The sequence below is a fragment of the Rothia sp. P100 genome (genome assembly GCF_023712425.1).
Classification (GTDB): domain Bacteria; phylum Actinomycetota; class Actinomycetes; order Actinomycetales; family Micrococcaceae; genus Rothia; species Rothia endophytica.
Window position 1 is genome coordinate 115,344 of record NZ_JAMAYG010000002.1, and the last position, 57,671, is coordinate 173,014.

The 57,671-nt window shown below is 57.0% G+C and carries 42 protein-coding genes and 1 riboswitch (2 of these 43 cut by a window edge); of the genes, 17 read left to right on the plus strand and 25 right to left on the minus strand.

Translation table 11 applies throughout. The annotated features are described in order from the left end of the window. Both M3668_RS05430 and M3668_RS05435 read right to left on the minus strand, forming a co-directional pair. On the minus strand, nt 1-323 hold the 5' portion of the coding sequence (locus M3668_RS05430) for a glycosyltransferase (RefSeq protein ID WP_251379803.1). It extends 883 nt beyond the left edge of the window; 323 of the gene's 1,206 nt are visible here — the first part of the coding sequence; the start codon lies at nt 321-323; its stop codon lies beyond the left edge, outside the window. Further along, nucleotides 311-1,525, minus strand: coding sequence for a glycosyltransferase family protein (locus tag M3668_RS05435; protein WP_251379804.1), 1,215 nt, complete (start codon nt 1,523-1,525; stop codon nt 311-313). Before M3668_RS05435 ends, M3668_RS05430 begins: the two co-directional genes overlap by 13 nt. Nucleotides 1,526-1,934: 409 nt before the next feature. Between M3668_RS05435 and M3668_RS05440 the strand changes: the two genes are divergently transcribed. After that, nucleotides 1,935-2,930 (plus strand): acyl-CoA thioesterase, encoded by a 996-nt coding sequence (locus M3668_RS05440; RefSeq protein ID WP_251379805.1) that lies wholly within the window; start codon nt 1,935-1,937, stop codon nt 2,928-2,930. Between the two features lie 226 nt (nt 2,931-3,156). On the opposite strand, the gene M3668_RS05445 is transcribed toward M3668_RS05440, so the two are convergent. From M3668_RS05445 to thiM, 3 genes are all read right to left on the minus strand, one after another. Then, nucleotides 3,157-4,653, minus strand: coding sequence for a bifunctional hydroxymethylpyrimidine kinase/phosphomethylpyrimidine kinase (locus M3668_RS05445; protein WP_251379806.1), 1,497 nt, complete (start codon nt 4,651-4,653; stop codon nt 3,157-3,159). Continuing rightward, on the minus strand, nt 4,650-5,285 hold the full coding sequence (gene thiE / locus M3668_RS05450; RefSeq protein ID WP_251379807.1) for a thiamine phosphate synthase: 636 nt from the start codon (nt 5,283-5,285) through the stop codon (nt 4,650-4,652). The genes M3668_RS05445 and thiE overlap by 4 nt, the downstream gene beginning before the upstream one ends. Then, entirely contained in the window at nt 5,285-6,097 is an 813-nt protein-coding gene (thiM, locus tag M3668_RS05455) for a hydroxyethylthiazole kinase (RefSeq protein ID WP_251379808.1), read from the minus strand. Before thiM ends, thiE begins: the two co-directional genes overlap by 1 nt. After that, nucleotides 6,087-6,183: riboswitch (TPP riboswitch) on the minus strand. Its footprint overlaps the gene before it by 11 nt. A 178-nt stretch (nt 6,184-6,361) precedes the next feature. On the opposite strand from thiM, the gene hisD reads away from it, so the two are divergent. Both hisD and nrdR read left to right on the plus strand, forming a co-directional pair. Further along, on the plus strand, nt 6,362-7,681 hold the full coding sequence (gene hisD, locus M3668_RS05460) for a histidinol dehydrogenase (RefSeq protein ID WP_251380157.1): 1,320 nt from the start codon (nt 6,362-6,364) through the stop codon (nt 7,679-7,681). Beyond that, complete coding sequence (gene nrdR, locus M3668_RS05465; RefSeq protein WP_251379809.1) at nt 7,681-8,157, plus strand: transcriptional regulator NrdR; 477 nt, start codon at nt 7,681-7,683, stop codon at nt 8,155-8,157. The genes hisD and nrdR overlap by 1 nt, the downstream gene beginning before the upstream one ends. An 87-nt stretch (nt 8,158-8,244) precedes the next feature. On the opposite strand, the gene glgX is transcribed toward nrdR, so the two are convergent. The 7 genes from glgX to map form a co-directional block, all read right to left on the minus strand. Continuing rightward, nucleotides 8,245-10,116, minus strand: a complete 1,872-nt coding sequence (glgX, locus tag M3668_RS05470; RefSeq protein WP_251379810.1) for a glycogen debranching protein GlgX — start codon at nt 10,114-10,116, stop codon at nt 8,245-8,247. After that, nucleotides 10,113-11,579: a glycogen synthase GlgA gene (glgA, locus tag M3668_RS05475; RefSeq protein WP_251379811.1), complete on the minus strand. Its 1,467-nt coding sequence runs from the start codon at nt 11,577-11,579 to the stop codon at nt 10,113-10,115. Before glgA ends, glgX begins: the two co-directional genes overlap by 4 nt. Before the next feature lie 8 nt (nt 11,580-11,587). After that, nucleotides 11,588-12,886: a glucose-1-phosphate adenylyltransferase gene (gene glgC, locus M3668_RS05480; protein WP_251379812.1), complete on the minus strand. Its 1,299-nt coding sequence runs from the start codon at nt 12,884-12,886 to the stop codon at nt 11,588-11,590. Then, a complete protein-coding gene (gene glgB, locus M3668_RS05485; RefSeq protein WP_251379813.1) occupies nt 12,883-15,018 on the minus strand; it encodes a 1,4-alpha-glucan branching protein GlgB in 2,136 nt (711 codons plus the stop codon). Before glgB ends, glgC begins: the two co-directional genes overlap by 4 nt. 40 nt (nt 15,019-15,058) lie before the next feature. Next, nucleotides 15,059-17,464 carry a glycogen/starch/alpha-glucan phosphorylase gene (locus tag M3668_RS05490; RefSeq protein ID WP_251379814.1) on the minus strand — a complete coding sequence of 802 codons (2,406 nt, stop codon included), beginning with the start codon at nt 17,462-17,464 and terminating at the stop codon, nt 15,059-15,061. A gap of 228 nt (nt 17,465-17,692) precedes the next feature. After that, nucleotides 17,693-18,529, minus strand: coding sequence for a polyphosphate--glucose phosphotransferase (gene ppgK, locus M3668_RS05495; protein ID WP_251379815.1), 837 nt, complete (start codon nt 18,527-18,529; stop codon nt 17,693-17,695). Between the two features lie 41 nt (nt 18,530-18,570). Beyond that, nucleotides 18,571-19,476: a type I methionyl aminopeptidase gene (gene map, locus M3668_RS05500; protein WP_251380158.1), complete on the minus strand. Its 906-nt coding sequence runs from the start codon at nt 19,474-19,476 to the stop codon at nt 18,571-18,573. Between the two features lie 200 nt (nt 19,477-19,676). On the opposite strand from map, the gene M3668_RS05505 reads away from it, so the two are divergent. Next, on the plus strand, nt 19,677-19,880 hold the full coding sequence (locus M3668_RS05505; protein ID WP_251379816.1) for an SPOR domain-containing protein: 204 nt from the start codon (nt 19,677-19,679) through the stop codon (nt 19,878-19,880). Nucleotides 19,881-19,926: 46 nt separating this feature from the next. On the opposite strand, the gene panB is transcribed toward M3668_RS05505, so the two are convergent. After that, nucleotides 19,927-20,811 carry a 3-methyl-2-oxobutanoate hydroxymethyltransferase gene (panB, locus tag M3668_RS05510; protein ID WP_251379817.1) on the minus strand — a complete coding sequence of 295 codons (885 nt, stop codon included), beginning with the start codon at nt 20,809-20,811 and terminating at the stop codon, nt 19,927-19,929. Between the two features lie 203 nt (nt 20,812-21,014). Between panB and glnA (M3668_RS05515) the strand changes: the two genes are divergently transcribed. Both glnA (M3668_RS05515) and M3668_RS05520 read left to right on the plus strand, forming a co-directional pair. Further along, the gene (glnA, locus tag M3668_RS05515) at nt 21,015-22,355 is read left to right on the plus strand and encodes a type I glutamate--ammonia ligase (RefSeq protein ID WP_251379818.1); all 1,341 of its coding nucleotides are present in this window, start codon (nt 21,015-21,017) and stop codon (nt 22,353-22,355) included. A gap of 93 nt (nt 22,356-22,448) precedes the next feature. Then, nucleotides 22,449-25,634 (plus strand): bifunctional [glutamine synthetase] adenylyltransferase/[glutamine synthetase]-adenylyl-L-tyrosine phosphorylase, encoded by a 3,186-nt coding sequence (locus M3668_RS05520; protein WP_251380159.1) that lies wholly within the window; start codon nt 22,449-22,451, stop codon nt 25,632-25,634. Nucleotides 25,635-25,643: 9 nt separating this feature from the next. Here the strand turns inward: M3668_RS05520 and M3668_RS05525 are convergent, their stop codons facing one another. From M3668_RS05525 to glnA (M3668_RS05535), 3 genes are all read right to left on the minus strand, one after another. After that, a complete protein-coding gene (locus tag M3668_RS05525) occupies nt 25,644-26,657 on the minus strand; it encodes a GNAT family N-acetyltransferase (protein ID WP_251379819.1) in 1,014 nt (337 codons plus the stop codon). Nucleotides 26,658-26,716: 59 nt separating this feature from the next. Continuing rightward, on the minus strand, nt 26,717-27,469 hold the full coding sequence (gene budA / locus M3668_RS05530) for an acetolactate decarboxylase (RefSeq protein ID WP_251379820.1): 753 nt from the start codon (nt 27,467-27,469) through the stop codon (nt 26,717-26,719). A 140-nt stretch (nt 27,470-27,609) separates the two neighbouring features. Continuing rightward, nucleotides 27,610-29,034 carry a type I glutamate--ammonia ligase gene (gene glnA / locus M3668_RS05535; protein WP_251379821.1) on the minus strand — a complete coding sequence of 475 codons (1,425 nt, stop codon included), beginning with the start codon at nt 29,032-29,034 and terminating at the stop codon, nt 27,610-27,612. A 274-nt stretch (nt 29,035-29,308) separates the two neighbouring features. Here glnA (M3668_RS05535) and M3668_RS05540 point away from each other — a divergent pair, with 274 nt between their 5' ends. Continuing rightward, nucleotides 29,309-29,770, plus strand: coding sequence for an RDD family protein (locus M3668_RS05540; RefSeq protein ID WP_251379822.1), 462 nt, complete (start codon nt 29,309-29,311; stop codon nt 29,768-29,770). 10 nt (nt 29,771-29,780) lie between these two features. Next, a complete protein-coding gene (locus M3668_RS05545) occupies nt 29,781-30,524 on the plus strand; it encodes an SNARE-associated domain-containing protein (protein ID WP_251379823.1) in 744 nt (247 codons plus the stop codon). A gap of 86 nt (nt 30,525-30,610) precedes the next feature. Here the strand turns inward: M3668_RS05545 and M3668_RS05550 are convergent, their stop codons facing one another. The 3 genes from M3668_RS05550 to lipB form a co-directional block, all read right to left on the minus strand. Then, on the minus strand, nt 30,611-31,360 hold the full coding sequence (locus M3668_RS05550) for a DUF4191 domain-containing protein (RefSeq protein WP_251379824.1): 750 nt from the start codon (nt 31,358-31,360) through the stop codon (nt 30,611-30,613). 267 nt (nt 31,361-31,627) lie between these two features. Further along, complete coding sequence (gene lipA, locus M3668_RS05555; RefSeq protein WP_251379825.1) at nt 31,628-32,635, minus strand: lipoyl synthase; 1,008 nt, start codon at nt 32,633-32,635, stop codon at nt 31,628-31,630. A gap of 84 nt (nt 32,636-32,719) precedes the next feature. Further along, nucleotides 32,720-33,391, minus strand: coding sequence for a lipoyl(octanoyl) transferase LipB (gene lipB, locus M3668_RS05560; RefSeq protein WP_251379826.1), 672 nt, complete (start codon nt 33,389-33,391; stop codon nt 32,720-32,722). A gap of 246 nt (nt 33,392-33,637) precedes the next feature. Here lipB and M3668_RS05565 point away from each other — a divergent pair, with 246 nt between their 5' ends. Further along, on the plus strand, nt 33,638-35,173 hold the full coding sequence (locus M3668_RS05565) for a protein kinase (protein WP_251379827.1): 1,536 nt from the start codon (nt 33,638-33,640) through the stop codon (nt 35,171-35,173). Between the two features lie 47 nt (nt 35,174-35,220). Here M3668_RS05565 and M3668_RS05570 read toward each other — a convergent pair whose 3' ends face one another. The 4 genes from M3668_RS05570 to M3668_RS05585 form a co-directional block, all read right to left on the minus strand. Continuing rightward, entirely contained in the window at nt 35,221-35,601 is a 381-nt protein-coding gene (locus M3668_RS05570; protein WP_251379828.1) for a hypothetical protein, read from the minus strand. Between the two features lie 145 nt (nt 35,602-35,746). Continuing rightward, a complete protein-coding gene (sucB, locus tag M3668_RS05575) occupies nt 35,747-37,459 on the minus strand; it encodes a 2-oxoglutarate dehydrogenase, E2 component, dihydrolipoamide succinyltransferase (protein ID WP_251379829.1) in 1,713 nt (570 codons plus the stop codon). An 84-nt stretch (nt 37,460-37,543) separates the two neighbouring features. Further along, nucleotides 37,544-38,938 (minus strand): dihydrolipoyl dehydrogenase, encoded by a 1,395-nt coding sequence (lpdA, locus tag M3668_RS05580; protein WP_251379830.1) that lies wholly within the window; start codon nt 38,936-38,938, stop codon nt 37,544-37,546. A gap of 346 nt (nt 38,939-39,284) precedes the next feature. Beyond that, nucleotides 39,285-40,799: a leucyl aminopeptidase gene (locus M3668_RS05585; RefSeq protein WP_251379831.1), complete on the minus strand. Its 1,515-nt coding sequence runs from the start codon at nt 40,797-40,799 to the stop codon at nt 39,285-39,287. Nucleotides 40,800-41,089: 290 nt separating this feature from the next. Here M3668_RS05585 and M3668_RS05590 point away from each other — a divergent pair, with 290 nt between their 5' ends. The 3 genes from M3668_RS05590 (at nt 41,090) to M3668_RS05600 (ending at nt 45,375) form a co-directional block, all read left to right on the plus strand. Then, a complete protein-coding gene (locus M3668_RS05590) occupies nt 41,090-42,052 on the plus strand; it encodes a PAC2 family protein (protein WP_251379832.1) in 963 nt (320 codons plus the stop codon). 311 nt (nt 42,053-42,363) lie between these two features. Then, nucleotides 42,364-43,779, plus strand: a complete 1,416-nt coding sequence (locus M3668_RS05595; RefSeq protein ID WP_251379833.1) for a DUF4192 family protein — start codon at nt 42,364-42,366, stop codon at nt 43,777-43,779. Between the two features lie 267 nt (nt 43,780-44,046). Beyond that, a complete protein-coding gene (locus M3668_RS05600) occupies nt 44,047-45,375 on the plus strand; it encodes an RNA polymerase sigma factor (RefSeq protein WP_251379834.1) in 1,329 nt (442 codons plus the stop codon). A 141-nt stretch (nt 45,376-45,516) separates the two neighbouring features. On the opposite strand, the gene M3668_RS05605 is transcribed toward M3668_RS05600, so the two are convergent. Next, nucleotides 45,517-45,708 (minus strand): DUF7455 domain-containing protein, encoded by a 192-nt coding sequence (locus M3668_RS05605; RefSeq protein WP_251379835.1) that lies wholly within the window; start codon nt 45,706-45,708, stop codon nt 45,517-45,519. Nucleotides 45,709-45,916: 208 nt separating this feature from the next. On the opposite strand from M3668_RS05605, the gene M3668_RS05610 reads away from it, so the two are divergent. From M3668_RS05610 to cydC, 5 genes are all read left to right on the plus strand, one after another. After that, a complete protein-coding gene (locus tag M3668_RS05610) occupies nt 45,917-48,013 on the plus strand; it encodes a DNA gyrase/topoisomerase IV subunit B (protein WP_251379836.1) in 2,097 nt (698 codons plus the stop codon). A 75-nt stretch (nt 48,014-48,088) separates the two neighbouring features. Beyond that, entirely contained in the window at nt 48,089-49,105 is a 1,017-nt protein-coding gene (locus M3668_RS05615) for a malate dehydrogenase (protein WP_251379837.1), read from the plus strand. A 268-nt stretch (nt 49,106-49,373) separates the two neighbouring features. Further along, complete coding sequence (locus tag M3668_RS05620) at nt 49,374-50,942, plus strand: cytochrome ubiquinol oxidase subunit I (protein ID WP_251379838.1); 1,569 nt, start codon at nt 49,374-49,376, stop codon at nt 50,940-50,942. Between the two features lie 14 nt (nt 50,943-50,956). Further along, entirely contained in the window at nt 50,957-52,018 is a 1,062-nt protein-coding gene (gene cydB, locus M3668_RS05625) for a cytochrome d ubiquinol oxidase subunit II (RefSeq protein WP_251379839.1), read from the plus strand. 67 nt (nt 52,019-52,085) lie between these two features. Continuing rightward, nucleotides 52,086-55,823, plus strand: a complete 3,738-nt coding sequence (cydC, locus tag M3668_RS05630; RefSeq protein ID WP_251379840.1) for a thiol reductant ABC exporter subunit CydC — start codon at nt 52,086-52,088, stop codon at nt 55,821-55,823. A 77-nt stretch (nt 55,824-55,900) separates the two neighbouring features. Here cydC and M3668_RS05635 read toward each other — a convergent pair whose 3' ends face one another. Beyond that, nucleotides 55,901-57,671, minus strand: the 3' portion of a protein-coding gene (locus tag M3668_RS05635; protein WP_251379841.1) for a DNA gyrase/topoisomerase IV subunit A. 830 nt of this gene lie beyond the right edge of the window; 1,771 of the gene's 2,601 nt are visible here — the last part of the coding sequence; its start codon lies off the right edge, out of view; the stop codon is at nt 55,901-55,903.

The following is a 57,671-nucleotide window of genomic DNA, read 5'->3' on the forward strand; positions in this document are numbered from 1 at the left end:
GCCAACGCGACACCCTGAGCCACATCGCTGGCCTCTAGCTCGGTGAGCTCAGGGAGGATGGATGCAAAGTTGGCTAGGATTTCGGGGTCCTGGGTAGAGGCGGTGACCTGCTGCCAGAAGCGGTTGGCGTTGGTGGGGCGAGGCACCCAGGTGACCGGCGCTTTGACTCGGGCCAGTTCTGGGTGAAAACGAGCATCGGTGGTGGGGCGCATCGCGTAGATGCGAAGATCTGCTCCGGCAGCTTCTCGGGCCAGAATTTCTGTCACCACAAAGGTTTCAGAAAAGCGGGGGTAAACCTTAAGGACGTAACCTATGCGGTGCATGCTTCCTCCCGGGGAGCGGGGTATGTATTAGTGAAAGTTTCTGCTGCTAGTTTGGCTGTCTTGGTTAGCCCATTCCGTTTAATTCCTGAACGATCAACTCTGCTGCCGACCGCCTGTGCCAGCCAGGCACCGGTCAGAGCAGACGTTAGGTTTCCCACCTGGAGCAAATCCACGACCCCCACTTTCTGCAGGGCACGGGCACGGATGAGCTGTTCGGTGCGCGGTGTTTCCCGAGGGACAATCAGAGCAGGGGTATCGGTGGCAAGAATTTCGTTGACCGAGTTGTAGCCACCCATTGAAATCACAGCGGCAGCTTGTTCCATGAGCCCACTGAGCCCAGGAAGGGAGCCAACCACGCGGGTTCCAGCAACAGCCTTGGCCTGTAGCTTGAGTAGTTTGCGGTTATTCAGTTGTGGCCCGGCAACCACCAGATGCTGGTAGCCATCTGGCACCTCGCTGCGAACCAGTGTCTGCAGTAGCTGGTAGCCGTCAGAACCGCCGCCGGCTGTGCTGAGAATGAAAGGGGCAGCGTGCCCCGGGTCGGTCGGCACTTCGGTCAGCTCCCTGCCCTGTGCAAGGTAGCCGGTAAAACGCACCAGATCAGCCAAACATTCGGGGACTTCGCCAGCTGCTACGGGGTTGTGAACCTTCCGGTCTCCGTAGACCCAAATCGCGTCAATGAGATGACGGAGGTTCTGGGGGTCCCCGTGTTTGAACCATTCGGCATGTGCGACCTCGGGGGCGTCCAGAACTTCACGTAGACCCAGTACCACGCGGACCTCTGGGTTGCGTTGGCGTAGGGTGATGAGTGGGGTCTGGAGTTCTCGCATGACACCAAAAATATGGCGGTCGATGATGACCAAATCAGGGTTGAAGCCTAGCAGGCAGGCGTGCAAGAGCTGGGACCGAAGACCAATCAGGTGCTTAGTGCTGGCATTCAGTGAGCGTGATGCATAAGCCCCCTCTGCCTTGTGGATGCTGGGGATGAAGACCCAGTCAAAGCCTTCGGGCAGTGGGAAGGTGCTTGCATAGGGCAGACCGGAGACGAGTAATCCCGCCACCGGGCGGCCGGTTAACTTGGGGAAGTGGCGGGCTATATGGTGGGCGATGGATAGGTTGCGGCGGACGTGACCCAATCCCTGGGAATCGTGGCTGTAGAGCACCACGCGCACAGGCTGAGCGCTAGCTACTTGTGGGAGCATATGTTGCATGATTCCTCGGTTCACGCCCTAAGGGCTGGGCTGTGGGATGGTACCCACCTTTTGTTTTCCTAAGAAAACTCTATGAGTGCATTATGAAAGGAAAATTAAAGTGGAATGAGATTGTTTTCATGAATGCCTTCAAAGGTGGAGTTGCTGCGGTAAAAAACTAGTCAAAGCGGTTTTTCTTGCTGTTTTGGGGACGGATTCAGCACTTGTAGGGAAACATGAGATTCTGCTCTTGATTCAGGGGCCAACGCAGGTTTTCTCATGGATTCCAGCAACCCGCGTCCCCTTTATGGCCTCAAACCAGGAGGTGTTTTTCCCAGCCCCTCCCCAATACACGAAGAAACAGGCAGAACAGCCTTAGAATGAACAATCAACACCCACCTACAAAGAAGTAGAACTTATTATGAGTCATCAAACCCCATCGCCCTCCATCACCCTGCGCTTTTTAGCAGCCCCCACCGATGTGCTGACAGCAGGTTCCCAGGGGGTGCACGGCGGCCGCGTACTGGAGTGGATTGATAAGGCGGCCTACGCCTGTGCCGTGGGCTGGTCTGGCACCTACTGCGTCACCGCCTACGTTGGCCATATCCACTTCACCCGCCCCATCCCGTCCGGGCACATGGTGGAGGTGCGCTCGCGCATCGTCTACACCGGCCGGTCCACCATGCACATCGTCAATGAAGTGCTCTCGGCTGACCCTCGTGACGGTCTCTTCACGCGTGCTTGCGATTGTCTGGTGATCTTCGTAGCTATGGACGAGAACCGTAAGTCCCAGCCGGTAACCCCCTATGTGCCGGTCACCGATGAAGAGAAGCGGGTGCAGCAGGCAGCCATTTCGCGCATTGATTTGCGCAACGCTATTGAAGACGAGATGATAGCGCAGACCTATTCTTCAAACTCCACGGCGCCAGAAATTACCCATCGTTTTCTCGCCAAGCCCACCGACATTAACTGGGGCGGCAACGTTCATGGCGGCACCGCCATGGAGTGGATCGACGAGGCAGCCACCAGCGTGACCATGGCATGGAGCGGGGAGCGAACTGTAGCTGTTTATGCCGGCGGGGTGCGCTTCTACCGGCCGGTGCACATTGGGGATCTGGTGGAGGTAACCGCCCGTCTGGTGCGGACAGATGCTCGAACCATGGGCGTCATGGTGCACCTGAGGGCTGCGGATCCGCGTGAGCGTGATGAGCAGTTGCCCCTAGCTATTCACGCCTCCATGACCTACGTTGCGGTGAATCATGACGGCAACGCTCTGCCTGCCCGCCCCTTCACCCCGCAGACCGATGAGGACCGTGCCCTGCACCAGCACGCTATGCGCCTACGCGAGCTACGTGCCGAATACGAGCCCATGCCTCTGGTGGCCCCCACCCAGCACAAGGTAAGGTTTACTGACTAACTGACTAGGGGGTGACCGGACCTTGGCGGGAGTGTACGCCTCAATCAAATTTATGGTTGAGGCTGTGCCTGGTGTGGTTGCGATGATTGAATCATCGCAATGGTAACTATTGTTCTTATTACCGCGGTTTTTTATGGTGTAGATCCTGGGTGTGTTCTCGGAGTACCGTGTGGGTCTGTTAAAGAGCTCACACGTTTCTATGCTCCGGGCCGGCTGAGAGAACGGCCTAGAGCGTATCGAGCAACAGGGCCTGGGCAAAGAAGTCTGCCTCCAGCTGGCAAGCTCGCCAGAAAGCCTGCTGCGCCGCCGCCCGCTGATGATCAGAGGCTGCCGCCAGCAATCCCTCGGCAATCTGCACTGCCCGAGCGGTCGATGCCTGGAAGGCCTCATCCCTGTAGGCCTCCACCCAATCCTTATAAGGGTGGTCCTCCGGAATAGCATCAGGCACGAAAGCCGCCAACTGCGCATACAGCCAGAAGCAGGGCAATACCGCGGCGACCGCAACCACGTAGTCGCTTCCAGTCTCAGCCCGCAAAAAGTCTGTATAAGCCAGAGTCGCAGGGGAGGGATGTACCGTTGAGGGGTCCAGATTCCACTGGGCGTGCATTCCCTGTTCAACCGCGATGCAACCGGTCACTGACTCCGCCCAGAAGCTGCGCTCCTCAGCCGACTGAGCAGCAGCAGCAAGACGCGCCAAAACTGCAGCATAGATGTTGAGGTAGTAGTCATCTTGTTCAATGTAGAACGTGAACTGTGACCCGCTCAAAGTACCCTGCATCAGTGCGGAAATAAAGCCGTCTGACCCAAAACGGTCGAGAGATTCGCCAGCATATTCCCAGAGCTCCCGGGTGTGCTCACCGGAGGCCTTCACAACGGGCTGGTGCCGGTTACGTTTGTCAGGAACAGTCGGGTTCTGCAGACCCGATTTAGCTTGTCGGCGCAACCGATGGAAGTGGTCGATGGGTCCGTTACCTGTTCCCACCGCCTGAGCTTCACCATATTGCAGAGCTTCATGTGCCCAGGAGGTCGCCCATTCAAGAGCTACCTGCGGGCTCTCACCCAGACCCAGCCGGGTTGCCAAGGCAGAAGACAGAGAACAACCGGTGCCGTGCGAGGCAGTGGTATCCACAAACCAGGACGCAGCGTGGGCAAGTTCGCCGGTGGCGTTCACCAGGGTGTTGCCCCGGTCATCATCTGCCAGGTGCCCGCCCTTAGCAACCACCAGGGCACCGGTCTTTTCTGCCAAAACCTGTGCCTGGGCAATCAGCTCAGCTCGGCTGCTCGCCGCCGGTTTACCCACGAGGGCCGCCAGTTCGTCCACGTTTGGGGTCAGCACGGTGGCGCAGGTAAGCAGGTCAGCGGATACCGAGTCAGCTAGTGCCTGGCCCGAACTTGCCACCATCACAGGGTCAACGACCACAGAGATATTGGAGGGTAAGTTGCGTAGCCAGTTCACCACCACCGCAGCAGAGGCCTGGTCGGCGATCATCCCGACCTTGACCGCATCAATAGTTACATCATCACTGACGGCCCGTAGCTGGGCTTCCAAAAAATCCGGGTCAGGGGTATGTACCTGCTGGACTCCACGGGTGTTCTGCACCACCAGAGAGGTTACTACCCCCATCCCGTAGCCACCGGCTGCAGCAATGGACTTCACATCAGCCTGTAAACCTGCGCCCCCCGTGGGATCGGTACCGGCAATAGAAAGGACACGAGCTATCATGCCATCAACTCCTTCAAAGCACGGGCAGCCTCGGCTGGATCAGTAGCCGCCATAATCGCAGACACCACGCAGCAACCTGCAACACCCGTCCTGCTGACCTCAGCGATGTTGCTGGTATTGAGCCCGCCAATGGCGACCGAACAAATACCTGATGCAGCGGCATCGGCCGCTAGCGCCTGCAAAGTATTCAGGCCAAGCGCTGCGCCCGCATCCTTCTTGGTGCTGGTGGCGTAGACCGGCCCCATCCCGATAAGGTCGGGGCGAATGCTACCACTCAGTGCTGCCCGGAGCTCGGCGTGGGTTCCCACCGACAGCCCGATTCGGGGCCCAGCACCGAGTAATTCACGGGCGGTCTCCAGGGGCATGTCGCCCTGACCGATGTGCACATCAAGGCTAAAGTGGGCAGCTACCTCTACCCGATCATTGACGACGAGGGGAACTTTTGCGGGTTCGGTGACGGAAAGAACTGACTCAACGAGAGCTGAGAAGGTTGTATCGTCGAGCTCTTTGTCGCGTACCTGGACGGTATTCACGCCACCGTCAATGGCTTCGGCAACCACTCCTGCTACCTTCTGCCACCCGCCAGCCATGCCAGAATCCGTGACCAAGTATAGGCCGTAGTTACCTATCATTAGAGCACCTCGGTTTCACAGCTGGTGGTGCACCCTTCAGCAAGGTGAAGCCCATCGAGCCATGCCTCACGAAACGTTCCCGGACCTTTTGCAAGGGGGTGAGCGTATTCGGCGGCCGTAGCGAAGGTGGCGTGAGCGGCGGCCGCGGCTTCGTGGGCGTCATCCCAGGCTGCCAAGTACGCAGCAACGACGGCACCCAGGGAACAGCCTGTGCCGATCACCAAAGGCATGAAGGCACTGCCGCCGCTAACACGGGTGATTCGATGGGTGGAGACAATGATATCGGTGGCCCCTGAGAGGGCAACCACCCCGCCGGTTTCGCGAGCTAGGGCTATCGCCGCATCCAGGGCCGCTTCACCAGAATCGGTGGAGTCAACTCCTCGGCCTCCTGAGCGCTCTTGCTGGGTGAAAGCAGCGTGAAGGTTGAGAATTTCTGAGGGGTTGCCGCGAATAACGGTGGGTTTGGAGGTAAGTAACTCGACGGATAGTTCAGTACGAACCGTCAATCCGCCGACAGCTACCGGGTCAAGCACCCAGGGTGTACCGTGTGCAGTCGCTACTTTGACGGCGCTACGCATGGACTCCACATAGTAGGGGTCTGGATTGCCCATGTTAATGAGCAGGGCATCTGCCACTGCTGCGAATTGGCCTGATTCCTCGGGGTGGCTCACCATCGCGGGGGAGGCGCCCACTGCCAGAAGAACATTGGCTGAAATTTCCTGAACTACCGAGTTGGTCAGACAGTGCACCAGAGGGTTGCGAGCCCGGACAGTACGGTTAATGATCTCAATTGGCATGCTGGATGGAGTCATCACACATTCCCTTCGCTAATACTAACTAGAGCAGGTTCAACGGGTTTAATCTCAGCGCCAGAGACGGCGCACCCCGAGTGGTACTCACCATGGTAGCAGGTGAAATGTGCCCGTAGTTACATTGCTAGTTACGTTGCTCAGCGGATTAAAATGTTATTCAACCGAACCCGCTGAGTTATGCCTGTCATGGATGCTGGTATTTGACGCCCCCTATAAAATAGAGGTGTGAGCACTATCGATAGCACCCAGAGCCCGGCAGCCCCAATGCTGCGCACCATCGACCTGCGCGGCACCAGCCATTCCTATAAGGAGTTGCGCCAGATTGTTCCTCGCCAAACCAGTGACTATGTGGGCAACGCTCTCGCCACCGTCGAAGACATCATCGCCAGGGTACGCGCCGACGGCGCCCCCTACCTGCGCGAGCTCTCACAGCGTTTTGACGGCGTAACCCAGGGTGCCTTGCGCGTGCCCCAGTCTGCCGTTGACGGTGCGGTTTCCGCCCTAGACCCTGCGGTGCGTGAGGGTCTTGAAATCGCCATCTCCCGCACCCGCGCCTTTGCGGCCGCCCAGCGTCCTGATGATAAAACTATCGAAGTAGCCCCCGGCGCTAAGCTCACCAACCGCTGGACGCCCGTACGCCGTGCTGGCGTCTACGTGCCCGGCGGTCTGGCCGTTTACCCCTCATCCGTCATCATGAACACTGTGCCCGCACAGGCGGCTGGTGTTGGCTCCCTGGTGCTGTGCACCCCGCCCCAAAAAGAATTCGGCGGTCTGCCCCACCCCACCATCCTGGCGGCAGCAGGCCTTTTGGGGGTCACCGAGGTCTGGGCTATCGGCGGCGCCCAGGCGCTAGCCGCTATGGCCTACGGCATTGATGACGACGGTGAAACCCTAGAACCGGTCGACACCATCACCGGTCCCGGTAACATCTTCGTCGCCATGGCAAAACGAGCTCTGCAGGGCGTGGTGGGCGTTGATGGCGAAGCCGGAACCACCGAAATCGCGGTCATTGCGGATGACACCGCCAACCCAGACTACGTAGCGGCTGACCTCATTTCCCAGGCTGAGCATGACCCCAACGCCGGGTCAATTTTGATTACCCACAGCTCGGCTCTTGCCGAGGCGGTGACCGAAGCCATCACCTGTCGCGCGGCTTCCACCAAACACGCCGAGCGTGTCGCCACCGCCCTGTCAGGCCCCCAGTCCGGCATTATTCTCACCAACTCTCTGGATCAGTCCATTGTTGTGGCAGATGCCTACGCCGCTGAGCACCTTGAGATTCACACTGAGGGCGCCGCGGCCGTCGCTGCCCGCGTCCGTAATGCTGGCGCTATTTTTATCGGCGGTTTTTCGCCTGTGCCTCTGGGGGATTACGCTGCTGGTTCTAACCACGTGCTTCCCACCGGTGGGTCGGCCGCATTTGCCTCAGGTTTGAATACCACCGTCTTCATGAAAGCGGTGCAGCTGATTGAGTACTCCAAAGAAGCTCTAGCAGAAATCGGTGACGCTATTGTCGCTGTCGCTGAGGATGAAGATTTGCCCGCCCATGGTGAGGCCATTACCGCCCGCTCGAAAGGCAACTAATGTACTGCCCCTTCTGCCGTCACACCGACTCCCGCGTTGTAGACTCCCGTACAACCGATGACGGTGGCGCTATCCGCCGCCGCCGCCAGTGTACCGAGTGCGGTAAGCGTTTCACCACCGTAGAAACTACCGCCGTTGCGGTCATCAAGCGATCCGGGGTGACCGAGCCTTTCAACCGAGGAAAAATTATCTCCGGTGTGCGTAAAGCTTGTCAGGGGCGCCCTGTCGGTGAGGACGACCTGGCTAAACTGGCCCAGGAAGTTGAAGAGTCGATCCGTGCTAAGGGTCTGGCAGAAATTGATGCCCACGAAGTGGGCCTGAGCATCCTGGAGCCGCTTTCACGTCTGGACACCGTAGCCTATCTTCGCTTCGCCAGCGTCTACCAGGCCTTTGAATCCCTGGCTGATTTTGAGCGAGCTATCGCAGACTTGCGTAACAGTGGGGCTGAGGAGGGCGAGCAGCCAACCCTCATCTAAGTCAGTGACAGTCGCACCCGCAGGTGTGGGGTCCTTAGACACAAAATGCTGAGAGGCAGTACCCTGGTGGGCACTGCCTCTTAGCATTTAGCTATACATCCGTACTGACTGGGGCAGGTCCTCATCGGAGGCAAACTCAAGGTTCCACTGCCTGCCCTCGGGGTGCGGGGGTAGCTGAAGATCCACGTCACCACCGGTATTGAAGACCAGCAAGAGACCGTCTAGCTGCAGTTGGAAGCACCTGAAGGCAGGGTCATGCCAGTCGTGGTCCTGTGTAGGTTGCCCGTCGGCTCGCCACCAGAGCGCTTCATCTCCGTGCAAAAATTCTTGCTGGTGCAGCTGGGGGAAACGGCGGCGTAACGTGATGAGCTCTGCCACGTAAGCCGATAGCTCCTTGTCCGCAGATTCCCAATCAAGCCAGGTGATGTCGTTATCCTGGCAGTAGGCGTTGTTATTGCCCCACTGGGTGTTCCCCAGCTCATCGCCGGCCAGTAGCATGGGCACTCCCTGAGAGAACATTAGAGTTGCCAGCATAGCTTTGATACGACGTTTTCTCACCAGGGTAATGTGGGGATCATCGCTGGGACCTTCAACGCCGCAGTTATCGCTAAAGTTTTCGCCGTGACCGTCCCTATTGTCCTCACCGTTAGCTTCATTGTGCCGCAGGGAGTAGCTCACCACATCATGGAGGGTGAAGCCGTCGTGGGCTGTAATGAAGTTGATGGACGCACTAGCGGGCCTGCTGCTGTGGTCAAAGCGCTCGGCGCTGCCCAGCAGTGCCGAGGCAAGCTTGGCCATACCTTCGGCATCACCTCGCCAAGCCTGGCGCACGCCATCTCTGAAGGTGTCGTTCCATTCGCGCCAGGGGTGCGGGAACTGGCCCAGCTGGTAGCCCCCTCGGCCAATATCCCAGGGCTCAGCGATGATCTTGAGATGTCTGAGAACAGGGTCTTGTGAGATTGCTTGGAAGAAGGCTGAACGATAGTTAAAACCGGTGTGGGAACGCCCCAAAGTGCTGGCTAGGTCGAAGCGGAAACCGTCCACACCGTAGCGCTGGGCAAAATGACGCAAAGAATCGAGCACAAGCCGCAGGACGTGGGGGCTACGGACAGCTAGGGTATTACCGGTGCCGCTGTGATTAGCATAAGACCTATCGGCGTTGCGCATATAGTAGTGGTGGTCGTTGAGGCCACGCATTGAAAGGGTAGGGCCGCCCTGGTCACCCTCACCGCTGTGATTGAACACCACATCCAAAATGACCTCGATGCCGTTCTCGTGTAGAGCGTGCACAGCCTGCCTGAATTCAATATCGGCGTGCGCCCCGGTTTTATCTCCGGAGGCATAACGGGGTTCTAGTGCTGAAAAACCGATGGGCTGGTAGCCCCAGTAGTTGGTGAGGCCGCGCTCAGTGATGTGCTGGTCATCTAAGAAGGCTTGAACGGGCAGTAGCTCCAACGCATTGACGCCCAGACCTTTGAGATAGTCGAGCACGGCGGGATGGCCCAGAGCTGCGTAGGAGCCTCGAATCTGGTCAGGGATACCTGGGTGCTTTTGTGTCAGGCCTTTAACGTGGGCCTCAAGAATCACCACATCCGCCCAGGAATGATGCGGGCGGTTGCTGGTGGGGGCAAAGGTGGTATCAGGTGCAGCCGGTACCACACACTTCGGCACAACCGGTGCGCTGTCGCCAACAGCGCCCCCCGCCATCATCGGGTCCCAGTATAAAGGGGCTTCAAGTTCCTGTGCCCAGGGATCAATGAGAATTTTTTCAGGGTTGAAGTTTTGGTTATTGCCGGTGGCACGAAGACCGTATCGGTCACCTGCGTGCACACCGGCAATATCGCCGATCCAATATTCGCCGTCACGGCGAGTTAGTTCATGCCGAGTTTCGCAATCGTTTTCATCGAAAAGACAAAACCAAACATTCGTGGCTTCTGGTGCCCAAACCTCTATTTTCATTCAATGAGATTATCAAACATTGCTGCATACTGTGCAGCCGACTGCTCCCAGCCAACAGGTGCGTTCATTGCGGTGTGGCGTAGCTGAGACCACGCCCCGGCATCACCGTAGAGATCTATGGCACGGCCGAGAGCGAAACTGAGCCCTCCGGCATCGATGGTTCCACCCAGGTAAGCGTCCCCGAAAGTAAAGCCGGTGGCAGTGCCTGCAGCCAGATTCTCGGGGGTAGCATCGCAGACGGTATCACGGAGCCCACCGGTGGCGGCGACAACCGGTATAGTACCGTAGCGCATGCCGTAAAGCTGCGTCAGACCGCTAGGCTCGAACCGTGAAGGAACCAGTACGATATCGCCACCGGCGTACAGGCGGTGGCTCAGAGCCTCGTCGTAACCAATGCGCAGGCCTACCTGGCCCGGGTAACGGGCAGCTAGATCGCCGAGCGCAGCCTCATATTCAGCGTCGCCAGAGCCCAGAATAGCTACAGCTCCACCGCGCTCCAAAAAGCCCGGTAGTGCTTCAACCATCAGGTCAATGCCCTTCTGATAAGTCAAGCGGGTCACCACAACGGCGAGAGGGCCAGTGGGTTCAGCCAGACTGAATTCTTGCAGTAGGCGCTGACGGTTTTCAGCTTTTCCAGAAGTATCTAGAGCTGAGTAGGGCACAACCTCGGGGTCAGTTGCCGGGTCCCAGACCGAGACGTCAACACCGTTAATAAAGCCTGCTAGTTCACCGCGGTCCCGGCGAGCCTTGACGACCCCTTCAAGACCAAAACCGAAGTGAGCCTCGGTCAGCTCTTGGGCATAGCTGGGGCTCACCGTGGTGAGGCGGGAAGCATGCACCATACCCGCCTTAAGGGTGGATAGCAGCCCGTGGTATTCCAGGGATTCAGGTGTGAAATCCCAGGAGGGCAGACGCAGGTAGTCTAGCTGGTCGGCACCCACGATGCCCTGGAAGGCGATGTTATGCACGGTCATCACGGTCGGTGTCGTAGAACCGGCATAGCGCAGGTAAGAAGGAACCAAACCTGCCTGCCAGTCATGGGCATGCACCAGATCGGGCTTCCACTTATCCTTGGTTCCGTGCAGAGCGATCTGGGCGCCCACCCAGCTGAGAGCCGCGAAACGCACGTGGTTATCGTGGAAGTCGTGACCGTGAGCGGAGTAGGGCCCGCCGTCACGGTCAAAGAGGTGCGGAGCATCCAGCAACAGGACGTTAAGCCCATCAATCTTGCCGCGAACCACCGCAGCGGGGCCGCCGAAAAGGTTTTCATCGCCCCACACGCGGGTGCCGCGTCCAATTTTTTGGAGCAGACCGGGGTAAGCGGGGAGCAGTACCTTGGTTTTCCAACCTAGCGGTTCTAACGCGGCAGGCAGAGCGCCCACCACATCTGCCAGACCACCAGTTTTGATGAGAGGTGCACATTCAGATGCTACCGATAGAACGCGTTTTATACGACGAGCCATGAGGAAATTTACCCTTCTTGTGCAGCTGAGCGGCGATCAATCATTTTCTGGGTAATCAGAGTTACCCCGGTGGCGGTCACGCTGAACCACTTGGCGTCCTCTTCTGGATCTTCACCCACTACTAGACCTTCAGGAATGGTTACGTCACTGTCCACCACACAACGGGTAAGACGCGCTGAACGGCCAATATCAACCTTGGGAAGCACCACGGCCTGATCCAGCTGAGCGTACGAGTGCACGCGGGTGCCGGTGTAGAGCAGCGAGTTAGAAACAGTGGCACCTGAAATGATGCAGTCACCGGCGATTAGGGACTGAATGGCCTGACCAACTCGCCCCTCCTGGTTGTGAACAAACTTGGCGGGAGGAGTGAGCTCTGAGTAAGTCCAAATCGGCCATGAACGATCGTAGAAGTCCAGGGGAGGAATCATTGAGGTCAGGTCAAGGTTAGCCTGCCAGAAGGAATCAATGGTACCGACATCTCGCCAGTAGGGCTCGGTTTCCAGACCGCTCATGACGCAAGAATCGCTGAAGCGGTGGGCGTAAGCACCGCCGTCCTTCACAATCAGGGGAATGATATCGTGCCCGAAATCGTGAGAGGACTCGGGGTTCTCGGCATCAGCGATCAGTATTTCCCTCAGGTAGGACCAGTCAAAGACGTAGATGCCCATCGAGACCAGGGACTCATCGGGGTTATCGGGGCTTGCCGGGGGGACATCTGGCTTTTCGAGGAAGTCGACAATCTGACTGTTCTCATCAACGGCCATAACACCAAAGGCACTTGCCTCATCACGTGCGACGGTCAGGCAGCCGACAGTTACATCAGCGCCCTTCTCCACGTGGTGCTGCAACATGATTTCGTAGTCCATCTTGTAAATGTGATCGCCGGCTAGGACTACAATGTACTCCACCTGGTAGTCATCAACGATGTCAATGTTCTGGTAGATGGCGTCGGCAGTGCCCATGTACCACTGGTGTTCTGACACGCGCTGGCTGGCAGGCAGAATATCGAGGTATTCGTTGCGTTCTGCGCGGAAGAAGCTCCAGCCACGCTGCAGGTGGCGGATGAGGGAGTGTGCCTTGTACTGGGTTGCTACAGCAATCTTACGAATACCTGAGTTGTAGGCATTTGAAAGGGGAAAGTCGATAATTCGGGCCTTGCCACCAAAGTGAACTGCTGGCTTAGCTCTGCGGTCAGTGAGCTCTTCGAGGCGGCTACCACGGCCGCCTGCGAGGACAAAAGCCATAGCCTGATTCGATAGTCGGTGGGTGCTGTCCCTATGAGTGGTGGTTGAGCTGAGGTGAATCATGATTGTTCCTCTACAAAATAGATGACTGACAAGGGTGGAAGTTTGAGGAGGGCTGACTGGGCTTCGTTACCCATAGGCACAGGTTCGGTTTCAATAGCACCACCGTGGCCACGATTTCCGCCGTGGTAGTGGGCAGCGTCGGTATTGAGGGCTTCAATCCAGCGACCGGCCAGCGGGAAGGGCACGCGGTAGCCATCGCGTTCAATCGGGTTTAGGTTCATGACTACCACTACGTGCCGGTCACCCGCCCAGCCGCGTCTCAGCCAGGCGTAAACCTGCTCATCGACGGCATCGACCAGTAGCCACTGAAAGCCGTGAGGGTCAGAGTCGCTGCGGTGTAGGGCAGGTTGTTGCCGGTATAGGCTATTGAGGTCTCGTACCAACGACAGGACGCCGGCGTGACCCTTGTCTTCTAGGACGTGCCAGTCAAGTTCGCTTTCGTAGTTCCATTCACTGGGCTGGCCAAATTCTTGCCCCATGAAGAGAAGCTTCTTGCCGGGGTAGGCCCACATGTAGGCCAGGAAGGCTTTGAGATTACCCAGCTTGGCTGCGTGATCCCCGGGCATCCGCCCGTAGAGGGAACCCTTGCCGTGCACAACCTCGTCGTGGCTAATGGGTAGCATGAAACGTTCACTAAAGATGTAAGTGATGCCAAAGGTCAACAAATCAGAGTGATACTTACGGTAAATCGGGTCTAGCCCAAAGTAGCGCAGTGAGTCATTCATCCAGCCAAGGTTCCATTTGAAGTCAAAGCCCAGGCCACCGTGCTCGGTTGTGCGGGTGACTCCGGGGAAGGTGGTGGATTCCTCAGCGATCATCATGGCACCTTCAACGGTGCGCTCAATGGCGTCATTGGTGGTTTTCAAGAATTCGATGGCTTCGTAGTTCTCGGGCCCGCCGTCCTTATTGGGCACCCACTCGCCATCCTTGCGGGAATAGTTGCGGTGAATGATAGAGGCAACGGCGTCGACGCGCAGACCGTCCAGGTGATATTCCTGCAACCAGTAGAGTGCGTTAGACCGTAGGTGACCGGCCACCTCCGGGCGGCCATAGTTATAGATGAGGGTGTTCCAGTCGGGGTGGAAACCCTCTTGCGGGTTCTGGTGCTCATAGAGTGCGGTCCCGTCAAAGTAGCCTAGCCCGTGGGCGTCGGTGGGGAAGTGCCCCGGCACCCAGTCGGCAATAACCCCGATGCCCTTTTGATGAGCCCGATCAACGAAAGTCTGAAAATCCTCGGGCAGACCGTAGCGAATGGTGGGAGCGTACATGCCGATGGGCTGATAACCCCAGGAGCCGTCAAAGGGGTGTTCAGTGATAGGTAAAACCTCGATGTGGGTAAAGCCAAGATCAGCGACGTAGTCGATCAGATCATGCCACCCTTCACGCCGCCACGAGCTGAGGTGAACCTCATAGACGCTTACTGGGGTGGTCAGCGCGTCCACCTCAGCACGTTTTTTCAGCCAAACGTCATCCTGCCAGGAGTGCTTGCCAAGAGCGCGCACCACCGAGGCGTTCGCCGGAGGCATCTCTGAGCCGAACCCCACCGGGTCAGCCTTGAGAGGCATGAGCTCGCCCTCGGCTGTGAGAATCTCGTACTTGTAGGTTTCCCCCTCGGTGAGACCGGGAATGAAGAGCTCCCAAATACCGCTGGAGCCACGCAGGCGCATGGGGTGGGCAATGCCATTCCATGCGTTGAAAGCGCCCACCACAGAAACGCGGCTAGCATTCGGCGCCCACACGGCGAAATGTACTCCCGGTACATTTTCGTGCTGCATGGGGTGGGCACCAAGCACCCGCCATAGAGACTCATGCCTGCCCTCACTGATGAGATGTTCATCGAGGGAACCCAAGACCGGGGTGAACCGATAGGGGTCCTCCTTCTCCTCAACATATCCGCCATTCCATTCAATGCGCAGGCGGTAGTAGGGGAGTGACTCACCCACAAAGACGGGCACATCACCCCAGCGCTGCACCAGTTCTCGCTGGTCCGTTGCGTTGACGGCCCACACTCGATGAGCGCCGGGAAGAAGCGCCACAATTTCGGTGCCGTCCGCGCTTGGTCCCAGAACCTTGAATGGGTCCCGGTGTTTTCCTGCAGCGAGGACGCGGGCTTCTTCGTGGGTGATTGCCATGATTATTTCTCCAGTCTCCTTAAAGTTTTAAGGATGTAGCCTAAAGGGCTGATTCAATTCCCCAGACTTCGGTCATGTATTCCCGTACCGCCCGGTCCGAACTGAAATACCCCATGCGGGCTATGTTCAGCACGGCCATACGGTTCCAGCGGGCTGTGTCGCGGTAGGTTTCTTCAACCTCTTGCTGAGCGCGGTCATAGTCATCAAAATCTGACGCAACGAGGAACCAGTCGCTGTTCCACATGTTGTCAACAAGCTGACCAAACCTATAGGGCTCATCAGGGCTGAAGGTGCCTTCTGCAACTGCCTGCAGGATGTCTCGAAGAGCCTGGCTCTTCTCAATGGCTGCACGCGAGTGCCCCCGCTGGCTTCGTCGCTGGGCTACTTCTTCGGTAGTGAGACCGAAGAGGAAGAAATTATCTGCACCGACATGCTCACGTATCTCAACGTTAGCGCCGTCGAGTGTACCGATAGTTAATGCACCGTTAAGCGCAAACTTCATGTTGCCGGTACCGGAGGCTTCCATGCCGGCGGTTGAGATTTGCTCGGAGAGATCCGAGGCAGGAATCAACTTCTCAGCCATGGTGACGTTGTAGTTAGGAGGGAAGACAATGCGCAGCAGGTGCTTGGTTTCGGGGTCGTTATTGACAACCTCTGCCACGTCGTTAATCAACTTAATGATGTCTTTGGCGGTGTGGTAGCTGGGCGCTGCCTTGCCTGCAAAGATTTTGACGCGGGGCACCCAGCCTGCGTTGGGATCCCTCTTAATGCGCTGGTAATGAGCGATGGTCCAGAGGATGTTCAGCAGCTGACGCTTGTACTCGTGCATGCGCTTGACCTGTGAATCAACCAGAGCATTGGTGGGTAAATCCAGGCCGTGCTCTTCCTTTAGCCACTGCGAGAAGCGTTCTTTAGCAGCCAGCTTGGTCTGGGCGAAAGCGTTCAGGAAGGCGGGGTCATCGGCATGAGCTTCAAGTTCGCGCAGACGATCAAGGTCGGTTTCCCAGCCTTCACCGATGGTCTTGGTGATGAGGTCAGCAAGTGCGGGGTTAGCCAGTTTGAGCCAGCGGCGGGGAGTGATGCCGTTGGTGATGTTGACGATGCGATCGGGGTGGAGGGCATCGTGAGCCGGGAAGAGCTCGGTCCTCACTAGTTCAGTGTGTAGCGCTGAGACACCATTGACACGGTGGCTGGTGGTGAAGGCAAGATCGCCCATATTCACTTGGTCGCCTGAAATCAGGCGTGCTGGGTGGTGTGAACCTGCCTGCAGCTCAACAAATTTTTGGTCCAGACGCTCGATGATCTGCAGGTGGCGCGGGAGCACATTGCGCATGAGGCCCACCGTCCAGCGTTCTAGCGCCTCAGGCAGCAGGGTGTGGTTGGTGTAGCCCAGCACGCGGGTGGACAGGTCGGTTGCCCGGTCGAAGTCAAAGCCGTGTTCATCAACCAGAATACGAATAAGCTCCGGCCCGGCAATAGCGGGGTGAGTATCGTTCATCTGAATAGCGACGTGGGCATCCAAGTTTTCCAGCGAGTCGTGGTTCACCAGGTGGCGGCGCACGATGTCCTGCACGGATGCTGAGGTAAGGAAGTATTCCTGGGAGAGGCGAAGCTGCTTACCGCCATCGGTGGTGTCATTGGGGTAGAGCACTCGGCTGAGACTACGAGCCAGAGCTTCAGGTTCTGCGGCTGCTGCGAAGTCACCGGAGTTGAACCTGCCCAGGTCAAAGAGGTCAGCATTAGGGGTAGCTGCCCAGAGGCGGAGAGTGTTAGCCCACTTGCCGCCGTAGCCCACCACGGGGCTGTCAAAAGCCTGAGCCTGGACGTGGGTGCCGGGCTCCCAGCGCAGAACACCGTTTTCTTCGTAGACATCACCGCCGAAGCCAACACCGTAGACCGTTTCGGGGCGAGCGTAGTCCCAGGGATTACCGTGGGCAAGCCAGTTCTCGGGGTTTTCCTGCTGGCGACCGTCCTTGAAGCTCTGCTCAAAAAGGCCGTGTTCGTAGCGCAGGCCATAACCGTAGGCGGGACAGCCCACGGTTGCCATGGACTCAAGGTAGCAAGCTGCCAAGCGGCCCAGGCCACCATTACCTAGAGCGGCATCCGGCTCTTCGCTGGCAACGGTCTCGAAGTCGACCCCCAAACTCTCGAGGGCCTCAGCGGCAATATCCCGCAGACCCAGGTTAATGGCAAGGTCTTCGGTGAGGCGACCGATGAGGAATTCCATGGAGAGGTAGTAGACGCGCTTGCGGTCTTCGTCCCAGGTGCGTCGAGTTGATGCAAACCAGGGGTCTACCGCGTGATCACGCAGAGTGTGCGAAAGAGCAATTCTCCAGTCGAAAACAGTCGAATGCTTGGGGTCTTTGCCTGCAGTGAACTGGAGGTGCTTTAAGAGTGATGAGCGGAAACTAGCTACTGATGTTTCTAGGCTTGTGTGTTCTGACATATATTTATTCTATTTCTACAAATTTCTTATTCACAAGGCATTTCACCGAGGCGCGCCATTGTTGCTTTTTTTACGTGATTGAAGGTGAAAATTGTTGGTTTATGCCATTCATGTGTCGTGCTTGTGAACCGAATTACTTTTTATGGCAACATATGTGGTATAAATCACCCCCGCCGTTAACGGGTGAACGGCGGGGGTGGAATTAAGGCGGAACCGATAGGGTGTGCTCTAGGCTGCGCGGCGTTCTTGCTCGGACGGCATGCCCGCTGCCCACACCGCAGCACCGACGATTCCAGCGTTGTTACGCAACTCGGCCATGACGATAGGCGTGCGAACATCTTCTTCGAAATAGGGCAGAAACTTCTCGGGATTCTTCGAGATACCGCCACCGATGATGAAGAGGTCGGGGGTGAAGAGCATTTCTACGTGGGTGAAGTAGCGGCGCAGACGCTTGCCGTACTTCATCCACGACAGTTCGTGAGTTTCACGAGCGCGGGCGGACGCCTGGGTTTCAGCGTCATGCCCATCGATTTCCAGGTGACCCAGCTCGGTGTTGGGCACCAGCTGGCCATTGATAATGAGCGCTGAGCCAATCCCGGTGCCCAGCGTGATAACAGCAATCAGCCCTGGCTTGTCTCGGCCCTGGCCGTAGATAGCCTCAGCCAGACCAGCGGCGTCCGCATCGTTGAGGGCGTACACCTTACGCCCATCCAGCGCGGCGCTCATAATGCCCTCAAGGTCAGCACCGATCCAGGTCTCATCAACGTTGGCCGCTGAGAGGGTTACGCCGTTCTTCACCACGGCTGGGAAATCAATGCCGATTGCTGAATCGGGTGCAGGAGCTAGCTCCCTGCCCTGTAACTCGTCCACGATTTCGCGTACCACAGTCGCACAAGCCTCAGGGGTGGCGGGTTGCGGGGTGGGAATGCGGAAGCGTTCGCCCACCAGGTTGCCGGTACGGGTGTCTACCACACCGCCCTTCATGCCGGTGCCACCAATATCGATGCCGATGGCCAGGTCGTTGGGTTTTGGTGCAGGGATTTCAGCGGTGATTGTCTCGCTCATGAGCGCTCCTTGGGGCGGGTTTTTTGATAAAGGTCTAGCTATTAGGGGAGGGTGAGGATGTCTACGCCATCTGAGGTGACGACCATGGTGTGCTCGAACTGAGCTGAACGCTTACGGTCACGGGTCACCACGGTCCAGTCGTCCTCCCACATGTCCCATTCGATGGTGCCGAGGGTAAGCATGGGTTCGATGGTGAAGATCATACCCTCTTCAATGACGGTGTTGTAGGCGGGGGCGGCGTCGTAGTGGGGGATGATGAGCCCGGAATGGAACTCGCGGCCCACCCCGTGGCCGGTGAAGTCTCGCACTACACCGTAACCGAAACGGGCGGCGTACTTCTCAATGACGCGGCCAATAATGTTGATTTCGCGGCCAGGCTTAACCGCCTTCATAGCGCGGTTCAAAGCCTCTTCGGTGCGTTCCACCAGTAGGCGGGATTCCTCGTCAACGGTGCCCACCAACAGGGTGCGGTTGGTGTCGCCGTGCATATCGTTCAGGTAGGCGGTGACGTCCAGGTTGAGGATATCCCCGTCCTCTAGCACGGTGGAGTCAGGAATACCGTGGCAGATGACCTCATTGAGAGAGGTGCAGACGCTTTTGGTGAAACCGCGGTAATCCACAGTAGAGGGGTAGGCGCCGTGATCGCAGATGTATTCGTGCACCAGCACGTCAATCTCGTTGGTGGTGGTGCCGGGGACGGCAATTTTTTTAGCCTCCACGATAGCACCGGCAGCAATTTTGCCAGCTGCACGTACCAGCTCAACCTCTTCGGGGGTGTAGAAGTTAGAGCCTTGGCCCTCGTTGGCTTCAGCCTTACCCACGTATTCGGGGCGGATGATATGTGCTGGCACCGGGCGCTGGGGGGCAACAACACCTGGGGTGAGTGCGCCGACCGGAGCTTTACCGGGCTCAGCAGGTAGATTGTGGGAGGAAGTGATAGTCGACATGGTTTCTATGGTAGTCGCCAGCCGCGCCACCTGCCCATCAGCGTCCGCCCGGCGCGTGTGCAGAAACTGTATTTTTTGCCATCTTGACCCAGCGATACCGGTCTGGACAGTGGTTCGCCCCTGGCTGGTTGACTTACCGGGGGAGTAGACTGCTAGGGTAAGCTCGCTCACGCAAGCACCGATTACTTTTAGGAGGAGCAATGCCGCTCGACGGTCTCATCCCCGGTCCCCACGCCACAGAGTTCTACTACAACCTCAAAACTGGGCAGGTAGAAGAAGGCCAGCAATCCCCGGTTAAAGATCTATGGGGCCCTTTCAACACTCGCGAAGAAGCTGCTAACGCTATGGAGTCCGCTCGTAAGCGCAACGAAGAACTGGATGCCGAAAAGGATGGCTGGTTCTAACCTGGGGTCACGCGGCGCTTTGACGCTGCTGGACGTGCCCTGCTATTTAGCTGTCGAAGCGATGTTCTGGGGCGGGGTAGGCCCCTGAGCGCACGTCCGTTCGGTAAGCTTTAGCCCCGTCGGTGAGGGTTTCAAAGAGATTGGCGTACTGTTTGACGAAGCGTGCCATTTTGCCGTCCCGCAGACCGAAGGCGTCCTGCCAGACCAGTACCTGCCCGGATGTCTCCGCACCGGCGCCGATGCCGATAATGGGGACGCGAACCGCCCGGTTGATGGAGGCTGTAACATCGCTGCGAGTCATTTCCATCAGCAGACAAAAAGCGCCCGCTTCTTCGAGAGCCAGCGCGGTTTCCTGCAGGATATCCCCACCGGTGCGCCCCTGCACGCGGAAGCCGCCCAGGGCATGTTCAGACTGGGGAGTGAAACCAATATGAGCCATCACGGGGACGCCGGCGGCTACTAGGGCTCGCACATGATCCACGTGGTGGGCGGTCGCTTCCATCTTGATGGCGTGCGCCCCGCCCTCTTTCATAAAGCGAACCGCGGTGGCGACCGCCTGAGCCGGGCTTTGTTCGTAGGAGCCAAAGGGAAGATCCGCTACCACCATAGCGCGCTGAGCGGCGGTGGAGACCGCCTTGACCAGCGGAATCATTTCATCAACGGTGATGGTGAGGGTCGATTCATGCCCCAGCACGTTATTGCCCGCTGAGTCACCGATTAGCAGAATATCGATGCCAGCCCGGTCAAAAATAGTGGCGGTCAGAGCATCATAGCTGGTGAGCATAGCAAACTTTTCGCCGGCGTCCTTAGCCTGTTGCAGGTGCACAGTGCGCACTTTTTTAACGGCTAGCACGCTGCTCTCTTCAGTTGCTGTAGTGGCGGCAGCTACCGGAGCCCCGGCGCTGTAAGGGGCGGTTTCTTCGTTAGACATACCCTCTACTGTATCGACCCCTGCGCCGGGTGCAAGCCTAACCCTCGGGCATTATCTCGAACGGTGAAAGTTTTGTTTAAAGCAGGTTACGGCACCCTGGTCCTTGCCGCTGTTGCCTATGCCCTGGCGTACAGTTAAGGGCAGGATGTATCTTCCGTATCACGGTGGCTAGGTGCTGCCGTCCGCGAGAAAAAGGACAGTGTATGGATCGTCAGCAAGAGTTTGTTTTGCGCACCATTGAAGAACGCAACGTGAGGTTCGTTCGGCTGTGGTTTACGGATGTCGTGGGGCAGCTCAAATCGGTTGCTATCGCCCCTGCTGAGGTCGAGAGTGCCTTTGATGAGGGCATTGGCTTTGATGGTTCTTCTATTGAGGGCCTGTCCCGTATCTACGAATCCGACATGCTTCTGCAACCTGACCCCTCTACCTTCCAGGTCTTGCCCTGGCGCGGCGATAATGAGCCCACCAGCCGCATGTTCTGCGACATTCTCACACCGGATGGCGAACCTAGCGCTTCAGATACCCGCGGTGTGCTGAAGAATGTGCTGTCTAAAGCTGCTGGCATGGGCTTCACTTGCTACACCTCCCCTGAAATTGAGTTCTACCTGCTCAAATCTAAGGACCTGGGTGCCAGTGGTTTCCCGGAACCCGTTGACTCCGAAAGCTACTTCGATCACACCCCGGGCGGTGTGGTGCAGGACTTTCGCCGTAAGGCAGTAACTACCCTAGAAGAAATCGGTATCTCGGTGGAGTTCTCCCACCACGAAACCGGGCCTGGGCAAAACGAAATTGACCTGCGCCATGCCGATGCTTTACAAACCGCCGATAACATCATGAGCTTCCGCACCGTCATCAAAGAAGTAGCGCTGTCCCAGAGAATTTACGCCACTTTCATGCCCAAGCCCTTCACCGAACACGCAGGCTCGGGTATGCACACCCACTTCTCCCTCTTTGAGGGCGACACCAACGCTTTCTTTGAGGCAGGGGCCGAATTCCAGCTCTCCCGCACCGCCAAGCACTTCATCGCCGGCGTCCTCAAGCACGCCCCTGAGTTCACCTCGGTCACCAACCAGTTTGTGAACTCCTACAAGCGTCTCTGGGGTGGCGGCGAAGCTCCTTCCTACGTCTCCTGGGGTCACAATAACCGCTCGGCCCTGGTGCGTGTGCCCCTCTACAAGCCCAACAAGATGCAGTCAGCGCGTATGGAGTACCGCGGTATCGATTCTGCCGCTAACCCCTACCTCGCCTACGCCGTCATTCTTTCCGCAGGTTTGAGGGGTATCGAGAACGAATACGAGCTAGGCGGTGCAGTGACCGAGGACATCGCCGCAATGACAAGCGCTGAGCGCCGTGCCATGGGCTACCACGCCTTACCCACCTCCCTACACGATGCCATCCTGCACACCGAAGAATCTGAGTTCATGGCCGAAACCCTCGGTGAGCAGGTCTTTGAACAGTTCTTGCGCAACAAACGACAGGACTGGAACGCCTTCCGCGCTGAAGTCACCCCCTACGAACTCAAAAACAACCTGGGGATTCTCTAACCCCGCCCGGTGCAGCCCTGCCCGGGTCTGCACCTCCCCTTTAACCTCAGCAGCCCGGCCCCAAGGAGTCCAGTACCGGTGACCATCCCGAAGATGCCAGAAGTAGCAGAAACACCTGAAGAAGCAGCCCGCCGAGCTGACCAAGAACGCAAAGCGCACCTACGCCTCTTGCGCGAAATGACCTCAGTAGGTTTCTACGATGCTGGGAAGAGTGAACGCTGGCTCTGGTCTAGGGAACTAGAAACAGTGGACCAGCAAAAACTCTTTGAGGGGCTGCGCCTTTCTCCCTCACCCGATATCGCTCTCCCCGCCTTGGTACGACTCATTGAGCGCGCCCCAGAGGTAATTTCTCTGGCTAATCAGGGAGCTGAGGCCGCTCCGCTGTACCGCTTACTGGGAGGATCGGAGGCACTGGGTGAATTTCTGATCCGCCGCCCAGAGCACACAGACCTCCTGCTGTCATCATCCGAGATTCTTGAGACTGTAGGCTTTGAAGCGGCTGACGCGCCGCCATCCCTGCTACCTGAAACTGACGGTGAGTTCCTGACCCCCATCGCACCTTTGGATACGATTCACAGAAACCGCCTTTTACAGGCCGTTGGCGCTGACCCCGAGGCAACAACCCCGGTCGCCCAGCTAACCGGCAAGGACGCCTACATCGCCCTTAGGTCCGCTTATAGACGTCATCTGACCGCGCTCGCCATTGCTGACCTGACCGCCTACGCACCAGAACAGCTCATGCCCACCGTGGGCAGAAACCTGGCAGATTTGGCCGCAGCTGCCCTCGAAGCAGCGCTGGCGATTGCTCGAGCTGAGGTTGCTGAAAGTCGCGGGGCCCACACCGTTGCCGCCGTTGAGCTAGCCATTATCGGTATGGGTAAATGCGGGGCTAGGGAACTCAACTACATTTCAGATGTTGATGTAGTCTATACCGTGGCTCATGCGCCGCTGAGCGACCTGCCAGAGAACTTCAAGTCCCTGACCGAAAATGAGCTGACCACCGTCGGCTCGGAACTGGTCCAGGCGCTGAGTAAAGCCATTATGGCACCGGCCCCAGAACCCGCGCTCTGGGAGGTAGACGCCAACTTACGCCCTGAAGGTAAGGACGGCGCGCTGGTACGCACCGTGGAGTCGTACGTGAGCTACTACAAGAGATGGGCAGAAAACTGGGAGTTCCAGGCGCTGCTCAAGGCCCGTCCCATCGCTGGCACCCCCGAGCTAGGCGTTCGTTGGGCTCGCGCGATGCGTCCTTTTGTCTGGGAATCTGCCGGAAGAGAATCCTTTGTGCAATCGGTGCAGAGCATGCGCGGGAGAGTCACCGATAACATTCCCGCAGCTGAAGTTGACCGGCAAATCAAGCTAGGCCCCGGTGGATTGCGTGACGTCGAGTTCACTGTGCAGTTGCTGCAACTGGTGCACGGACGGACCGATGAAACCGTTCGCACCCAAACCACCACAGACTCCATCGCGGCACTGGCACGCGCCAGCTATATTGGCCGCACTGACGGCCACGACTTCGCAGAAACCTACGCCGCCCTGCGCGTTATGGAGCACCGCATCCAGTTGCTCTACATGCGGCGCACCCACCTCATGCCCGCTAAGGAGAGCGACCGGCGAGTGCTGGCGCGTAGCCTCAGCTCACCGGTAGCCGTGGGCAACCTGACTGAAGAGAAGATGCTCAAAAACTGGCAGAGCATCAAGCGCACCGTCAAGGGTCTGCACGAACGCCTCTTCTTCCGTCCCCTGTTGGCAGCCGTTGCCAACCTGTCGACGGACGAGGTCGCCCTCAGCCCCCAGGCAGCTGCCGACCGCCTGGCCGCACTGGGCTACAAGGACCCCAAGCGGGCTATGACCCATATTGAGGCACTGACCAAGGGACTACGTCGTTCAGCCGAAATTCAGCGCACCCTCATGCCGGTGTTGCTGGGCTGGTTTGCTGCTGGGGTAGACCCGGACGCCGGGCTTTTGGGGTTCCGTCGAGTCAGCGAATCTCTGGGCGGCACCCCCTGGTACCTGCGTATGCTCCGCGACTCACCGGCCGCAGCTGAACGGCTCTGCGCCCTGCTGTCCAGCTCCCGGTTCATTACCGACCTGCTAGAAGACACTCCAGAGCCCATCGCCTGGTTGGACAAAAAGGATGACCTCAAGCCCAGATCAGTAGAGGCCATCAGCGGTGAAATGACCTCACAGCTCACTCGCCACACCCAGGTCAGCGAAGCCATTCGTGCGGTTCGTATGGCGCGCCGCCGCGAGATACTGCGCATAGCTATGGGTGAAGCGCTGGGGCTCAACGATATTCATCAGGTGGCCCGCGGGCTAGCCGATATTGACCGTGCCGCTATTCAAGCAGCCCTGACCCTGGCAGAGCGGGAACTGGTCAACGCAGGAACCGAACAGCTGACCGATGTGGCTGTCATCGCGATGGGCCGGCAGGGTGGCGCCGAAATCGGCTACGGTTCAGATGCTGACCTGATGTATGTGCACCAGCCCCGGCAGGGCACTGACGAGAGGAAGGCACAAACCCAGGCAGTTGAACTGGTGACCCGAATGGTTGCCCTGCTCAAACAACCCTGCACCCCAGCGATACGTGCTGAGAAGGTCCTGGAAATTGATGCTGACCTCCGCCCCGAGGGCAAACAGGGAGCCATGGCGCGCTCGCTGGAGTCCTACCGCGAATACTACGAGCGTTGGGCTGATACCTGGGAGTTCCAGGCACTCTTGCGGGCACGGCCTATCGCCGGCAGCGAGCGCGTGGGGCAGGCCTTCGTCCAGCTCATCGCGCCCTACCGCTACCCTGCGTCCTTTGATGCAGCCAAAGTAACGGAGATTCGCCGCATGAAAGCCCGCGTTGAAACCGAGCGTATGCCGCGTGGGGCTGATAAGAACCGCCACCTTAAGCTGGGCCGCGGTGGTCTGACGGACGTTGAGTGGCTAGTACAGCTCCTGCAACTCCAGCACGCTCACTGCCACCCCGAACTGCAAACCACCGGCACTATTACTGCTTTGATGGCGATGGTGGAGGCTGGTTTGGTGTCGGCTGAGGACGCTGAGGTGTTGCGCACTGCCTGGGAGCTGGCGACCAAGATTCGCGGTCTCAACGTGTTGCGCACCGGCCGGGCAACGGACACCCTCACCACGGTGCGTTCAGACCTTGAAGCGATTGCCCGCTGGTGCGGTTACCCGCCCCTGAGTGCACGTGACCTAGAAGAGGACTATCTACGGGCCACCCGCCAGGCGCGGGCAGTCTACGAGAGACTGTTTTATCCCGCCACGCCTTAAGGGTGTGCTCTACCCCTGTTTTTCGAGCATCTGACACAGCTCAAGACCTTGGTAGCCTAGCGCCCTGTTGACGGCGTACATGGCGAGGTTCTCTGCATCCACCCAGCTGGTGACCGCTGAAAAGTTACTCACGCCTTCAAGGACCTGCCAGTGATTGTGCAGTTTCAGGGGTAGACCCAGACCCAACCCACGGTACTTTCGCAAGATATAGGTGTCATCCTGTTCTAGCTCCGTCGAATCGCTGGAGCTATAGATCAAGGTGTAGCCAGCTAGAGCACCATCGGGTGCTTGAACTGCTGAAACCCACTGGCAGTTGCCTCTAGCGCTCACCCGTTGGTCATGGGAACGGACTTCCTGAACCGACCATACCTTGGGAGTTTTGACCGATTGGCCGGTGGGCACGTCCACTTCCATATTGGTCCGTAGCTGAGCAAATTCTTCAAGATACTCCGCGGGTGTAGCCCCCTGCCAGCTGATGAGATTGAAGCCTTCAGGCAAGCCGCTAGCCGGGGAACTGCCGAGACCGTCCTGCAAGGCCTCACGCGTCAGTTGCATGTGCTCTTCTTCGTGGACAAGAGAAAACTCCAGGGACTGAGCAAAGAGGTGGCCAGGCCAGGTTTTTGCTTGTCCGAAAGGTGGGTAGGCTTCGCCTGATATTAAATATGGCGTTGAGAGCAGTTCATCGGCATAGCGGCGATAGATAGCGCTACCGATTCCCTGACGGCGGTAGTCCGGTAAAACCTCAATGTTGAGCTCTAGATTCCTTTGGCCTTCGTCGTCTGAGATTTCGGCTGATGCCACGCCAAGGAGCTTACCGTCGAGATAAGCCCCGTAGAGCTTAGTGGCGTCTGGGTCTTCGAGGGATCCGAAGTAGCTGCGTAGGCCGTCGAGGGTCCAGACACTAGGGTTGTTTCTGCCGTGGGACGCTGAGGCTTTGAGTACGCGATGGTAGTCGGCCAGCACCTCGTCCTGACTAAAATCAAGCGGTGTGACGGTGATGTTGCTGGTATTTTCTGCGGTCATCAGTGCTTCCTTTGTAACAAGCTTTTGCTGACGTGGTTTTGGTGCGGGGGTATTCTTTGCTATGCGTGTTTTTCAGCCTTAGAGATCTGCTCCGCAAGGTCTTCGGGTGAAAGATCAGCTGCTGAGAACTCTGCAGTCAGTGGCAGGTGCAGGCTTAGATCGGTGCCGATACAGATTTCAACGTAGGCGTTATCCAGTTTGAAGTCGATGACGTGCCCGCCGCGCTCATGGTCGTCATCAATAAAATGGGCGTGGCAGCCGGGCACCCCGATTCCTTGCTCATAGATGGGAGTGCGGAAGCCAACAATGGTTCCTCGTACCCGGTCAAATTGCACGATGTCATCATTCTCGGTGGCGTCTACCATCTTGGGGTAGGGCTTTTCCTGCTTCTGCACGGTGCGTGTGCGGACCCATTCGAAGTCGCCCACAATTTTAATGGCGTACATGTAATTCTTTGAGACCGTGAAGTCGTCAAGAACCTGAGAAGCCGATGTACGAATGATGTTGTTAGGCAAGCCTCTGCGGATGGTGGGTACAAAATTCATCACTACGGCAAAGGGTGTCTTCTGATCCAGACTAGCTGGTTCTACGCTACCGTCGTGGCGCATCTGGTAGCAGTTACCGTCTAGCACCACCATCTCGCCGTCCAGCCCGTTGAAGGTGCCCACACCAAAGTTGCCGTGGCCCAGGAGCTCACCGATGGTCATTTCGCCGTCGTAGATCCCGTCAAGCAGCTGGGACATCAGCCCGGTCTGGAAGACCTCATTGCGGTAAACGGTTTCTCCGTTGAGCTGGGTGGGGGAGTAAGCCACGGTATTCTCTTCTTTCGGTGGGAGTGGTAACTACGTTTTCTACGGTACCGTCTACCCCGCCTGAGAGGGTTGAAAACACGCCCCGCACCGTATTCATTAGCGGTGCGGGGCGTGGTCATTCAAGACGAAACTAGGCGGTTTTAGACGCCGTAGTACATCTGGTATTCCAGGGGGTGGGGGACCAGCAGCAGGGGAGCAAGCTCATTGGTGCGCTTGTAGTCAATCCAAGCCTGGATGAGATCCTGGGTGAAGACGTCGCCAGCCAGCAGGAAGTCGTGGTCGGCTTCCAGGGCTACGAGAGCTTCTTCAAGGTTGGCAGGTGCCTTCTTGATGTCTGCTGCTTCTTCGGCGGGTAGCTCGTAGAGGTCCTTGTCGATGGGTGCGGGGGGTTCAATGCGGTTACGGATACCGTCCAAGCCTGCCATCAGCTGAGCAGCAAAGGCCAGGTAGGGGTTGGATGAGGGGTCCGGCGCACGGAATTCAAGACGCTTAGCCTTGGGGTTGGTACCGGTGATGGGGATGCGGATACCAGCGGAGCGGTTACCCTGCGAGTAGACCATGTTGATGGGTGCTTCGTAACCGGGAACCAGACGCTTGTAGGAGTTCACGGTGGGGTTAGTGAAAGCTAGAACCGATGAGGAGTGCTCAATCAGGCCGCCAATGTACCAGCGGGCGATATCTGACAGACCTGCATAGCCGCGCTCATCGTAGAAGAGGGGCTCGCCGTCCTGCCACAGGGACTGATGGCAGTGCATGCCGGAACCGTTATCACCGAAGACAGGCTTAGGCATGAAGGTAACAGACTTGCCCCACTGGTCAGCGGTGTTTTTGATGACGTACTTGAATTTGAGCAGGTCATCGGCTGCCTGGGTAAGGGTTGAGAACTTGTAGTTGATCTCAGCCTGACCAGCAGCACCTACCTCGTGGTGGGAACGCTCGACTTCGAGACCTACCTCATCCAGAGCAACGCACATAGCATCGCGCAGGTCAGCCTGCTTGTCCACGGGGGAAACGGGGAAGTAGCCCCCCTTGGTGAGGGTCTTGTTACCCAGGTTGCCGCCCTCTTCCTTGCGGCCTGAGTTCCACGGAGCTTCATCAGAGTCAATCTTGAAGAAGGTGGACTGAGGGGTGATTTCGTAGCGGACGTCCTCAAAGACAAAGAATTCAGCTTCTGAGGCAAAGAAAGCGGTGTCAGCGATACCGGTTGACTTCAGGTATTCTTCAGCGCGCTCAGCGACGCCGCGGGGGTCGCGGTGGTAGGACTCACCGGTACGGGGGTTCACAATCGAACCGGTAATAATCAGGGTCTTTTCAAGACGGTAGGGGTCAACATAAGCGCTCTTGGGATCAGGGATCAACTGCATGTCCGATTCAGCAATGCCCTGGAAGCCGCGAATCGATGAGCCGTCAAACATCTGACCGGTGATGAAGAAGTCCTCATCTACCGCCTTAGCGGGCAGGTTGAAGTGCTGCTGAACGCCGGGCATATCGCAGAAACGGATATCCACGAAACGGATTCCTTCATTTTTGATGAAGTCTAAGACTTCCTGAGCAGTAGTGAACATAGTCGGTTGTTCTCCTTGACGTGTGTCGACCGCTAAATGGTGCGCTGGTGATGCGCACTGTATTGGTACCAGCCTAGGCTGGCTCTTTTGCCCGCGAGTATCGGCTTTGTTTCACTCATGTAACAGGATGAACCCTGTGTGAGCGTGAGGTAAACATAGGCCGGTGAGCGCTAACTCTTCTATTTTAGATAAAATCTCGGGTTAGCGTGGGATACAAACCACATACTGGGTCGCCTATTCGAAGGTAGGCAGGTGCGAAAGGTATTCTGGAACAGTGGTTAGTAGAAAAGATATGGGCTCCTGGATTGATGGAGCGCCGACTGAACAGCTGTACCCGGGCCAGGATATGGGGCGCCCACAGCGGGGTCCCGGTGCCCTCGCCCGCCCCATGCGCCGTCTTATTGCCTTTTGCCTTGACTGGTTCCTGATAGAAGGTATTTTTTGGGCCCTTTCCCAAGGCCCCCTCTCGGGCGTCAACACGGCCCTGGTTGATAGCGCTCAGCTAGTTATTTTTTGGCTCTATCTTGTATCTGCTGTTGGCTTTATGGGGCACACAGTGGGGCACTTTGCCTTGGGAATGCAGGTTCAGCGGCTGGACGGGCAACCCGCTGGTTGGCTTACTGCCTTGATCCGACAAAGCATGGTAATGCTGATCCTTCCCGTGGTGATTATGGACGCTGACCATCGAGGCCTGCACGACCGCGCACGTCATACCGTGCTCACCATGATTCGCTAAGGGAGCTGACATGACACCAGAGAAGACCTCCGAGCCCGATGATTACTCAGGCACCGCCCAAACCCGCTCGCCCTCAGCACCAATCGGCCCAGCTATCAGTAATCCAGCCCTACCCAGCTTTCTCACTCACCCGAGAACGGTAGACCGCTGGCTACTGACAGCGCTGGGCCTGATCACGGTCTATTCGTTGGCGCTGATCCCACTTCGAGCCTATCTGCTGATTAACTACACCTTCCTCTACACGCTACTGACCGGCTCTAGTCTTTCGGTCCTCAGCCTTGCAGCCCGCACCCCCAGTCAGCCCCTGCTCTGGGCCGGGCTCGTAACCGTGGCTGCTCTCAGTGCAGTGAAATTCCTGGTGGTTTACTTCTTCATGGGGAAACACTGGGGGCAGGCTTTCCTCGATTGGATCTTCGCTAGCCACACACCGCTCTGGTATCGCAAACTTGAAGGTTTCGTGCAGAGACACATCTATTTCTGCCTCTTCCTCGCCTTTCTGCCCTTTTCGCCGATACCTGCTACCATTCTGGTGGCCATAGCAGGGATCCGCAGGTTCAAGGGCTGGGCTATTGCAGGCTACGTTTTTCTATTGGCGCTTTTACTCAAGTGCTTCTATCTTTACCTGGGAGTTACTTTCGGTGAAGAGATTAAGCCGGTGCTGATGACGATTGACCGTTACATGATGCAAGCAACTCTGGCCCTGATGGCCTACATGTTCATCGTGATTTGGTATAAGAACCGCAAAAAATCTTAGGGCAAGAGCACAATATGCAAAAAGCCCCCTCTTGCTTCTTGACTGTCAGGCAATCTCTAGCAGGAGGGGGCTTTATTTCAGACTGTTTAGCGCATGCCCTTGCGGTCTGGGCGCATACGCATGGGGTCGATGCCCTTGGGTAGTGCGCTCATGATGTTGTTGTGCTTACCCAAAGAATCGATGCGGTTAGCTACCTGGTGCATTTCCTGCTGGGTGAGCTGCTTGGGGAGCTTGTTGAGGGTCTTAGTTAGCTTCTTGAGCTCAACCTGGCCCTCATCGTTACCTGAGTTAACCACGTGAATGGGAACGGTGGGCACAATCTTCTTGTACTTCAGCTTTTCCTTCTGAACCAGGGGGTTAACACGGCTGGTGGGGCCTTCGGTAACAAGGACGATGCCGGGGCGGCCGATGGCGCGGAAGATGACGTCCTGGGACTTGTTGGCGGCAACGGGCTGCTGCTCAAAGATCCAGCCGCGACGCAGGGTAGAGAGAGCGGCGCCGGAACGGCCAGGCTGGCCATCAAGCTGGGCGAACGCTGCTTTTTCTGCGCGGCGTGAAAGTACCATCACTGCAAAGAGGATGCCCAAAGGGATACCGATGAGCAGGAAGGTAATCCAGTTGTTGAGGAGCAGACCGATGAGGAGGAAGACCAGTACCGTTCCGAAGAAGATGAGAGCCAGGGTCCAGGGGATGTTGGGGTCTTGCTCGCGGGTCATTTTATAGACCTGCTTCATCTGAGCGAACATGCCGGGGCCACGCTTAGCGCGGCGCTCGGCGCGAGCCTGCTTCTTTTCTTCACGAGTCTGTGCGCGGGTGCTACCACGAGATTCAGCCACTGGGTAATCCTTCGTGTGTCGATTTTGGGCGCTCCGCTAGATGAGGGGCAACGCCGTAACTTTCCTATTCTATACGGGCAGTGCCCACCGGGAAAACCGGCGGGCACTTATACCTAAGATTGGGATGATTATGGAACTTCAGGGGCTGAGGAGTGACCGCTCTCGCCCACAAACTAACTAGCTGGCAGAGAGTAGGAGGGTATCTGCAGGTGCCGTCATCCAGCTAGGATATCGGCGGACCTGCTGAGAGCAGCTGACCCTCTCAGCTTAGCGGCCGGCTGCTACCAGTGAGCTTGCTTCCTGCGCAGCGAACCCTTCATCAGAGATATGCGCTAGGTGCTCGGGGATTTCACGGCCGTTCTTTTTCATGGCACGTGCCCAGAGGCGTCCGGCGCGGTAGGAGGAACGAACCATGGGGCCGGCCATGACGCCGGCGAAACCGATTTCTTCTGCCATAGCTGAGAGTTCTACGAATTCTTGGGGTTTGACCCAGCGTTCGATGGGGTGGAAGAGGGGGCCGGGGCGCAGGTACTGGGTGAGGGTGATGAGGTCGGTGCCGGCATCGTGTAGATCGCAGAGTGCTTCGTAGACTTCTTCGTTGGTTTCACCCATGCCCAGGATGAGGTTGGATTTGGTGATCATGCCGGCCTCTTTACCCTGGGTGATGACGTCTAGTGAACGTTCGTAACGGAAGGCGGGGCGGATCTGCTTGAAGATACGGGGCACAGTTTCGAGGTTGTGGGCAAAGACTTCGGGCTTGGCATCGATGACCTGCTGTACGTCTTCTTCTTTGCCCTTGAAGTCGGGGATAAGAATTTCGACACCGGTGTTGGGAGAGACACGGTGAATTTGGCGGATGGTTTCGGCGTAGAGCCAGGCGCCGCCGTCCTCTAGGTCATCTCGGGCGACGCCGGTAACGGTGGCGTAACGCAAGCCCATTTTCTTGACATTAAGGGCTACCTTGATGGGTTCGGTGCGGTCGATGGCAACGGGCTTGCCGGTATCAATCATGCAGAAGTCGCAGCGGCGAGTGCATTCTGAACCGCCGATGAGGTAGGTTGCTTCGCGGTCTTCCCAGCATTCGAAGATATTGGGGCAGCCTGCTTCTTCGCAGACGGTGTGCAGGCCTGAGCCGCGGGCAAGGTCAATCATTTCCTTGTACTCGGGGCCAACTTTGGCGGTGGTTTTGATCCAGGAGGGTTTTTTCTCGATGGGTACTTCGGCGTTGCGTGCTTCAACGCGCAGTAGCTTGCGGCCTTCTGAGGTGGTGCTCATTAACGGTGCTCCTTTGGTGTCATTACCATTGGTTATTTAAATCTTGAGTGCAGGCTGCGGTAGCGGAGGTCGCGCCCGTAGGGTTTAGGGCTCGGGCGTAAAATTTTCAGCCAGAGTATCTGCGTACCGGAGCATATGTGCTTCTAGTGCATCAACAATATCTGCCGGGTTTACATTCCGCCCCAGCTGTTCGCTGATGGTAGTCACGCCAGCGTCGGTGATCCCGCAGGGAATAAAGGGCTCAAAAACATCCACGGGGTTATTGCAGTTGATGGAGAAGCCGTGCATGGTGGTGTTTTTTGAGACGCGCAGACCAATAGCTGCAATTTTCTTGTCTTGCAACAGAGCGCCATCACCGGGCACCCATACACCTGAGCGCCCTTCGATGCGTTGGCAGGTGATTCCCATTTCAGTCAGGAGGTTGATGAGGATTTCTTCGAGGTCACGCACAAACTTCACTACATCAATGGGTTCGGGGAGGCGGACGATGGGGTAGCCCACCAGCTGACCCGGGCCGTGCCAGGTAAGTTTGCCGCCGCGGTCGATTTTGATGACGGGGGTGCTCTGGTCAGAAGGGTATTCGTGGCTTTCGGTGCGTTTGCCGGCGGTGATAACTGCTTGGTGCTCAAGGATGAGCACGGTATTTTGCTGCTGCTTGGCAGCTACTTTTTGGTGGGTCGCCTGCTGCAGTTCAAGCGCCAATGAGTAGTCCACGTAATCGGGGGCTAAACCTACCCGTTCAAACTTTAGAGCCATAGCTTCTAGACTATCGTTTTTGCCCTGCAGTGAGAAAACCGAGAGGACGGTGCCCCTGTATGGTTGACTATGTTTTTGCCAACAGTTGCTTTCAGCTGTGGTGTGGAAGGTTAGGATGCTCACCGGTTCTTGATGACTCTGTGTATCTTTCTATCCACAGCCGGTCTTCACCGCGTTAACCAGTGCATTTCTGCTCTCTGTGGAGAGCATCAGCGGAGATTGTTCGATAGGTGTATCACTGTTTCTATGAGCACTGCAGAAACCCTAGGCCAGCAACCCACCCTGAGGGCTCCTAACGATGTGATGGTCCGCTACCCGCTGGAAAACGGCTACAGGCACAGTACCTGGATTGTGGAGTGCGGGGAGCACACCGCTAACAATCTTGAAATGCCAGCAGGAACCTACACACTGATACAGCTTAATGCTGGTCAACATCAGTATGTGAAAGCAGCCGAACGTCTCTGCGCACTGGTCTCTCACCCCCATGTGCTCACGGTGGTGGCGGTGACGAGCAGCGGGGAAAACGATCAGGTTTGGTGTCAGGCCGCTGAAGCTGGCACACTAGCTGATTACTGTGCGGCTAAAGGCCGGTTACCCCTCGAACAGGTCAGCCGTCTAGCGCACGATCTGTGTGCGGCAATGACCTATCTGCACGAAAACCATCTCTCCTTCAGTCAGCTCACCGGTCAGCAGGTCGTGTTTACCGTTGCTGGGGAACTTAAGCTTCTAGTTCCCTCTCTTGATGTGAGGGATGCTCCAGCTGAGGTGCTCAAAAAACACCGGGCAGAAGATATTTCTGCTCTCGCAGCTTTGTTATGGCTCTGTCTCACCGGCGAAAAGGCTGCAGCTCAGCGTTTTCGTAAGCCGCTATCGCTTAGCGTCCCAGAAGCTGGGGAGACTCTTGCGCGCACCCTAGAGGACGCCATTGATCGCCGCTCACACCAGCCGGGGCTTCAGCAAATAGCTGCCCTCTTCGAGCTTTCGAAGGACCCTGAGCCTCTAGAGCTACATTTGAGCGCTCATGAAAGCGTGGTTTCTCGACTGCCAGCTATTAGACCAACCCGCTTTGATTCTGTGCCTAAAGAGCGATTTAGGCGTAAACCGCCGCTGCTGGGCGAGGTTCAGGATCTCAGCGCGTCTCAGGCTACCCCAAAGAAAATATTTGCTGGTAAAAAAGGGGATAGACGGTTACCGCTCATTCTTGGCACCCTCACCGTGTTGGCTATGCTCGTGGGCGCCGGAATTCTGCTCACCTCTCAAGAGTCTCCTTACAGCTCTCCAGAGAGCGCCATAACAGAGCCATCCAGCGCTCTAGTGCAGCAAAGCCTACCGGCACAGCCTCCAGAAGCCGCCTCAGAGCCCTCTACTGATGGTGGCGAGACATCTTTAGACTATGCCGAGAACCTATCAACTCTCATCGATACACGCAGCCAGGTGCTAGCCTCGGGCAAGACCGGCGAGATTACCCGTTACGCACTGGCAGAGTCAGAGTTGCACCGGGCTGATACAGCACTTATAGCAGCTGATAGCGATCGTCAGTTAGCCTCGATGACAACTCGGCTAGTAGAAATCAATAATCTTGAGGTTCAGGGCGATGACATCACGGCCCTAACAATCATTGAAGCTCAAGGTTATGAGCCTGAGGGGAGCAAGGAAGAGCTGGAAACAGCAGGAATCTATACCGCAGGGGGTAGGGTCTTTCAGCAGGTGAATGTGAGTGCCCGTGTGCAAGACGGACACCTATTGCTGGTATCCGCAGCACCCCAAACTCTTGAAGAGTAAACGAAAACGGCGCCGGTAACTTACCGGCGCCGTCCTAACAAAAATTTTTAGATGTGAGTGTTCATGAAAACTGCAATCAGAATATTCACCAGTGCCAGACCACCAACGGTATGAGCAAGCGCGATGTTCTTGGCGTCTTCAGGTCGGCCTACTGCCAGGGCTGCCTTGTATTTCTTCTGACCCATGAAAGCAGCGATCGCGATAATCAAAGCAAGAAGCATCTTGATGCCGATCATCATGTGGTTGAGCACCATGCCCTGGCTCATCTGCCAGAAATACATAGCAAAGCCGGTGATGAGCTGCAGTAGGGCCGCATGGAACTGGCCGGGCACAACAATGCCCTTCTTAAGATTGGCTACCCAGATACCGAAGACAAGGGAAGCACCGATAAGGTGAAGAGCAAGGAGAACTGAAAACGCGATAGACATAAGTACCAGTCTACTGAAGACACCTTTTTATATCGACACTATGACACTAAAACAGGTGTGGAACTAGGCACGTGGTCCGTAGAAAAAAGCGGCGTTACCCGGAAAAACCGAGTAACGCCCCTACCTTCTTGAAAGGCTCTGAGCCTTAGAGACCGAGCTCAGCGTCGAAAGCTGCTTGTTCAAGACGGGTCTTGAGGAAGTTGAGGAAGCGACCGGCATCCGCACCATCTACTACGCGGTGATCGTAGGTCAGTGAGAAGTAAGCCAGGCTACGCACAGCAATGACATCGTTACCCTCAGCGTCCTGAACAATAGCGGGACGCTTGTTGGTTGAGCCGATACCCAGGATAGCAACGTTGGGCTGGTTAATGATCGGGGTGAAGAATACACCGCCGGTCTGGCCGGTTGAAGAGATGGTGAAAGTCGAACCTGAGAGTTCCTCGGGGCTGACCTGACCGTCGCGGGCACGGCCTGCAACGTCACTAATCTTCTTAGCAATACCTGAGATGTTCAGGTCACCGGCATCCTTGATGACGGGAACCATCAGACCGCGGGGAGTATCAACTGCGAGACCGATGTTTTCGGAACCGTGGTAGGTGATTTCCTTGAAGTCTTCGCTCATGGATGAGTTGAACTGGGGGAACTGCTGCAGAGCTTCGGTCACTGCCTTGACGAAGAAGGGCAGAACGGTTAGCTTAGCGCCCTCGCGAGCTGCGAAGCCATCCTTAGCCTTGTTACGCAGAGCCATCAGACGGGTCAGGTCAATTTCCTGAACGGTGGTCAACTGTGCTGAGATAGCCAGTGACTCAACCATACGCTTAGCAACAACCTGGCGAATACGGGGAGCCTTCTCGGTGGTGCCTCGCTTAGAAGACTTTTCAACAGCAGGAGCCGCAGCCTTCTGAGCAGGAGCAGCATTGGTCGCGGGAGCTTCAGCAGCAGGTTTTGCCTCTACTGCGGGGGCAGCTGACTTCTTGGCGTCAGCGGCTGCCTGGACGTCCTGTTTGCGGATGCGACCACCAACACCGGTGCCCTTGACGGTGGAGAGGTCAACGCCTTCCTGCTTTGCCAGCTTGCGAACCAGGGGAGTTACGTATGCCTCACCGCTGTTCTCAGAAGCGGGTGCGGAGTCAGCCGCCGGAGCTTCTTCCTTCTTCTCTTCTTCAGCGGGAGCGGTAGGTGCCTCTTCCTTCTTCTCCTCAGCCGCGGGAGCCTCGGGAGCCTTTTCAGCGGGAGCAGAAGCAGCTGAGGCTGAACCGATAACAGCCAGAACCTGGCCTACCTCGGCGTCCTCATCTTCCTGGATACGGATTTCAAGCAAAGTACCGGCGACGGGTGAGGGAACCTCAGTGTCGACCTTGTCGGTTGAAACCTCAACCAGGGGCTCGTCGACAGCGACTTCTTCGCCAATCTCCTTGAGCCAGCGGGTGATGGTACCTTCGGTGACGGATTCGCCGAGTGCAGGCAGGGTAACCTCGGTGCCCTCAGAAGAACTGGCTGAAGCAGCAGGAGCTTCTTCTTTCTTCTCTTCAGCGGGTGCTTCTTCGGCGGGTGCTTCTTCAGCAGCAGGAGCTTCTTTAGCGGGAGCTTGATTAGCTTCTTCCTTTGATGCTGAACCTGAACCGTCGCCAATAACAACGAGAGGAGCACCAACCTCGATGTCCTCGTCTTCTTCAACGAGGATTTCTTCGATAACGCCGGCGACGGGTGAGGGGACCTCAGTATCAACCTTATCGGTGGAAACTTCAACGATAGGCTGATCAACCGAAACGGTTTCGCCAACCTCTACGAGCCAGCGGGTGATGGTACCTTCGGTGACGGATTCGCCCAGTGCGGGCAGTTCTACGGTAGTGGACATAGTCCTTCGTATCTCCTTGTGAGTGATGAAAATTTATGAGGGTAGGTGGCGGGTTGAGACCCGCCACCTACCGAAAGCTGATGATTAGCCGTGCAGCGGAGCGCCGGCTAGTGCCATAGCTGCTTCACCCAGTGCCTCGTTCTGAGTGGGGTGAGCGTGGATGAACTGTGCAACGTCCTCGGGGAAAGCTTCCCAGACAACCCACATCTGAGCCTCACCAATCTGCTCGCCCATACGCTTGCCAACGGCGTGAACACCGATGATGGGGCCATCCTTCTCGCGGATAACCTTGACCAGACCGCCGGTGCCCAGGATGGAGGACTTGCCGTTGCCTGCCAGGTTGTATTCAGCAACCTGAACATTTTCCTTGCCGAACTTCTCTTCGGCCTTGGGCTGGGAGTAACCGATGGAAGCGATTTCAGGTTCGGAGTAGGTGACCTTGGGGATGTTGATATCTTCAACGACCTGGGGGTTCAGACCTGCGATGTCTTCGATGACGAAGCGGCCCTGCTGGTAGCTGCGGTGAGCGAGCTGCACGCCGGGGACGATGTCGCCGATAGCGTAGATGTTAGCTACGCCGGTGTGCAGGCGCTCGTTGGTGATCACGAAGCCGCGGTCCATAGTCAGACCCTGCTCGTCGTAGCCAAAACCTTCGGTGTTGGGGCCACGGCCCACTGCTACCAGAACAATCTCAGCTTCGAAAGCGGTGCCGTCTTCAAGGGTGACCTTGGCGCCATTGGCGTCCTGCTCAACGGTCTTGAAGAACTTGCCTAGTGAGGACTTGATGCCGCGCTTCTTGAATTCGCGTTCGAGCACCTTAATGATGGCGGGGTCTTCGTTGGGTACCAGGTGGGGTAGGCCCTCGATGATGGTGACGTCTACGCCCATGGAGTTCCACATGGAAGCGAACTCTGAGCCGATGACGCCGCCGCCGAGCACAATAGCGCTCTTGGGGAGGTAGTCCATCTGCAGGGCTTCGGTTGAGGTGAGAACCTTGCCGCCGATTTCGATGCCAAAGGTCTTGGAGACTGAACCCGATGCAAGGATGATGTGCTTACCTTTGTAGGCGGTGCCGTCTACGGTGATGGTGTCGGTGCCGGTGAGCTTGCCCTCACCCTCAATGATGGTAACCTTCTTCATTTTGAGAAGACCGGTTAGGCCCTTGAACTTGCCGGCAACGATGCCGTCCTTGTAGCTACGAACCTTAGCCATGTCGATGGAATCGAGGGTGGTGTTCACGCCGTACTTCGAAGCTTCGCGTGCTTCAGAAGCGAGTTCTGCTGCGTGCAGGTAAGCCTTAGTAGGAATACAACCGGTGTGCAGGCAAGTGCCACCAAGGTTGCTCTTTTCGACGAGACCAACGGTGAAGCCAAGCTGCACTGCTCGTAGAGCGGCTGAGTAACCAGCGCTGCCACCACCGAGGATGAGGATATCGAATTCTGTTGTTGCCGAATCGGCCACGTTGACGCTCCCTTGCATGGGTTGCGGGGTATAAGCCCCCTTATGTACTGTCCTCCTAAGCTTATCGCTTGCAGGGGCACACCTCCACTATTCAGGAGCGTTTTGTTACTTAGCCCTTAGCAGTAGCCTTCTTGCCCCTACTTTAAGTGCGGAAGTAAGTGTTAGCGCTGGTAGCGGGGCTTTCGGGCGGTTTGTAGGGTGGATGCGGTTCTGTTGGTCAGCACCTACACGGCGGTCTTTGGTTCTTTTTGGCCCTATCTGCGATGTTTTCTATGGCAAACACCACGGTTTGTGGTGAAAAAAGTTACACCCCGCACCACTCCAGAGTGGTGCGGGGTGTACTCAATCTCTAGCGAGCTAGATCTTAGGCGTAAGTCTCAATGAACTTGAGCAGGGTTGCTACCGAGTGGCCGGTGCCTTCCTTGGGGGTGTAACCGTAGGCGGCCTCCTCATTGAAGGAGGGGCCGGCGAAGTCAAGGTGGGCCCAGGGGATTTTCGCCCCGTCTTTTTCTCCCACAAATTCTTCAAGGAAGAGCCCTGCCACCAGCATGCCGCCATAGCGGGAGCCAATATTTTGCAGGTCAGCAACAGAGGACTTAAGAGAAGAGCGCAGGTGCTCGGGCATGGGCATAGGCCAGTAGGGTTCGCCAGTTTCTTGTGAAATCTCTGCGACCTTTTCACGGATTTCTTTATCACCCATGACCGCTGCGGTACGAACACCGAGCGCAATGAGCTGGGCACCGGTTAGCGTGGCGATATCCAGGATGACATCGGGTTCTGCTTCTGAGGCGTAGGCAAGACCGTCAGCCATGACAAGCCGACCTTCGGCGTCTGTATTCATGACTTCAACGGTGCGCCCCCCGCGCATGGTGAGGACGTCCTCGGGCTTGGTTGCGGTGCTTGAGGGCATGTTTTCAGCCAAGCAGAGGTAGCCGGTAACAGCTACGGGAATCTCTAGTTCAGCGGCTGCGGCTACGACATTTAGTACGGTGGCGGCACCGGCCATATCTGATTTCATGGTTCCCATGGCATTTCCGGGCTTCAGCGAAATTCCGCCGGTATCAAAGGTAATGCCCTTGCCGACAATAGCAACCGTCTTCATAGCGCCGGCGGGGGTGTACTTAACCTCCACAAAACGGGGCTTACGAGCTGAACCCTTGCCCACTCCAACGATGCCGCCAAAGCCTTCATCAAGAAGCTGGTCAAAGTCCCACACTCGGGCTTCGACGTTCTCAAGGCTGGCTACGCGCTCAACTGCCTCTGCAGCGAAAGTTTCGGGGTAGAGGTGGGAAGGAGGGGTATTGACCAGGCGTCGGGTGTGGTCTACTGCCTCGCCGATGATCAAGGCGCGGGTGAGTACCGGCTCAGCATCAGTTGCGGAAATCTCGGTAATAATGGTGACGTCCGAAACCGGGGCCTTGACGCTATCAGCGGTTTTAGCGCGAAGTTGCTTGTCACTGAAAGCCCCAAAAGCTGCACCCTCGGCAAGGGCAGCCACTTCTTCAATGTTATTGGTGCCCAGCGCTATCGCAACGCTCTCTACACCGGCCAGCTGGCGGAAGGCTGATCCAGCGGAGTATCGCAGATTATTGAGGTGGGCAGTAGCGTCCTCAGTCTGCTTGCCCAGCCCAATGAGGGCGATGATATCTGCACCGGCTCCATCGATTCCGGGTAGTCGGGTGAGCTCGTCAGCGGCACCGGTAACCCCTAAATCCTCCAGGATAGCTTCGAGACCCTCAGCTGTTTCAGTCTCCAGGGGGTTGTGCGCCAGGGCGGGGCCTTCATCGGTTGAATGGACACCGAGGACCAAGACTCCGGCGTCCAGGTGCTCAAGTTCAGCAGCTGAAACTGAGAAGGAAAGGTCGTGAGATTCGCTCATATACGTGCTCCTTGCAAAGCGTTGGGGGTGAGAAATGCACCCGCGAGGTGAGGGCTGAGGTCGCTCATGGATGAGGCGGCCCCCCGTGATTCACTACTCAAGAGTAGGTGGGTTTTGAATAAATGTGTACTAAGCACCGTGCTGACGGTGGAAATCACCGCACAGCGAAACCTCACACAGATCAGGGCTTGGAATGAAAAGAGGGTAATCGGTGTTGGAACCGTTACAGCCATTCGATGTTCGAGGTTGCTGGAGTACTATGGTTACTCACATCAAGGATTATGAGATGAATGAGCTACGGTAGAAAGGGGCTTGCAATGATGAATAGGGATAACTCGGAGCAACTGTATATTGCTCACTCGGGTATCTTCGAGAACCAAAGATTGCAGGGCCTGCCTCTGGTCATCGCGCTTTCTCACCCTCAGGACGCCGGTGGAACGGCCGGGCACTTGGGCGAGGTGCTTTTGCACGAGCTTAACAACATCCCTTTGGTTGAATTTGATGCTGACCGGTTGCACGATTACCGCGCGCGCAGGCCCAGAGTGACCTTCAAACGTGACCACTACACAGACCCTGTATTGCCAGAACTAAAACTGTATGCCGTAGAGGACCGCCTGGGTAAGCCTTTCTTACTGCTTGCGGGGGCTGAACCTGATTTGCTCTGGCAGCGTTTTACCGCTTCGGTCGTCGAATTGGCGCAACGCCTTGATACCTCTGTGGTGCTCCTGATTTCGGGGTTCCCTATGCCGGTTCCCCATACCCGCCCCTTGCCCGTGACAGCCCACGGCTCCCGTAAAGACCTCACGCGAGGTATTTCTGCGTGGAAGCCGGAAGCAATCGTTCAAGGGTCAGTGAGTAGTCTGCTTGAAATTGCTCTGGATGAAGCTGGGATCGGTACCGCAGGGTTTGCGGTGAACGTTCCGCAATACCTTTCTGAGTCAGAGTTACCTCAGACAGCGCTGGTCGCCATGGAACACTTGTCAATGGCTGCGAAGCTGAGCTTGCCTTCTGACCGTTTGAGGGAGATGTCAGAGAATGTTCAGCTCCAAATCAATGAGCAGGCTAACGCCAATCCTGAAATCCAGATGATGATTTCTCGTCTTGAAGCCTCCTACGATGCCAACGCTGGTGATGACGGCTACGTTGGTATTCCGCTGTCTCAACGGGCTGCTGGTGTGGTGCCTTCACGTGATGAAATCGGGGCTGAAATTGAGGCCTATCTGGCTCAAATGAACGACGGGGATCAGGACTAGTGCCCTAGCTACCCCTACCTACCCCAGTGAACTGGTCTGGGTTCAAACCGTGAACTAGGGGTGTGCAGGGCTAGGTAGCTAAGCGTCATTTTCTGTCGCTATCCCACTGTCTGAGGCTCATTGAGAACCAGGTACCGCTGATTTTTCGGTAGTTTTCTAGACGAGTTTATCCACAGCGCTTCCTGGCATTGAAGCAGGCTATCCTGGCCGGGCAGGCTAGGTGCATGAATAGCCGATACCCTTTTGCATCTTTTTATCCGACCGGTTTGTTGCCAGTCACCGGTGATTGCCCACCGAAGATCAATACGCCCGTGCGGCAAGAAGCCGACGTGGTGGCGGTGTGTGTGCACACCCTGGGGTTCTGGCCGCGAAATTCCCTGGTTTTACTGACCGTGGGCTCACCGGGGGTAGGGCCCTTGCTCCGTATAGATTTACCCGTTGCAGGGGGAGATGACTACGGGGAATATTTTGACTTCTTCCTCTCCCAGCTACCCCAGTCTGCCACGAACGCAGACCCCAACAATCGTCTCTTCGCAGTTTTCTTCGGGAGCACCGCAGATGAAATGGATAAGGAAAGGGAATTAGCAGCGCCATATTCTCTGGACTATTCAGAGTGCTCAAACAATAACTTTATTGATCAGGTGCAAGCCCTCATTCCATCCCTTCACCGCTGTCTGGTTAACCATTCCATAGACCTGATAGACGTGATAGCAGTAGGACACAGATTCCTCTGGGCACTTCACCCGCCGGAGCTCACCCTATTGCCCGCTACCCCAACCGCTAGCGTGGTGGATAGCCCTATATACCACGAGATGTTCGAACAGGGCTCTGATGTGGCTAGAAGCCATGAGGAGTTCCTCGAAAAATATCTCTGGGATCCCATGGAAACAGCGGACGTCGTCCGGCGCGATAGCTGGCTTGCCCACACTGAGTTTGCTGCGCTGGGATATCTCACCCAAAAGGCTGAAAGTGATGTGGTTGAGTACCATCAAATACGGGCTGAACTTATGATGTGGGACGCTGCCTTGCAACGTGGTGTTGAGGTAGTGCTGGGGTACCGCTCTTTAGGGGTTGATAGTCCCAAGGATTTAGCAAGACCACCTCACCGTGACGTGGTGAGCCCAGCACCAGCTGACCTCATTCGTACCGTGCTCAACCAAGATGTTGGAGCTTATCTGATTGCTTCTCTCAACAGCACCGCCACCGTGCAACTGGTCATCTACCTCGCTTGCACCGGGTTGCAAGAGGCGCTAGCTGCCCTTGAAAATATTAGTTGCCGCCTAGAAGAAACTGCCACGGTAGGTCTAGATAAGAGCCAGACCACACCGGTGCTACCTCAGAAAAGCAGCCTCAATAGATACGGCCTTGACCGGAAAAGCCTTCTGAACCCGGTTGAAACTAAGGGACCTGCTGACGGCGCAGCAATCGCGTCCATGGCATCAAAGCTCTGCGGGCACGACACGCAAAGCCCCAACTGGGACAGACTAGCTGCACTGTGCGCTATTGCCACGATTCTTGAAGAAGCTGCCCATCATAAACCTGAAAGCCTGCTCAAACTAGCTCAGGCCTGGGCTCACTGGTTGCAGGGTAAGTCCACTCTCGCAGACTACCTCCTGAGGGCGGTGGAGCCGATTCACCACGGCAATGAGCCCACCGTCTTACATCGAGTCCTCGATGCCGGAGTTTTACCCGTCTGGTTATCTGCTAGGCCACAACCCAATATCTAACGTGATGAAGAACGGTCAACCTTGGGTCGTGCTAAGTAGGTAAAGACCAAAAAACATGTCATACTTGACTACTGACCCCGCTCACAGTACTGCGTGAAATCTGCACCCTTCCCAGGGAATAATGTTATGCAACCAGGTGTTATCCCACATAGAAACCCTGATTCAAACAGCGATTTTCAATGACCGCAGACTTGACAGGGTCTTAGGTGTTTTGACCGCGAACACCGCGCACCATCGCACACGGTCAGCTAATCAGAAAGGTTTTCTGTGTCACCAGCCGCACGCAAGAAAGCAACCAGCGATACCGCTGCAGCCAAAACAACTGCCGTAAAAACCTCCACCCGTGCCAAAGCAAAAAAGGCGGATGAGGTAGCTGACGCCCTAGAAGCAGACGAGGCCGAGACACCCGCTGCTGCGCCCAAGAAAACCACCGTTCAAAAAGCAGCGCCTAAAAAGGGACGCAAAGCTAAAGACGGTGACGAAATTGAAACTGAAGACCTAGATCTTGAGTCCGGAGACCTCGAACTTGACGATGAAGAAGTTGACGAGGAAGACGGCGATGAAGCAGAGTCCGTCACTAAGGAAGAAAAGAAAGAAGCAGAAGCCGTAGCGGCTAAAGGCTCCGGCTTCGTTCTGACTACCAACGACGAAGATGACGCCCCCGCCGTCCGCGTCGTCACCCCCGGTGCCACGGCAGACCCGGTCAAAGACTACCTCAAGCAAATCGGCAAGGTTGCCCTGCTAAACGCAGAGCAGGAAGTCGACTTAGCCATGCGCATCGAAGCTGGCCTCTACGCCGAGCACAAGCTCAAAGACAACCCCGATATGAGCCCCGAACTCAAAAAAGAGCTCCGCTGGGTCATTCATGACGGACGCCGCGCCAAGAACCACCTGCTCGAAGCCAACCTTCGCCTGGTCGTTTCACTGGCTAAGCGCTACACCGGCCGCGGTATGCTCTTCCTGGACCTCATCCAGGAAGGTAACCTAGGTCTAATCCGTGCGGTAGAGAAGTTCGATTACTCCAAGGGCTTCAAATTCTCAACCTACGCCACCTGGTGGATCCGCCAGGCTATCACCCGCGCCATGGCAGACCAGGCTCGTACCATCCGCATCCCCGTGCACATGGTTGAAGTCATCAACAAGCTCGCCCGCGTGCAGCGCCAGATGCTGCAGGATCTAGGCCGTGAACCCACCCCCGAAGAGCTCGCTAAAGAACTCGATATGACCCCCGAAAAGGTCATCGAGGTACAGAAATACGGCCGTGAACCCATCTCACTGCACACCCCCCTGGGCGAAGACGGTGACTCAGAATTCGGTGACCTCATCGAAGACTCCGAGGCAGTGGTCCCCGCCGACGCAGTCTCCTTCACCCTGCTCCAGGAACAGCTACACAGCGTCCTTGACACCCTCTCAGAACGAGAGGCAGGCGTAGTAGCCATGCGCTTCGGTATGACCGATGGCCAGCCCAAAACCCTGGACGAAATCGGAAAGGTTTACGGGGTTACCCGCGAACGTATCCGCCAGATCGAGTCCAAGACCATGTCTAAGCTGCGTCACCCCTCACGTAGCCAGGTTCTGCGCGACTACCTAGACTAAAACTGAACACAATGAGTAAGGGCGCGGGTCACCATTCCGCGCCCTCTTATTTTGCCAGGATCAATCATGGACACCAACTACAAGGAGCCCCACAACCCTAGGGTTGCGGGGCTCCTTGTATCAACAGTGGGGAGTTAGCTACTAAATACGGCCGGTCTGGTCGTCCCACTCAGTAGCAACTTCGCGCAGCTGCTGCTCATTCTTGCGGGCATGGTGGCCGCAGAAAACCAGATCATTACCACTAGCAAAAACCACGCGTACATAGGCCTGCGCCCCACAGGCATCACAACGATCAAGGGCGCTCAGCTCCCGAGCTTCAAGAGTTGCACTCATTATTTTCTCCTTCTCTGAACTTTTAGGGTATACCCCCATACAACCATTTAGCAGACCGCACTGCACCGGCTTTCGCTCAGGGCACTAAGCCACTCCGAGGCGACGTAAAACCCAGCTAGGTCTCTAAGCGTCAGGGCATCAGCCGCATAATCCGAACATATGTACTAAACTAGAGAGTCGATAAGTCCGTCAGCCCCAAGGAGACCCCGTGGCCGCCAGCAACTACACCGCGAGTAACCTATCAGTCCTCGAAGGTCTTGAAGCCGTGCGTAAACGCCCCGGCATGTACATCGGCTCCACCGACTCTCGCGGGCTCATGCATTGCCTCTGGGAAATCATCGATAACTCCGTGGACGAAGCGCTGGCAGGGTACGGGCAGAACATCCAAATCATCCTGCATAAGGACGGCTCAGTAGAAGTACAAGATGACGGCCGAGGCGTGCCCACCGACATCGAACCGCGCACCGGTCTCTCAGGCGTTGAAGTGGTCTACACCAAGCTGCACGCTGGCGGTAAATTCGGCGGTGGCTCCTACACGGCTTCCGGCGGTCTGCACGGTGTAGGCGCATCAGTGGTTAACGCGCTGTCCTCCCGCCTAGATGTACACGTGGACCGCGGCGGTAAGACCTACCAGATGAGTTTTCGCCACGGCGTCCCTGGCATCTTTGACGATGGCCGCACCCCAAAACCTGATAATTCTTTCTCTACCGCAGGCGATCCTCTACAGGTCGTAGGTAAAGCTAAACGCGGTGTCACCGGAACCCGGGTGCGTTACTGGGCTGACCCCATGATTTTCACCCCGGATGCCAAATTCAGCTACGCTGACCTGACTGCTCGCGCCCGCCAGACTGCCTTTCTGATTCCGGGCCTACGCATTGCTATCCGCGATGACCGCCGCCTACCTGGAACACCGGGTGAGAACGAAAGTTTTGAAGAGGTCTTCCAACACGATGGGGGGATCGGCGAGTTCGTTGAATACCTGGCCCACGATACCTCCGTGACCGACATCTGGCGCTTTACCGGCAGGGAAACCTTCACCGAAACGGTGCCCGTGCTCGATGGTAAAGGCCACTCCAAACTCACCGAAGTTGAGCGCGAATGCGAAGTCGATATTGCCCTGCGCTGGGGGATTGGCTATGAGACCACCCTGCGCACCTTCGTCAACATTATTGCCACCCCTAAGGGAGGTACCCACCAGACCGGCTTTGAACAGGGTCTGCTGAAGACCTTCCGTAAACACCTGACTGATAATGCCCGCAAATTCAAGGTGGGAGCCAACGAGAAAATTGAGAAGGACGACGTCCTGGCAGGCCTCACCGCCGTGCTGACCGTGCGACTGGCTGAACCACAGTTTGAAGGTCAGACCAAGGAAATTTTGGGCACCCCAGCTGTGCGCCAGATTGTTTCTAAGGTAGTTGCCAAGCAACTAGCGGACAAACTGAAAGCTACGGCGCGGGCCGATAAGACACAAGCCACCCAGCTTTCTGAAAAAGTGGTTGCTGAAATGAAATCCCGCGTCTCGGCACGGGTGCACAAGGAAACCCAGCGGCGCAAGAACGCGCTAGAGACCTCGTCTATGCCCACCAAACTGGTGGACTGCCGCACCACGGACGTCGAGAAGTCTGAACTTTTTATTGTGGAGGGCGACTCAGCGCTGGGAACAGCCCGTCTGGCGCGGTCATCCACGTACCAGGCGCTACTGCCCATTCGTGGCAAAATTCTGAACGTTCAGAAGGCCTCTATCACCGATATGCTGGCCAACACCGAATGCGCCGCCATTATTCAGGTCATTGGTGCCGGTTCAGGTCGAAGCTTTGACCTAGACTCCCGCCGTTATGACAAAATCGTGATGATGACCGACGCGGACGTAGATGGCGCCCACATTCGCACGCTTCTGCTGACCCTTTTCTACCGCTATATGCGACCCCTGGTTGAGGCAGGTAAGATCTACGCTGCTGTGCCGCCCTTGCACCGGGTTGAGGTAGTGCACCGCGGTAAGCCCAATGAAATGGTCTACACCTACACCGAACAAGAGTTACATCAGTTGCTGGCTAGCCTTGAAGCTGAGGGTAAGAGCTACAAAGAGCCCATCCAGCGCTACAAAGGCTTGGGTGAAATGGATGCAGATCAGCTGGCTGAAACCACCATGGACCCCCGCCACCGCATGCTCCGCCGGGTGCGGGTCTCAGATGCCGAGGCAGCTGAGCGTGCCTTTACTCTTTTGATGGGGTCAGAGGTCGCCCCCCGCAAGGACTTTATTATTCGTGGCGCCCACAAGCTCGATGCTGCTGCTATCGACGTTTAAGGACCTATTACTCGCTTCCTAAACACCGGGAGTCCAACCGGTAAGAGTTACGCAAGTCACTATATAATGTTGTCCATGACACCTTCAAAAAAGAATCCTGTTACGGTCACCGTTACCGGTGCTGCCGGTCAAATTGGTTACGCCTCGGTCTTTCGCGTTGCCGCCGGTGAGATGTTAGGAGCTGACACCCCAGTTCGCCTGCGACTTCTCGAAATCCCTCAAGGGCTCAACGGGGCCGAGGGGACCGCTATGGAGCTGACCGACGGCGCCTTCCCGCTTTTGCAGTCGGTGGAGGTTACTGATGATCCCACTGTTGGGTTTGACGGTGCCAATGTCGCTTTGTTGATTGGCTCACGCCCCCGCACCAAGGGCATGGAACGCGCCGATTTACTGGAAGCCAACGGCGGTATTTTCTCGGTGCAGGGTAAGGCTATTAACGACTACGCGGCTGATGACGTACGGGTGGCAGTGGTGGGGAACCCGGCCAATACCAACGCCCTCATTGCAGCCTCGCACGCACCTGACGTCCCGCTGGAGCGCTTTACCGCCCTGACCCGCTTGGATCACCACCGCGCTGTCGGCCAGCTAGCACTAGCAACCGGGGCAGCAGTGCAGAATATCGAAGGGGTCACTATCTGGGGTAACCACTCCGCCAGCCAGTACCCCGACCTCTTCCATGCCACGGTGGATGGGCGTGCGGCTCTTGATGTTTTAGCCGAGAAGGGTCTAGACCAGAGCTGGATTGAGGAAACCTTTATCCCCACGGTGGCTAATCGCGGTGCCGAAATCATCGCGGTGCGAGGCGGGTCATCAGTTGCTTCTGCCGCTCATGCAGCTTTGATGCACGTGCGCGATTGGACGCTGGGAACAGGGGAGCGGTGGACCTCCATGGCTGTCCCCTCGGATGGATCTTATGGGGTGCCTGAAGGTCTTATTAGCTCTTTCCCGGTGCGCTGTTCGGGAGGAAAATGTGAGATTATTCATTCTTTTGAGCACTCAGATTTCTCGCAGGAAAAGATTGCTACCTCGGTGGCTGAACTTGTTGACGAGCGTGAGGCTGTGGCCCAGCTGGGCTTGCTAGGGCAGCGCTAACCTATCTGACCTTGGGTTCTACCCGCACCTGTGAATGAGCAGGGAGAAGCATTAGAGGAATCCGCTGTGCACCTAAAGGTCACAGTGGGTCTTAGCGTTTAAGGCACCTTTAGTCATGCGTCAAATCCTGCTCTGACAGGGTGTAAGTGACCTTAAGTGATTCCCAATTTTGGGGGTGTACCATTGTTCAAAATCACCACAGCAAGGCCGGACTACCGGGAATCGGTAGCGCCGCTTGTTCACCCGTTCGCACTTCACAAGGACACCGATGGATCCCCTCGAAATTGCCCGATGGCAGTTTGGTATCACCACTGTCTACCACTTCATGATGGTCCCCCTCACCCTGGGGCTTGGCGCCGTTGTGACAGGTTTCTATATCGCCTACATCCGCACGCAAAAGCCTGAGTACAAGCGCATGACCAAGTTCTGGGGCAAGCTCTACCTCATTAACTTCATCATGGGCGTGGCCACCGGTCTAGTGCAGGAATTCCAGTTCGGTATGGCCTGGAGCGAGTACTCCCGCTTCGTAGGAGACGTATTCGGTGCCCCTCTTGCTATGGAAGGTCTTCTTGCCTTCTTCGTAGAATCTACCTTTTTGGGTCTCTGGATTTTTGGTTGGGACAAACTCAAACCCAAAATCCATGCAGCCTGCCTCTTTATGGCGGTTGCAGCATCCTGGCTCAGTGCCTACTTCATCATTGTGGCGAACTCATGGATGCAACACCCCGTTGGCGTTGAGATGGTGGATGGACGACCCGTCCTCAATGATGTCTGGGCTGTGCTGACAAACAACACTGCTATGGTTGCCTACCCCCACGCTCTGGCGGGTGCGGTGCAGGTCGCGGGTGGTTTCTTAGTGGGTATCGCCTGGTACAAGCTCTGGAAGCGCCGCCGCGATGGTGTAGATACTATCGGTGAGAACGGCAAAGTAGTCGTTGGCCAGCAGGTAGAAGGCGCACGTGATACCACTGACTTTACGGTCTGGTTCAAGTCCCTGCGTATTGGTGCAATTGTAGGTCTCATCGGCTTCTTGGGTACCGCCTTCACCGGCCATTCCCAGGCACAGCTCATGATAGAACAGCAGCCCATGAAAATGGCTGCAGCGGAGGCTGCCTGCCACGACGGCACAGGTTTTTCGGTCTTATCACTGTCTTCACCCGGAGCCCAGAACTGCGATGAGGTTCAAGCGATCCTTGAGATTCCCGGGCTCCTCTCCTTCCTTGCCTATGAGGACTTCACCACCAACGTCGCCGGCATCACCACTCTGATGCCTATCTACGAAGAAACCTACGGCACCCACCTGCCCGATGATCCCGAACTCTACGGCGAGCGCGCCGGTTCAGAAATCGACTATCTGCCGCTGATGGAGGTCACCTACTACGGTTTCCGCGGCATGATTACCCTGGGTGGGGTAAGTGCCCTGTCTTTCCTCTACGTTTTGTGGGTGACGCGCAAAAAGGGTGAGGGTACCGTGCCGGAAGCGAAGTGGATCTCTAACCTGGCGATAGCAGGTATTCTGGCACCCTTTGGCGCTAATATCCTAGGCTGGGTCTTCACTGAAATGGGCAGGCAACCTTTCGTGGTGGCTCCTAATCCGGATGGCAACCCCGCCATTCTGATGTTCACTGCAGCCGCGGTCTCGCCCGGGGTTTCTGGTTTTGAGATCCTCTTCTCGCTGGTCTCCCTAGCCCTGGTGTATGCCGCACTGATGGTGGTTGAAATTTACCTGCTCGCAAAATACGTCAACGCCGGGGTGGTAGCCGCCATGCCTGAACTGGTTGAAGACCCTCACCAGGATGACCACGATGACCGCGACGTTCTTGCGTTCGCTTACTAGAGAAGGGTAGAACAATGTTTGATCTATTTGCCGACCAACCTCTCTTGCCCACCATCTGGTTTGCCGTCGTTGGCTTCTTCTGGATTGGTTATATCATTCTGGACGGTTTTGATCTCGGGGTGGGCATGCTCATGAGTCGCCTTTTCGCTAAGAATGAGAAGGAACGCCGCCTACTGCTGAACACCATTGGCCCCGTGTGGGACGGTAACGAGGTGTGGCTGGTGACGGCCGGTGCCGCGACTTTTGCAGCCTTCCCGCTCTGGTACGCCTCGCTCTTCTCTGCCCTCTATATTCCGCTGACACTTACTCTGCTGGCCCTCATCTTCCGTGCAGTGGGTATTGAATACAGGGGCAAAAAGGACAGCGCTCGGTGGACTGCAGGCTGGAACCTAGCCATTTCTTTGGGCTCACTAGTGATTGCTTTTATGATTGGTGCCCTGCTGGCTCTCACCAGCACCGGCCTTCCTCTCAACGCCAACGGAGACCGAGTGGGCGGCGCCTTTGCCTGGGCAACCCCCGAGGTACTGATGGGTGGTCTGGCAATGGTGGGGCTGTCCCTCGTCATGGGTTTGGCCTTCGTCGCCCTCAAGACCGACGGCGAGATACGCCACCGCGCCCGTACGCTGTTACTGAGGCTGTTGCCGCTGCTACTTCTACCGGTGACCGGTTGGGTTCTCTACTTGCAGTTCACCGCGGGTAAAGCCCTCTCTTGGGCCTTTACCGCAGTTGCGGCCATTGCTGCGGTCGGGGCCTGGACACTGCTCAAAGCCGGCTACGAGGGGAAGGGCTTTGCAGCCCTGGCCAGCTTCACGGTCTTGGGGATCAGCGCTATCTTCCTGGCGCTCTACCCCAACGTCCTGCCCTCAACCCTGAACGAAGCACATCACCTCACGATTTCCAGCGCATCAAGCTCTGACTACACCCTAACTGTCATGAGCTGGGTGGCTATCTTTGGGGTGCCGATTCTACTCATCTACCAGAGCTGGACCTACTGGGTCTTCCGTCAGCGCCTGACCGTTGATCATATACCCACAGCCCATGATGTTACGGAGCTTGCTCGCAGAATCAGCAAGTAAGGCCGTGATTTTCTGAGAGGCGGAAGGACGAGCTCCGGTTCGGCAGGCAGGTAGAGATACCACTACAATGGTGAACAAACTATTCGCGGCAGCAAAGGCAGAAACCTTCATGGCGAACCCAAAGAACAGCAGGCCACCCTTGGGACCCGATGCCAAGAAAAACCTCGCGGTTTTTTCCCTGCTGATTGCCATCAAAACTTTGGCACTGGTAGTCTTTGCTGCCGTCCTCGGTACTGCTATCACCTACTTGGCGCGACTGACGTTCGCTGTCTTCCATGAAGTGGCGACCTACGCCAGCGCGGTGGAGGCTCAGCGTGCGATCTTCGCAGGCAACGGGCGAGCAGAGGTTGAGGGTATCTTTTTTGCCAGCCCTTTTGTGGAGCCCAGCGTTCTGTCACTCGCCCTAACAGGTACCTTAGCCCTCATTGTGCGGGCAGCAGCGGACTGGTATCTCACCTACTACGCACAAAAAGCTGCTACCGGCGCTAAAACCACTCTTCGCCGTCAGGTGATCCGGAGAGTACTAGCTACCGGAGGCATCGATACACCTGATGGTACCGGCGCTACCGCTGTACTGCTCTCACGCGGCCTCGATGCACTGGATCATTACTACACCAAGACACTGACAGCCTTTGTGTCCACTGCCGTTATCCCCAGCATTTTACTGCTGGTGATAGCGTTCTATGACTGGGTATCAGCCCTCATTATCGTGCTCACCTTGCCTCTCATCCCGGTGTTCATGGTGCTGATTGGCCGTACCACCCGTGAAGATACGGCGCGTGCCCAAAAGGATCTGCTGCGTCTATCTGACCACATCGTGGAACTGGTTAAAGGGTTGCCGGTTCTGGTGGGGTTGGGGCGCTCACGCGCACAGTCTAAAGCGCTGGGGGAGCTGGGTGAACGCTACCGAAAAGCTACGATGTATACCCTGCGGAGTGCCTTCCTCTCTTCGCTTGCCCTAGAGCTCATTACCACCATCTCTATCGCACTGGTGGCTGTCTTTATTGGTTTACGTCTAGTTGAGGGAGACATGGGGCTGGACGTCGCCCTGCTCGCCCTCTTACTGGCCCCCGAATGCTATCAGCCACTGCGGGACGTCGGCACCGCCTACCACCAGTCAGAAGAGGGCGTGGCAGCCCAGCGCCGCGCCCAAGCAATTATTGATCAACCGGTACCCCCACCCACGGTTGCCCCCGGCGGAGACTATATATCGGTACGGGACCTCTCACTGAGCTACCCCGGACGCGAGCGCGTCCTTACCGGTGTGAGCTTCAATCTAAGGCACGGCACCACCACCGCCATCACTGGCCCTTCAGGCTGCGGCAAATCCACCCTGCTGGGTGTGCTGGGTGGCTCCCTGCGTCATGGCCTGGTTCCCACCGGCACCACAGAACCAATCAAGGTCAGCGGATTAGTGAGTGGCACCGGATCTACCGTCTGGATCAGCCAGTCTCCGGCCTTCATCGCCCCCACCGCTTTGGCAGAGGTTGCTCTCTACGCCGCCGTGACGCGCGGTGAAGGGGCTCTTGAAGGCATCCACTACGCCTCAACCCTGCTCGGTGAAACCGTTGCTTTCACCGAAGAAGACCGTGAATTTTTCACCAGCTATCTGCACGCTGTTGGCCTAGCAGACCTGGCAGATTTGCCGCCCGAGGCGCTCTCCGCCGGGCAAATGCGCCGCCTAGCTATCGCCCGAGCTCTTGCCCGCGTCGCCACTTTGCAGGCAGAGAACCACCACGTCACCGTACTCATTGATGAACCTACCGCCCACCTTGACCCTGTCTCAGCAGCCAAAGTCAACGTAGCGCTCGCTGCCCTCCAAGAAACGGGCGCCACACTCATTATCGTCACCCACGACACCCAGCTCGCTGCTGCTACCAACAACCGTCTGGACGCCACCCGGCGCCCTCACGGGGTGACATGGCAGCTGACCTCTCAAAATACCACCGGGCTGGGAGGTTATGCACTGGGCACCTTAGCCCAAGCGGTGGCCACCGGTGAACTCGAAGACTCAACTCCAGTGGCGCAAGCCGAAGAGCCAAGCGCACCGCACCGCCGCCGTATCCCCGGCATCGTGAGCACTCTGCGGACTGCACGGAAACTCACCGGCATCAGAGCTCACCAGACCTTGCTGCCCGTCTTCCTCTCGGTTCTGACCGTGGTCTTTGCCGTCAGCCTCACCGCCCTATCAGGCTGGTTGATTGTGCGAGCTGCTGAGCAGCCAGCCATGATGTACCTCCTGGTAGCGGTGAGCGGCGTGCGTTTCTTTGGTCTGGGCCGTGCAGTGAGCCGCTACGCTGAACGCCTTAAAACCCATGACCTCGTGCTCAAAGCAGCCAACACCCTGAGAATACGCGCCTGGGATGCCGCAGGGCGCAGCGTGCTATCGGTACGTTCCCTCCTACGCGGTGACCGAGTGCTAGACCGCCTGGTGGGTGATGTTGATGAGCTCCGAGACACCGCCCCCCGCGTTCTGCTGCCCGTAGCGTCCCATCTCATTGTCATGGGCCTGGTGCTCCTTGTGACCGCGCTAGCTACCCCCATCGCCCTACTACCCGTAGGGCTAGCCGTACTCATCGCCACTTTTATCATCCCAGCAGTGGTCGTCCGTGCTGATGCACGTGCGGACGCCGCGGCACGCAGGGAAACCGCGGGCCTTTTGAGGCTAGGTGTATCCGCCATCGACGCTGCCCCCGACCTACATAATAATGACCTGGACCAAACGGTTGCCTTAGCACTTTCTCGCCGGGATGGCCTGAACGTGCGCTCACGCATCCATAGCTCGCGTGCCATCGGTGTGGGGCAGGGGCTCATGGTTGCTACCTGGTGGGGAGCCGCGCTCGCTACCATCATCTGTGTGTGGCCCTCGGTACGTGATGGGGGTATTACTGCCCCCACCGCTGCGGTGGTCATCCTGATGCTCACTGCCCTCTTTGAGACCACCGCTGCCCACGTGGAAGCCGTGCGTAACTGGCCGGCCTTTGCAATCCTGGTAGAACGTACCCGAGAGCACCTGGCTGACGTTGAAGCGGATCAAGGCGACCAAGAAAGCGAGGCGCAGGAGCGCCAGAACATGCGCGATATTCTGGGGGAACCCGGAGTCGGTAGCTCCCAGCGAAGTGCCCACAGCACCATCACCCTTGAGCTTGAATCTTTGGCAACCCGGTGGCCAGACATGCAGCAACCGGTCTTTAGCGGTCTGAGCGCCTCAGTTTCTTCCGGCGAATGGTTAGGCATCACCGGCCCGTCAGGTGCGGGAAAGACCACGGCGCTGGCTACCCTGCTCGGCTTCCTACCGCTTGAAGAAGGCGAGATTCGGGTCAACGGCCAAGTCTTTGACGCGCAGGCGCTCAGGGGCTATGCAGCCTGGTGCCCTCAATCTGCCTATATCTTTGAATCGACCATCGCCAACAACCTAGCGATCGCCCGCCCGTCTGAGGAAAGGCCCACCGAAGCTGAAATGTACGAGGTGCTAGACCGCGTGGGGCTTGGAGAATTTGTGCGGCAGCTACCGGCGGGTTTGCAGACTCCCGTGGGTGCTGGGGGTTCCTTCGTCTCTGGCGGTCAGCGCCAGCGCATAGCAATCGCTCGAACCCTGCTGGTGGATTCTCCGCTACTCCTCATGGACGAACCCACCGCCCACCTGGACGCTCCAGCCGCTGTGGCACTGATTGATGAGGTTGCTCGCGGCACCAAACGTACCTCAGCAGATCAACCGTCCGGTAAAACTACCCTGCCGGCTGTTGTGCTGGTATCTCACCGTGCTGAAGATATCGCTGCCTGCGATACCGTCGTCAAACTCTAAAACCGCTCAAAGAAGCGGTGCCCTGGCAAGCATGCTAGCTTGCCAGGGCACTTTTATTCATTGAGGTGTAAGACAGCTTAGAAGAGTGCTTCTTCGGCCACCTCGACTGCATCTTGAGAGCCACGTTCAGTTTCAACAGATGTTAACGCACCGGGCTGATCAGCTTCGGTTGCTGCTACGGGTGTTGCCGCGGTGACCGCGTAAGCTGGGCCTATTGCGTCCACGGCCTGAGCCAGCGGCACACCGGAGCCATCACGTGCCCCAAACTCACCGGGCAGGGTACGAGCCACACCGGCTGCGGAAACAGCCTTAGCGGGGCCAACGCCCACCCAGGCAAGTGCTAGGGAAGACTCACCCTTGAGGAAGCGGTGGGCACGCATACCGGCAGTTGCTCTGCCCTTCTGTGGAAAATCAGCCAGCTCGGTTACCTTAACTGAAGCGCCCTCAGCTCCGCCGTCGGTAATGGTTACCACCTGGGCGGGGGAGCCGGGGGGCGTCACCCCAAAGGCGATGAGCCGGTCATCGTCGGCAATCTTCATGCCCGCCATGCCGCCACCGGTCCTGCCCTGCGGGCGAACCTTGGCTGCATCAAAGACGAGTAGCTTGGCTTGCTCGGTCATGAAAGTTAGCAACAAATCATTGCTGTCACAGGCGGTAGCGGCAATCAGGCGGTCCTTAGGCTTGAGCTTGATAATCTCAAAGTCCCCTGCATTCAGAGGGTAATCAGGGTTAACTCTCTTAACCACGCCACGTTCAGTCGCGAGCGCCAGCACCTGATCGAGTGGCACCAGGGCAACCAGGGTTTCTCCGCGTCCCGGCGTGACTACTTCTGCGGCTTTCACACCGGACGCTAGCAGGGGAGTGCCCGCTGAATCTTCTAGCACCGGTAGCTCCAGTACCGAGATGCGCACTAGCCGGCCGGTTGAGGTGACCGCCCCAATTTCACCGCGTGCAGTCGTGGGTACCCAAGAGGTCAGCGCATCGTGTTTCAGGCGCTTACCTGGCTCAATTAGCTCGCTGCGCCCGCCGGCTTCACCGCGCGTACGGCCCACCTGACCAGAAGTAGAGAGCAGAACCCAGCAGGGATCGTTGGCGATTTCTAACGAAAGCCCTGCCTCTTTTTTCGCCTTGGAGGCAGTGGTTGAGAGAGCTGCGACAGCATCAGCCAGATCGTCCTTGGTGACAATCTTGGTGCGCCGGTCAGTGCCGTATTCGTCAGCTACAGCCTGTAACTCGGCAGAAACCAGGGCACGCAGTATGGTGTCCGACCCCAGAATTTCCTTCAGCTCAGCAATTTCGCGCAGCAGATCCTCGCGCTCTGTTTCCAGCTCAATGCGGGAGTACTTGGTGAGCTGACGCAGGCGTAGCTCCAGAATGTGGTTTGCCTGCACCTCGGTTAAATCAAAGACCTGCATGAGGCGGGTACGTGCCTGGGCAGTTTCGTCCGACGATCGAATAATCTGAATGACCTCGTCGATATCGACGATGGCAATCAGCAGACCTTCGACCAGGTGCAAACGGTCCTGGCGCTTGCCAAGCCTGTGGTTGGTGCGACGGCGCACCACCTCAAGGCGGTGATCCACGTAAACATGCAGGAGGTCAAGCAGACCCAGGGTTTGAGGCTGACCGTCGACCAAGGCAACGTTGTTAATGCCGAAGGAGTCTTCTAGAGGAGTGTGCTTGTAGAGAGCAGCTAGCACCGCTTTAGGGTTAAAGCCGTTCTTGACTTCAATGACCATGCGCAGACCATTTTTGCGGTCGGTCAGGTCAACCACGTCAGAGATGCCCTGTAGCTTCTTAGAATTAACCCCGTCCTTGATTTTTTCAATGACCTTCTCGGGGCCTACC

Excerpts from the sequence above, each read along its gene's own strand:
- M3668_RS05435 (WP_251379804.1), bottom strand. The coding sequence starts at position 1,525 with ATGCTCCCACAAGTAGCTAGCGCTCAGCCTGTGCGCGTGGTGCTCTAC.
- M3668_RS05440 (WP_251379805.1), top strand. The coding sequence starts at position 1,935 with ATGAGTCATCAAACCCCATCGCCCTCCATCACCCTGCGCTTTTTAGCA.
- M3668_RS05445 (WP_251379806.1), bottom strand. The coding sequence starts at position 4,653 with ATGATAGCTCGTGTCCTTTCTATTGCCGGTACCGATCCCACGGGGGGC.
- thiE (WP_251379807.1), bottom strand. The coding sequence starts at position 5,285 with ATGATAGGTAACTACGGCCTATACTTGGTCACGGATTCTGGCATGGCT.
- thiM (WP_251379808.1), bottom strand. The coding sequence starts at position 6,097 with ATGACTCCATCCAGCATGCCAATTGAGATCATTAACCGTACTGTCCGG.
- hisD (WP_251380157.1), top strand. The coding sequence starts at position 6,362 with ATGCTGCGCACCATCGACCTGCGCGGCACCAGCCATTCCTATAAGGAG.
- nrdR (WP_251379809.1), top strand. The coding sequence starts at position 7,681 with ATGTACTGCCCCTTCTGCCGTCACACCGACTCCCGCGTTGTAGACTCC.
- glgX (WP_251379810.1), bottom strand. The coding sequence starts at position 10,116 with ATGAAAATAGAGGTTTGGGCACCAGAAGCCACGAATGTTTGGTTTTGT.
- glgA (WP_251379811.1), bottom strand. The coding sequence starts at position 11,579 with ATGGCTCGTCGTATAAAACGCGTTCTATCGGTAGCATCTGAATGTGCA.
- glgC (WP_251379812.1), bottom strand. The coding sequence starts at position 12,886 with ATGATTCACCTCAGCTCAACCACCACTCATAGGGACAGCACCCACCGA.
- glgB (WP_251379813.1), bottom strand. The coding sequence starts at position 15,018 with ATGGCAATCACCCACGAAGAAGCCCGCGTCCTCGCTGCAGGAAAACAC.
- M3668_RS05490 (WP_251379814.1), bottom strand. The coding sequence starts at position 17,464 with ATGTCAGAACACACAAGCCTAGAAACATCAGTAGCTAGTTTCCGCTCA.
- ppgK (WP_251379815.1), bottom strand. The coding sequence starts at position 18,529 with ATGAGCGAGACAATCACCGCTGAAATCCCTGCACCAAAACCCAACGAC.
- map (WP_251380158.1), bottom strand. The coding sequence starts at position 19,476 with ATGTCGACTATCACTTCCTCCCACAATCTACCTGCTGAGCCCGGTAAA.
- M3668_RS05505 (WP_251379816.1), top strand. The coding sequence starts at position 19,677 with ATGCCGCTCGACGGTCTCATCCCCGGTCCCCACGCCACAGAGTTCTAC.
- panB (WP_251379817.1), bottom strand. The coding sequence starts at position 20,811 with ATGTCTAACGAAGAAACCGCCCCTTACAGCGCCGGGGCTCCGGTAGCT.
- glnA (WP_251379818.1), top strand. The coding sequence starts at position 21,015 with ATGGATCGTCAGCAAGAGTTTGTTTTGCGCACCATTGAAGAACGCAAC.
- M3668_RS05520 (WP_251380159.1), top strand. The coding sequence starts at position 22,449 with ATGCCAGAAGTAGCAGAAACACCTGAAGAAGCAGCCCGCCGAGCTGAC.
- M3668_RS05525 (WP_251379819.1), bottom strand. The coding sequence starts at position 26,657 with ATGACCGCAGAAAATACCAGCAACATCACCGTCACACCGCTTGATTTT.
- glnA (WP_251379821.1), bottom strand. The coding sequence starts at position 29,034 with ATGTTCACTACTGCTCAGGAAGTCTTAGACTTCATCAAAAATGAAGGA.
- M3668_RS05545 (WP_251379823.1), top strand. The coding sequence starts at position 29,781 with ATGACACCAGAGAAGACCTCCGAGCCCGATGATTACTCAGGCACCGCC.
- lipA (WP_251379825.1), bottom strand. The coding sequence starts at position 32,635 with ATGAGCACCACCTCAGAAGGCCGCAAGCTACTGCGCGTTGAAGCACGC.
- lipB (WP_251379826.1), bottom strand. The coding sequence starts at position 33,391 with ATGGCTCTAAAGTTTGAACGGGTAGGTTTAGCCCCCGATTACGTGGAC.
- M3668_RS05565 (WP_251379827.1), top strand. The coding sequence starts at position 33,638 with ATGAGCACTGCAGAAACCCTAGGCCAGCAACCCACCCTGAGGGCTCCT.
- M3668_RS05570 (WP_251379828.1), bottom strand. The coding sequence starts at position 35,601 with ATGTCTATCGCGTTTTCAGTTCTCCTTGCTCTTCACCTTATCGGTGCT.
- sucB (WP_251379829.1), bottom strand. The coding sequence starts at position 37,459 with ATGTCCACTACCGTAGAACTGCCCGCACTGGGCGAATCCGTCACCGAA.
- lpdA (WP_251379830.1), bottom strand. The coding sequence starts at position 38,938 with ATGCAAGGGAGCGTCAACGTGGCCGATTCGGCAACAACAGAATTCGAT.
- M3668_RS05585 (WP_251379831.1), bottom strand. The coding sequence starts at position 40,799 with ATGAGCGAATCTCACGACCTTTCCTTCTCAGTTTCAGCTGCTGAACTT.
- M3668_RS05590 (WP_251379832.1), top strand. The coding sequence starts at position 41,090 with ATGAGCTACGGTAGAAAGGGGCTTGCAATGATGAATAGGGATAACTCG.
- M3668_RS05605 (WP_251379835.1), bottom strand. The coding sequence starts at position 45,708 with ATGAGTGCAACTCTTGAAGCTCGGGAGCTGAGCGCCCTTGATCGTTGT.
- M3668_RS05615 (WP_251379837.1), top strand. The coding sequence starts at position 48,089 with ATGACACCTTCAAAAAAGAATCCTGTTACGGTCACCGTTACCGGTGCT.
- M3668_RS05620 (WP_251379838.1), top strand. The coding sequence starts at position 49,374 with ATGGATCCCCTCGAAATTGCCCGATGGCAGTTTGGTATCACCACTGTC.
- cydB (WP_251379839.1), top strand. The coding sequence starts at position 50,957 with ATGTTTGATCTATTTGCCGACCAACCTCTCTTGCCCACCATCTGGTTT.
- cydC (WP_251379840.1), top strand. The coding sequence starts at position 52,086 with ATGGTGAACAAACTATTCGCGGCAGCAAAGGCAGAAACCTTCATGGCG.